This window comes from Peribacillus sp. Bi96 (assembly GCF_918698115.1).
Lineage (GTDB): Bacteria > Bacillota > Bacilli > Bacillales > DSM-1321 > Peribacillus.
In genome coordinates this window covers 1-57068 of the sequence record NZ_CAKKLV010000030.1, presented here as the reverse complement: position 1 = coordinate 57068, position 57068 = coordinate 1, and the positions used below count along the sequence as shown (strand labels likewise).

Below are 57068 nucleotides of genomic sequence, written 5' to 3'. Positions count from 1 at the left end.
TTTGCCGCTTGCTTCCTTCAGATTCCACGTCACCATGGACACCCTTGCATTAAGCTAACCATTACTACTGCCTTCATGGTTCGGGACTCGCACCCTATAGATTGCACCCATGCCGGGCGCACGAAAAGGAGCTGCTGATCAGCTCCTGGTAATGAAGTAAAGCACCTGTTAGTGTATAAATGCTTCCCTATACAGCAATATTTAGGATAGCTTTTTGGGAGCATCTCTATATACTATTCCATCCACTTTTTATAGAGGGCGTCAAATTCCCCTTGAAGCTTCATTTCATCCATCCACATTTCCAAGTAGCTTGCATAAATGAAGTCACCTCGAGGAATCATATAACCTTTTTCACTGTTTGTGAAAGGCTTGTCAGTTTGAGCCGCATACAATCTGGGATCAGCTTTTGCATACAGCATTGCTTCTACTGTGTCAGTGATCATAACATCATACGTACCTTCTGCAACAAGATGAGGGATATCAAGGTTGTTTTCTACAACAATTACCCTAGCATTGCTTAGATACTGACGGACAAATTCTTCGTTTGTTCCGCCTGGATTTACGCCGATGCGTATAGAAGGCTTGTTGATATCTTCAATGGTAAGATATTTGTCTTTATCTTCCTTGCGAATCAAAGGCACCTTACCGAATGAAAGGTAACCTTGGGATACATAAGCGCTTTTTTGTCTTGCTGTATTGCGAGTCACACCGCCCACAGCGATATCAAATTTGTCCGCTTGCAAATCTTTCATCATCGTAGGCCATGTGGTTGCGACAAATTTCACCTCCACACCAAGGTTTTTGCCAAGCTCTTTGGCTGCGTCCACATCAAATCCTTCATACTCATTTGTTTCTCGGTTCAAATAGGTAAATGGTTTGTAGTCCCCGGTCATTCCTACCCGAATGTATCCTCTTTTGATTATTTCATCAAGCTGGGAAGTCTCAACATTTTTCAAATGCCCTGGTGCATTTCCTGATGCGGGTTCAGCCGATACGTTTTGTGAGGTGATTAGGTCGTGACCGACGTACCCTGTACCAAGCAAGGATAAGCTGATCACTCCAGCCAATAGTGTTTTTTTCCAACTCATGTAATTTCCCCTCCATGTTTGCTATATTTTTAGAATTAATCTACCAATTATTAAAAATACAACAAAATAAATGAATCACCTTCAAAAAACAAACACTTTTTTATATTTAGGTGGATTAGCCTAATAGTTGATATTAAAAGGACTACACATATTAGAAATATCTAAAATGTGTAGTCCTAATTTATTTTCCGCCTTTTGTTTGATAAACCCTCAATGACTTTCCTTGTTCAGTTCGTGGATAATACTCCACTTCACAGTAGTAGTTACCTTCTTCTACACCCTGATAATTCTTATGAAACATAATGCTATTCTTTACAAAGTTAGCCTCTGTAGGTTCCGCAATCAAAATAATGAAACTACGACACATTAAACTTAATGGCTAATTGATAGTTAATCCATATTTTGAAATAAGAAACGAGTATAGGGATGATTTAGTTGTTGAAAGTCCCAACTAAATGTTTCCACAAGTTCTCCTTGATACATGACAGCGATACGATCACATAATTTTCGAGTAGATTTTAAGTCATGGGTGATAAATAAATAGGATAATTGTTCTTTTTTTGTATACGTTTTAACATATTTATTTTGGATGTTTGAGATGATTGATCTAAGCTGGCTATTGATTCGTCAAATATTATGATTTCCGGCTTAACAGCTAAGGCTTTTGCTATTCAAACACGCTGTTTTTGCCCACCACTTAATTGATAGGAATATCATGATAAAAAAAGAAGAATCAGGATCCACCCACTTCAGTAATTTCAAGCACGTTGCTTCTCACGAATTTTTTTCATTGGCGAAATAATTACGAATTGGTTCTTCCAGGAGTTCCTTCACGCGCATTTTGGGATGTAAAGAAGATGATGAATCCTGTAAGCCTTATTTGCATTCGTTTATAAATCGCTATATCACCATTTGGTCTCCATTAATCGATTGACCGTTTAATAAAATTTGTCCAGATGTTAATGGGTCTATTCTCATAATCAATTTCGCTAGTGTACTTTTTCCACTACCACTCTCTCACCATCTAAACCTATACTTTCTCCTTGTTTCAAGGTTAAATTAATTTGTTTAACAGCTTGAAAATGTAGTTTTGGTTTAAATAATGATTTTCTTCTCATTCTCAAAGGATATTCTTTTGCCACTTTATGAGCAAAAATCAAGTGATTTATAGATAGATAAAACATTTCCCTCAAACGCGGTTTAAGTAATTTTTATAATCTTCATTCTTTTCTCACATTTGAATGATATAAATAATTATCGTCAATATTGTTACAGTTCAACAATATTTCACATATTTTATCACAATATCACTTGTCCGTATTCCGTAAATAAAATAGTCATAATTATTAGTGATCAAAAGAATGATTATAATCGTCATCTAATAAAGAGTGGTGGGATAAAATGTTACCGATTGATCGACAACAACAAATTTTAACATGGTTACAACAAGAAGAAACTGCGTGTTTCGGATATCAGTAAAAGATTAGAAGTCTCAGAAATGACAGTTTACCGAGATTTAAAACCATTAATTGATCAGCGGAAAGTATTTAAAACATCTAATGGAATTGCTCTAATTGCTCAAAGCTACATGTCTTCTAATCATTGTTCTTATTGCTATAAGGATTCAAACACGAGACTTTCGGTTCAATTGATAAATAAAAATCAACACGTGGAGCACGCATGTTGTCCTCATTGTGGGCTTCTTCGTTTTCAGGAAATAGAAAATGACATCTCACATATTATTTGTCATGATTTTTTGAAAGATACAACGATAAGTGCTAAGTTGGCGACCTTTCTTATAAATGCAGATATTAACTTGAATTGTTGTCAACCACAAGTTATTGCCTTTGAATCTATTAAACAAGCGAAACAATTCCAGTTAGGATTTGGTGGGCAAATTTATAGTTTTAAAAAAGCAATTCAAGCTATAAAAATTGAAATGCATGGCAAAGACTGCTGCCATTTAAAACAGTAAGAGGAGAATAGCAGCAGAAAAAGTAGACAAAAAACATACTAAGTCTTGATGGAGGTTTTGACGTGAAAAAAGGCAATTATAACCGTTTATGGAAATGGCATTTCTACGCTGCATTATTTATCGCCCCACTATTGATTACATTAACACTAAGTGGTATTGGATATTTATTTTATACAGATGTAGAAAATAAAGCTTACGATGATTTATTCTTTGGGCAAAGTGAAAAAACAGAACAATTAACGATTGATGAAGGCATTGAGAAAGCAATAGAACAATACAAAGGCTATTCTGTCTCAAAAGTAATTTTATTAGATGATCCGTATAATACACGCTTAACGATGACAAATGAAGATGGCGACCAAAAATATGTTTTCTTAGATGATAATTATGAAATAATCGGTAGTCAAACTGCGAAACAAACATTTTCAAATGTTATGAGAGAAATACATAGTTCTCTTTTTGTAGGTGGAACTGTTGTAAATTACTTAGTTGAATTAGCTGCTTGTTGGGCAATCTTCTTACTGTTTACTGGTCTTTACATGACCTTTAAGGGAAGGGCATTGAAGAAAGTACTGAATCCAACGAAGCGACAAAAAAATAAAAATTTGCATGCTTTAGTAGGTACAATTATAACGATTCCCATGATTATCGTTATTTTTACCGGATTACCTTGGTCGGCATTTATGGGTAATTTTATATATTCAGTAGCTCAAGATCATCCTTCTATTGGGAATCCAACTTTAAAACAACAGCCTCCAACTTCGGATATGAGCGAAATCCCATGGGCTACTCGTAAAAATGAGGCACCAACTTCAGACGATACTCATGCACATCATGGTAATATGTCTGATATGACAAGTATGTCATATGGTAGTAGTATAAGTGTCCAACAATTGATGACCAAGGTTGAGGAAGCTCATATTTCCAAACCTTATTCAATTATTTATTCATCGACTGAAGAAGGTGTATACACAGTTTCTAAGGGGAGTAACACTGGTATAACAGGATTAGACGTTAGCCCGTATGAGGAAATGACAACCTATTTCGATCAATATAGTGGAAATTTGATTTCAAAAGTGAGCTATCAGGACTACGGTATTTTAGCAAAATGGTTTACATGGGGTATTCCATTACATGAAGGTCATTTATTTGGCTGGCCAAATAAATTGATTAACTTATCTGTTTGTCTTTCCTTCTTATTCGTCATTTTTTGGGGATTTAAAACGTGGCTTTCTCGGAAAAAAGAAGGTAAACTCTCAACTCCACCAAAAGCTTCAAGTGGACTTTCGATTGGCTTTATTATCTTCATGGTGATATTAGGGCTGATTATGCCACTATTTGGGATATCCTTGATCGTGGTGGCTATTGTAGAAGGAATTATTTATCTCATCAAAAAAGAAAAAAAGTGATCATTTCAAATTAATCTTTATTAAGTATTGAACACCGTTCATTACGTTAACAAATAGAAGTTGATATTTTATTAACAAGAGAGAATTTCTTTAAATCATGAAAGTATACTATAGGTAAAGAAAATCTGGTAGATGTTGAAGATATCTATGTACAAAAGTTTCTTTCCATTAAGAAAGCCCCTTTTTTAAAGTGAACCCAAAAAGTTAGACACTTTATTTAGTTACGCAGCTACTAAGGATTGAGTTCGGTATTGCACCGGACTCAATCCTTTTAATTTTGCTTTGATCCGTTTGTGATTATAGTATTCGATATAGTTCTCCAGCTCTTGTTTGAAATGGGCCATGCTGTCAAAAGCAAACAATTCGGCAACTCTGGATCTTGAACTCGTTAGTTGAAGTACATTCCATATCAAAAACATATCTTCAAATGAGGAACTTCTTACTTTGCACAAACAATGAAACTATTTAATGAATTCTCATTTCCATTCGAAGTGTTCATCAGTTCATAATAACTAGTTATCAACGTTTGTATCATGGAAGGTACGTTAATAAATTCTGCACGGATACTATTTGCATAACTTTTTTCCCATTGACCGTCTTGTAATAATGTTGCATCGACTTTAAGTTGTTTTATCACTTCAAAATTTGCTTGCTGGAGTAGCTGGTGAATTTGAGTTTTATGAAACAAGTTTTGGATATTCCCTTCATTTTTTACGAAGTTTGAATACAAGGCAAGGATGGAAACTGCACAAAAATGGGAACGTTGCGTAATGCAGGTAATATCGAGGTCCCATTCTGCAAAACATATATGTTTTGCCAATCTACGAATTTTTTTAAAGTAATTCAATAAATCTTCAGGTTGCTTGAAATACCATGAACAATGGGATAATACCGCCACATCAAATGGGATAGTTGTTTTAAATAAATTAAAATCCTTTTCAAAATGGAAGTCAATACGTTCTCCTAATGAAGATTTCTTAATACGCTCTGTTGCTTGACCTAATGTTAACGGTGCTCCGTAATCGGGACTAGCAATATCTATTGCGACAACACATCCGTTTTCTCCTACTGCGTCTGCTATTGCAACGGTGGTATCCCCTTGACCACAACCTATTTCTACTACACGCATTCCTTGTTGAATCCCAAATGCTTCTACTAATTCCAAACGGTGCTGCAACTGAACTTGTTGTATCAAATCACCTTTGAATAATTGATATTTCGATAAAAAAGATATTGTTTTTTCGTTTAGTTGAAATGACGTCAAATATAATTCACCCCACATTTATTGTGTATTGGTTTATCAACAATGAAAAAAGCTGCCTCAGCAACCCCCTTATTGAAGTAAAGCACCCGTTAGTTTAAATACAATACTTCAAAATTGATATCTATCCTTGGAATTTAATACAACAAAAAAGTTCTAGAACCAATGCATTTTTTAGTTTAATTTAGCTTTTAAATCCACCTTTGAATGACTGCAATCCAATCTGCTTCATCGCTCACTAGAAATTTAATAGTTTTTGCAACATCTCTCGGTTCTCCTATCCAACGTCATCCTTTTTAAACGAAGTTTATTTTGATAACAATACGGGGCTAATATCTTTCCATTTATAAACCAAAAGATTTAAATCAGCACCAGCGATTTTGATGTTTTCGGATTTAAGTAATTCCGCACCAAAAGCCTCGTAGAAAAATCGAGATATATTATCTTCAAGTACCTCAACAAAAATCGTATTAAATCCCAGTTCTTCAAATTTTAAAAATAGTTCTTTGATAAGTTTCTTTCCTAGCCCCATTCTTTGAAACTTTTCAAGGACATATATAGAAGTTAAATCACCTGAATTATTCACTTTATTTGTTTCTCTTTTTCCACCATCAGCAAATCCAACTATTTTTCCATCTTTATTTTCTGCAACAAAAACATAATTTTCATCTTTTGATATATTCTTTAACCATAAATCCTTCCTTTTCTCATAAGATAGTTTATCTAAAAAATCACTTGGTATTATATTTTTATAGGTCGTTCTCCAACAATCTACATGTACTTTTGCGATTTCTTCAGCGTCAGCCGCCGTTGCCTCTCTTATTAACATATAAATTTCCCCTTTCGAATCTCATATATATATTAAAATTCGTTTATGGCTAATAGTAATCCTCTTTCTTATAGAACTAACCTGCCCCGATAGTTGCATAAAAAAAGCTGCTTTAAAGACAGCTCTGATCTTCTGGTAGCCCCGCGAACGTTATGTCTAGTAATATTCTGCAAGAAATCAGTAAATCAAGATTTGACATAAACCCTGTTAATACGGCAAGAATGGATGATGCTACCAAATTTGAAGTAAAACAATTTGGAATCGGCTTGTTTAACCAGCTTAAAACACTCGGTCTCATTCATCTTTTTCTGATTGGTTTTTTATTGTCGGCTGGCTTTGTTTCTTTATATAACTACATTGGTTTTCAGCTCATTACCCTGCCCTATTCACTTAGTCAAACCTTAGTTGGATTTATCTTCATCGTCTATATTGTTGGTACATTCAGTTCTACATGGATGGGAATGTTAGCAGATCAATATGGATGGGAATGTTAGCAGATCAATATGGTGAAAGCAGAATGTTACAGTTATCCATCATTTTTTTAATGTTAGGGGTTTGCATCACATTGAACCTCAATCTATGGATAAAAATTTTTGGAATAGCAGTCTTTACTTTCGGTTTTTTCGCCAGCCATTCCATTGCTCACAGTTGGGTTGGAGATTAGCCGCTCACGATAAAGCTCAAGCAGCCTCATTATATTTATTTTCCTATTACCTTGGGGGAAGTATTGTTGGAACAACAAGCGGTTCATTTTATTGTCATTTTGGGTGGATTGGCATTGTCGTCATGATCGCTGTTCTTTCTACAATTTCCCTCTTGATTTCAATTCGTTTAGGAACAATTTCTTCAAGAATAATAAAGTTGTTGAAAGTTCATTAAAGCAGTTTGTACCAATTTTATTGTAACGTCCTCAAAGAATGTAATAGTTACTCCCAACAATGTAGAAGAGTTTTGTTGGGAGTTTTTTTCTACACATAAAAAAACACCAAATTTTTCAATTGACTTTTTTAAAAAAATAAAATAAAATTCAAAGTACTCAATTTAAACTACTCTAATTAAAGTACTTTAAATTGAGTAAAATACTTAAATTAAATCAAAAGGATGGATACAACATATGAAATTTACTGCATTCTTAAAAACAAGAGGTGCATCTGCGGCAATCTTTATGGGGATTTTCTATGCAATTGCCATGCTAGGCATCTTCTTACCTGGGTATACAGCCATTCCAGGAAATGTCGATAAATTACCTATCGCCATCATCAATGATGATGCCGGTGAAAATGGGGCAATGATTGCTGAACAGTTAGAAGAAAATTTACCCTTTAAAAAAATCGAGACGGATATAACAAATAAACAAGCCTTAAAAGATTTAGAGAAAAATGACTTAGCATTAGTCGTACACATCCCGAAGACCTTCTCTGAGAATATGCAAAAAGGTGAAGCGTCATCAAGCATCGACTTTACAATCAATGAGGCAGGGGCAACAGCCGTTTCTTCTACCATGAATTCTGTCGTAACTGAAATTAACAGCCAGTTAAGTACACAATTCTCACAACAAACGGCTCAGGGCGTATTGATGAACTTTAATGTACCTGAAAAGCAAGCCGCTGAATTAGCGGAAAAGATTGAGAAATCCTATGTAGGAAATGTGGTTACAATCAACGAAATACCAGATGGCATGAATCATAATATGCTTCCTATGTTCTTGACAATGGCCGGCTATGTTGGGGCGATGATCGGAGCAATGCAATTAGTAGGTGCATTTAAAGCCAGCCGCGGAAAAGCAAGTAAATCACGTTTATTCATGTATGTTCAATCAGCTGCGTTATTGATTGCAGTCATTTCATCATTCGTTGCTGTAGGTGTAGCGTATTTAATTGATAAGCCAAGTGGTGACCTATTCTTCGGTATAGTAGGTCAACAAATACTTAACTATATGGTATGTTTTAATTTCACCGCGATTTTAATCTTCTTATTTGGTGAAGGCGGCATGATTTTAAACTTACCGATTTTATTAATCCAAACAATAGCAAATGGTGCCACCATCTCGCGTGATATGATGCATTTACCATATGAATGGATGAGCCACATTTCACCGATGTATTACTCGGTGCAATCTTACTTTGCAAACCTATATGGCAGCATCAGTCCAAGTCCGTATATTTGGTCAATGGTTACAGTTGGTGCTGTTTCGATGGTAATTAATATGACTATTGTCGCGTTTATTCACAAACCAATGCCAGGCCAGGTTTCTGAAACAGAAAATGAAAAGAATGCGGCTGAAATCACAGCTTAGGTTTTGCTACAATAAGGAGATAATACTTCTTAAAGGAGCGTAGAAAATGTCTATTCAAATTTTTATATTGAGCAAGCTGATGGAGGATAAAAACTATCCTTATAAATTAAAAAAGCAGCTTTCAGAACCCATTCCGTTGGATCGCCTAGGTGGGTTAACTGAAAGTAAACTGTACTACCATTTTGAATCATTGGTAAAACAAGGTTTAGTCGAACCAGTAGAAGTGATAAAAGAAGAACATCGGCCTGATAAACAAGTATATGCGATCACGGATAAGGGTCGCGAAGAACTACCCAAAAAAATCTATAAATTATTTGAAAATGCGGAAGAAATTAAGGATATGATTGTTTGTTTAGCAAACATCAAGTATGTAGATCGTGATAAAGTAGTGGATATATTAGAAAAAAAAATAAAGACTATCAATGGTATTTGGGAAGAGATTAGGAGTTTTGAACCAGAACAGATAGGAAAAGATAACGAGAATATTGGTGAATTTTTGCATGGCTATCTTTCCACTAGAACAGATCACACAATATATTGGTTTGAGGAGTTAATTAAAAGAATTAAGACAAAGGAATTATAAAAGGATTATGAGTATAACCAGAGCAGGCTTTCAGGAATTCCTTGACTAAATCGATGTTAAACTTCAACTAACCGGAGCTGAGTTGAAGAATCTTTCTTCATAAGCTGGAATGGTAGCTAACTTATTGTAAATAAAATTTTAAAGAGCCTTACTTACATTGTATGTAGTAAGGCTCTTAGCTTTCTGGGTTTTGAGCTTTTTTTATTTTCATGGGAGTTGCATAAAGTAAAAGCTGCCTTAAAGTCAGCTCTGTTCTTCAGCTAACGCACCTGTTAATTTAAGTACATTTCTTCACAATCTATATAGTGCTCCAATATAAATATCCAATAAATACCTTAAAAAATAAATAGGTGATTTTAATCAAGCTTTCATAAATTAACAGACCTTTACAAAAGCCCCTCAATAGGATTTGACCCATGCCCATGTAATGGTGTAAATGGTCAATCAATCTGGGCCAAACCCTCTTTACGAAATAATCCATCTGTAAATATAACCTATTTTCCATCAGGTAATTTAAATCTATACTCACCATAGTTAACTCAACTATTAATCATGAATCTGGTATTTTATTTTTTATAGGTGTCTTAACCTATTCTTCTTCGTATTTAACAAATTCAATTTTCTTTTCATCCAAGTTGGGTTTTGCTTGGTATCCTGCTTTTGTCCAAGAATAAGCCTGTGTGTGTTGTGACGCACCATCCCACCATGCCATATATTTAGATGCTGATACTGGAAGAGTAAACCCAAGTACGTCTTCCACCTCTAAAAAAGTCATAACAAAACGATTGGAATCTTTTGATTTTAAAAATTTATGTAGTGGTTCGTATTTGCTGCCTCTTGTACTCACCTTTTTCATCCCCTTAAATTTCAATTCCTTTTTTATCACGCTTATAACTTTACTATAATAATACAATTTCCTTATTAAACAACGACAAGACTTTTACATTTTCTTTTTCTACTTCTCTTAACTCAATGGCTCCAACACATAATAGGCCTTTAATCGGTACATTTGTTTCAATTAAGTAATGGCCATGATTATTTTTGACTAGATGCATATAATCAATGAGTTCGCTTAAGCCTTGTGATGCATAGCCGATTGATTGTGTATTTTTCACTTCACCGATGACAAGTTCGACTAGCTTGTTCGTTTTACGATTGACTTTTTCAATCAATATATCTGGTCTGCCCCGCCAATAACTCAACGATTTATCTATGTTGAAGAATGTTTTCGTTAACTTGTTATTTTGATGAAATGATTGCATTTCATGAATTAAATACGTGTTCGCATTATCCGCTAATTCATCACTATGAATATGAAATTTCACAAGATTTGAGCCAGTACTATTATGATATAAATGAACATCAAATTCCTCATTTGCCCAACTTGCAACTTGCGAGTTTGTACCATCCATTATGTAATACGTTATGTTCTCTTGTTGCTTTAAAATTTGAACAATCCAATACAACTCGAACAATACGTCCTCATTCGTAGGTATAATAAAAAACTCATGTAGTACGTCAGATAATTGGTCGAACGTAAAATCGCCTCGTTCTATTTTGCGAATAAAAAATAAAAGATGAGCTGCCTCACGATAAATCTTCTTTCGATGAGATTTCACTTTATTAATGGTTCTATCTGAAACGTTTCTTTGTTCAATTCGGGATACATACACATTATTGTATAGTGCCATCTCAACAAAACGACGATTGTGCACAACTTCTTCATACCAAGGCCGAGATGTAAAGATTGTTAAAAACTGATCATCGAAACAATAATTATTAAGCTTAACCAATAACTCTTTTAATACTAGGTTTTCATCTGTATTAAAGGTACGTTCCGTTTCACGAGTGATAAATCGGTAACGGTCTTTTAGATTTGTTTGCAAACGTCTGTGAAGCGTCTCTTGCCACAATACTTCGCCTCTAACTTCATAATAACTTTCAAGCTTATTCGAATCGGTCGATGATTTAATAGAGGCCAATCCTTCCTCAAGTGAGTTCATGAATATAATTGTACGTTTATTTTTAATGAACCTAAGTTTTAATAAATCTTGCAGACGGTCGATGGAAAAATTCGCTTTATGAATAAACGAATCTATTTGAATGACTCCGTCTTTTAAATATCCATATAAATAGCTACTCACTTCATCGATCATCCATTTATATTTCATCTATAACACCAATTTGGAAAAAGTCTTCGATGAAGTCTTTTAATAGATCCTCTGCTATTACTTCACCTATTTTCACACATAACTGCGTTACAAAATCTTTAATTTTATAATCACTTAACCCTTCGAATTGTGGCAGTACATATAAAATAATTGCCGAAGTGAAATCTTCACTTTCTGCGGTGTAGTTTGCAATATCTTTTACGATAGCAGGTCCAATTTTTCGGTATTGATTTATAAGCTCCCAAAGAGACGTTAACGTTTCCAAATGGATATAGTCTTGAATCGACCACACAGATAAATATTCCTCGACTAAACGAGGTGAAATGGACTTCGGTACACCGACTGGAATAAACGCAAAACGGCGCATAAATGCATAGCTCATTTCAAATAATGAAGACTTATCAATTGTGTTCATTGTACCGATAATTCGCCAATCATTTGGAACAACGAACTCATTTATTTGAATATCACCTTTCACTTTACTTTCAGGTTTTAATATAATTTGAGTCCCCGCTTTCATTTCGTAGGGAAGTGTTACTTCATCGCCTGTTAAAACTGAAAATAGCGGACCAAACGCTTTATCAATATCAGCTCGATTGATTTCATCAATAATTAACCATTCATTTAAATTAGCCTCTTCTTTATTTTTGAAGCATTGCAAAAACAAGCCGGCATCAAAGTAAAGTTCGCCATTCTTATTTGGTTTATAACCACCAATTGTGTCGTAAGTTGTCCAGTTCGATGTCGCTGTTACAAGCTTGTTTGACACCCCAATTTGATTACAAATTTCATTTGCTAACTTTGATTTCCCTGTACCGGGCGGACCAGTTAAAATTATATGTTTGCCACTATTTAATGCCGTTTGAATTTGGGCTAGTAAAATTCCTTCGTTTTCAAAAACGAGATTTCCTAGAGTTGAAATGTTCTTTACATTAGATATGTTATAGGTGGATTTTGTATCTTTTATAATTTCAGATCCGCTGTTATCAATTTTAATAGGGCTCGGCTTCCACATTTCATAAAGCTCTTTATTATGATAAAAGTTCACTGGAATATATCGTCCCTGAGTTTCTAACGAATGGCGAATTTCATATAATTGCTTATCAATATCTTTTTCATTTTCACTTTGAATACGGTCATTGAAATTTTTCACTATTAATGATTTATGACCTGCACTAGCCATACATTCAAAATAATCGGGTGCAATTAAATGAGAAATAATATGTTGTACTTGCACATTTTTACCGATTATTTTTTTCGTGTTTGCAATAACTTTTTTCAGCTCCCAAGGATCATTTAACACAGCATGCCGTTCTTCAATAGACATAAGTTTAATCGTGATTGCAAATTGAATAATATATGAGATTTCTTCAAATTTTGCGGTATTATAATATGTACCTGTCGCACCAATTCCTAACTCTAAATCCTTTAATAATGGATGATTATTATCGTAAGAAACTTCTCCCCAGCTTGCAATATCTTTTAGTTTCAGTAGCTTAGTTCGATAACTCACAGTTCCTGAATAAGGGAATAAATAATAAACGTATATGATTTCCATAGCTAGTTGATAAATATCTTTGGTTGCACCTTGTAGTTGCATTTCAAATTTTTTATCAAACGTCGACTTACCAGTATACATAGGATTTTCATTAAATCTTGTTTTTAAAGTTTGTAAATTATTCACTGTCCATAATTCGTGATTTTCATTAAATAATGAACGGTCTTGTAACAAGCAGTTTTCTTTCCATTCATTTGCAGCATTATATACATTTTCACGATCTCCAATTACGTCATAAAACACTTTTGCCATTAAATCACCCCGTTAGTTTATATGTTTTTATTATATTAAATACAAGGGCTATAGGTGAACAACTTTGGTATCCTTCACATAAATTAGAAACCTTGCAATTTCACAAGTCGTTCCTACCTTACATGCCACTTTTTAACTTCCTTCTCGGTTACATGATTTTTATCCACCTATTGCAGAAAGCTGCCCTATAATGATATATCGAGACCTCGATTATTCTTACATTAACTGTACAGTAAGTAAGAATAATTCAACACTAATAAAAATTTTGTAATAACTTTCATTTTTTTTCAATTCATTATCTTTTAAATGACTTTTTAAATGACTTTTTAAACAATATTATGTAATAAGAATTTTTTCTATTTTCTTTATGATACTAACCTACCCCATTAGCCATTCGCGAAGCGCAAAAATCAGCGCTTCACCACAGAGAATGAAAATGGGGTTCAGGGTCAATAATGTTTAAAGGCTGGCGATGAAGGCCGTTGAACTATGGTGCCTTTAAGCCCATCCGTTAGTCTGACTCCGACGACCACGGTGTACCACCGACTGTCGCGCCCTTTATGAGTATCACTCATGGGAGATTAATCCTTTTTTGGTCGTCGCGCTAGCCTCTGGTTTTTGTTTAGCGATTTAGCAAACTCAATCAGATCACTCATAAGGCTCAGCCTTTTTTTAAAAAGCGTTTTTACTGGAACTATTTTGTGGTTTTTTCTGGGTTTTGAGCTTTTTTTGTTTTCATGGGAGTTGAAGAACAGAATAATCGATTACAATATGTCCCCTCACTTATCTTAGGTATTCACTTTAGCTGTTCGAGTACAACAACTTTATCCCATTCTTTGTTTTTATAATCGGATTCTTCCCAACCCACGCGGTATATATCACCATAGTTCGGACGGAATCCCATGGTAGTAAATACCTTTTCATCAAAAGTAATGTCTTCGCCCTCGCCTCGCGAATTCTCCCCAAGGAGTTTACCATTGTCGATATCACTGATTTCAAATGTCTCGGAAATGATATTCTCTTCATCCCCATTAGCAATCAGCTTTTCTCTCCCCATATATACTTCAGATGTTTGCTCGTCCAGTTGTACTATTGGCATTTCCTTAATTTTTGAGAGACGGTTTATTTCTGCGATAATCCTTTCATTTTGCTTTTCATCTTGCCTTTCGTCCGCATTGTAAAAACCGATTGCGTATCCCCCACTTAATCCTACTAACGTTCCTGCAATCGTAAATGCTAATACTGTCTTCTTCATATGTAATTCCACCTTATCTATTGTTCTTATCTACTTATTAATCATAACATGCGGATTATTTAACATACTCTCCAATCCTAGGCATTTTACTAACTGAAGCCCACTTTTCAGTAGATTTGTTTCACCGAAACCCGTAACTCCGGATTAAATGGATAACTTGATAAAAAAAGAAGAATAGATCAGGTGAATGATCTATCCTTCTTTTTGCAAATAAAACTGATGATTACATTGAGTTAACGATACGTGATAAACGAAGTGATCCGGCCATCTGCAGAGGTATTTCGAACCTGTAATACAAATGTTTTAGTTTTTCCGTTTTATTAAGCTTGCCTCCTCCAGTATAAAGCTGTGTAACTTACATCCTGTCATCCTTCCTATTCCATATTCCTGTGGCACAAAGAGCATCCTTAACAGAAGGATGCTCTTTGTGTTTATAATTTGATTTCTTTCGTATGTGGAGAGACTACTTGTTTTTTCGTATCTTGTTCCTGAACCGTATTTGTGGTGATCTTTATATAAGTGAGAGGATTGGGAGCCTTGGATAAGAAGCAAATCAATGTATACGTCTCTTTTTCTTTTGCTTGTAAGTGTATGTTTTTGGGATCAGCGTTCATTTTATATACATCCACGCTCTCTCCGTTACTTAGAAGCAGCTTCTTTATAGGTCCCTTCCCCAAATCAAGTGGTTGATCTGACACGTTTTCAATTGTAGTTGTAAACTGAATGGCATTCATTTCATTCGTAGGTAGACTACGCTGTTGTAAATTATACTTGCCCACTTCACTCACTTCTTTACTTTGTACGACTTTTATCTTTTGTACATCAATATGAAGAGGACCAGCTTGAACGCCTACCTTCGGTTCACTTATTTGTTTTAGCGTAAATACTCCAAGTGGATGAGGGGCAGTCTGTCCCTCATGACTCAATGGCTCTTTGTAAGGTTTTACTTCTACATTAGGTTGCGCTGCTGCATTCTCGCTATCTTTCATTGTTTTTTCAGAACTTTGATGATTTGAACAAGCAGATACAATAAAACAGGTACAGATAGCTATACTTAAAATAACCTTTTTCATTTGTATTCTCCCTTACAGATAGAATTTGTTTAATCATCATTTCACTATTTATATTCACTGTATAAGTTACAAGATTTCCTAGAAAAACTCAATTATTTTCAGAAAAGTCAATGAACTTCAATGTATTATCGCCAATACTTTTTCTTATCCAGCTTTATTTTATAGAGCTCTTCATTCAGGATAAAATTTAAAGTTATTTCATTAAATAAAGTTACTTCCTACAAAAAAGAACCTTTACTAAAAAGTAAAGGCTCTAACTATATAAATGGAATTTACTACGTATTTAGAAAGCACAGTATCCAACAACTGGTTTAGATGATCCCGTTTTAATAAAATAATCTGGAACGTAACCCTGATCAAGGTCACCGCCGTAGCCATTATCATCGGCAAAATCCCAAATTTTACTTCCTTTATAGGATTCACCATTTACATAACAATACAACCAAAGTTTTTTTCCATCAGGAATATTGGTTTCAACTCTTTTACCATTAATCGTTGGCGTGGTTCGAATATCCAGACCTGCACCACCCGTTTTTTGAACTGGATAAAACGCAGCATGTGTAATGGGTAGATTGGTAAGCAATACCAAACCAGCGATTACAACTGCAACCAGGGAGAATGTAACTTTTTTAAGCATCTGTTACCTCCTATATAAGAGTTTATAGTCGGATTCCTCTTACTTCTAGAACAAAGAATGACTAGGTCTGACTCATTTGGAAATATGAGGAATACCTTTTTAAAGATACAATACATTTCATGAGAAATCAACGAATAGATTGAATTTTTTGAATTTGTTTTATCAAAAGTGAATGTATCCATATCTAATTATCACTTTCACGGATGTAGCAATATATCATTAAACGAATGGATTGCTTAATTGAAGCAAGCCATAATTTAAAAAGCTAGAGAATAATTAAGTATTCGGGAGATAATTAAAGTATAAAGAGGAAGGGATTAACGTTCTTTATATTTCCCCTTTTAAAATAACATCCTTTAGGATTTTTTCTAGATACTCATAATTCCTTTAATTCCCCAAAGTGTCATCTTCAAAGACGGATTCTGCAAATTAAGAAGTTTGGAGAGGAAATCCTTCGTAGTTGGTAACTTACTTAAGACGGTTAAAGTCGTTCAGATATTACCTTCTCTAAAAGCATGAGCACTCCAAATTTCGGATATGAAAAGAATTCCATTTGTACCCGTTCATAATCAAAGATAACTAAGCAAGGATTTTCCTCGTAAAAATGTTTTATGGTATGATAGTTAGATTGTTTATCACCCCGGTGACACATGTACATTCATCTAAGAAAAGAGGTTTTTATGCACACCACAGAATTAACTAAGCGACATTGGTTGCTCATCTTAACACTTACTTTATTAACATTCGTTCTCGGGACAAGCGAATTTGTTATCGTCGGGATCTTAACCGATATTTCCTCGAGTCTCCATATTACAAATGCAAAAGCAGGCACACTCGTTTCTGCGTTTGCGCTTACGTTTGCCGTTGCCACACCGCTCGTGATGTCGGCAACAAGTCATTTTCCAAAGCGTAGATGGATGTTGTTTTTGATAGGTTCGTTCATCGTCCTGAATGCTTTGTGCGTGTTTTCGACGAGCTACATCATGCTCCTTGCACTTCGGATGATGACGGCGATCGTAACAGGCGTTTTGATTTCACTTGCCATGGTTGTTGCAAGTGAAACCATGCCGATCGCTAAACGCGGACTCGCCATATCATTCGTTTTCGGTGGCTTTACGCTTGCAAACGTGATTGGAGTACCAATAGGCACTGTCATCGCTGAATGGTACGACTGGAATGCATCGTTCCTGTTAACGACTTTTCTCGGAGCTATTGCGTTTTTGGCATCTTTCTTCGTATTGCCTACTATGCAAAGTACCATTCGCAGTTCGATGCGTGATCAATTTTCTTTGTTGACACATCCGCGAATTTTAATGGCTTTTTTCATTCCATCTCTTGGATTTGGAGCGACGTATGCCGTTTATACGTATCTTGTTCCGATCCTGAAAGGAATGGAAGCACCAGGCAGTTCAATCAGTTTGATCTTATTTGGCTACGGATTCATTTCCATTTTCAGCAACATACTCGCTGGTAAAATTGCCAGCTACAATGCGATCGGACGCCTCCGGTTTGTTTTCCTCGTGCAGGCAATCGTTCTGATCAGTCTATATTGGACGACAAATCATTTTATCATTGGATTGATTAATATTGGCTTGATGTCGTTAATGGCCATCCTTTTAACAACATCCACCCAGCTTTATTTGATAGATCTTGCCGGTATTTATCAACCAAAAGCTACAGGGCTAGCTGCTTCACTGATGCCAGTAGCAAGCAATGTCGGTATCGCCTTTGGTTCCGCACTGGGCGGAGTCGTTTACCATCAGGGAAACTTGCTGAATGTGACATGGGTCGGTGGGCTGGTTGCTATCTTTGCCAGTCTTCTAACTTTCCTAAGTTATCGCTTAGACCAAAAACAACAAAAGAAGGCAGCATAAGAGGATGAAGAAGCAATAAAAAAGCAGTTCTCGTGCAAAAATCACTCGTTAGAAACATAGAGTGTGGTTTCCTTTATATTGAAAAATTATGAAGCTAATCCAAACAATTTATGGATAAATTCTTATTGGTTTTGGGCAAGCTTCACCCTTGATAAACCTGTTTCTTTTTAATCACATGCATGGCTTCTATGCCACTCAGTATGTAAGTAGCTGTACGAAATGATTTCTATCCTTACATCGAACGAACGCGCTTTTTTTATAAAACGATGATCCTGTTCTACCATATTATTGTGATATTTAACTTGCCTTATTTGCATGCCTTCAAGCATGCGATTCTCTTCTTTTAACTCTTGAATCGCTACAGGATAGGCTGGATTTTTATCCACTGTTATGACACAAGGTTTACAAACATGAGAAGTAGCCAAGGCTTTCTTGAAAAGCGCTTGGCTGCTTGTTTATCTCTTGATTCCCTTAGATAAAAATCAATCGCATTCCCTTCTGAATCGACTGCACGATATAAATAAATCCATTGACCTTTTACTTTGATATACGTTTCATCAACTATTCAAGAGTCATTTGTTGGCTTAAGATGACGACGTACTCTTTTATCTAATATTGTTAGACCATTTTAAACCTGTATTGATTATCAAGACCAATTCCACCTAATACACTATTAGCGAGTGTCTCGCTTTGCTCAATTTTTTCTGATAGTATAGTAGATTGAATCAATGGAGTTCTACTTACAATTGAAGCGATTCGTTTTCTTGCTTCCCAAACGTCACGGAAAAAGATGAATCCAGCCCAATACCGCAGCCATTTCCATCGATTATCCATGTATTCTTAATAAAATATTTCTAAATTAGCCTTGCAACAGAATGGATTATCTGCTATATTACAGTCAATTAAATATTTTCTTACTTCATACTTTTTGAAGTGAGGATAGAGGAGCAAAGACCATTAGTACACATTTTGAGGAGAATGAGATCCTATGACTAGTGTGGAAAGGGGAATTTGCCGAAGCGGAAAGAATCTCATATTCTTGAAGCTGGTTCTGCTATTGAATAAATACAGGACTGTCATATAGGAAACTATATGGAGGGCTATCTTACGCACCGAAACGATTTTTTTGATAAATATTGTTTCTACTGCAGCAGCGAATCCTCGTTGTTGCTTTTTTGCGTTTACTCCTGAATGGCCCTAACCACCTCTGAGTTTTTCAAAAAAATTATACAAAAGGGTGTGAAGTTATGAATTTTGGCCAAGTATTAACCGCAATGGTTACCCCGTTTAATCATAATAATGAGGTTGATTTTTATGCTACGAGAACGTTAGTAAATTATTTAATTGCTAATGGTTCTGATGGATTAGTTATAGCTGGTACAACCGGAGAGTCTCCTACATTAACAGCAGAAGAGAAAGTAGATTTATTCAAAGTTGTTGTAGAAGTTGTTGATGGAAGAGTTCCAGTCATAGCTGGAACTGGCTCAAATAACACGAAAGCTTCTATCAGCTTAACAAGGCAAGCAGAGGCAGCAGGAGTCGACGGAGTTATGCTCGTAACCCCATACTATAACAAGCCGTCTCAAGAAGGATTATTTCAGCACTTTAATGCTATTGCCCAATCAACATCATTACCTGTAATGCTTTATAATATCCCAGGACGAAGTGTTGTAAACATGTCAGTAGAGACGATTGTTCGTCTCTCAAAAATCAACAATATTGTGGCATTAAAAGAAGCAAGTGGTGACTTAGATGCCATGGCACAAATCATTAGCGAAACAACTAGTGATTTTACTTTGTACAGCGGCGATGATGGATTAACAATACCGGTTTTAGCCATCGGTGGAACAGGCATTGTTTCGGTTTCTTCACACATAATTGGTAATGAAATGCAAGAAATGATTAATAGCTTCAAAAATGGTGATGTCCGTGGTGCTGCTTCCATACATCGTAATCTTCTTCCAATTATGAAAGCATTATTTGCTGCACCAAGCCCATCACCGGTAAAATCAGCATTAAATATGCGAGGGCTAAATGTTGGCGGTGTCCGCTTACCATTGCTCCCTTTAAACAACGAAGAAAAAACAGCTCTACAAATAGCTCTACAACCTAGTAACGTAGAATCTGTGTTATTAAAATATTAAAGCGAGACTTAAATACCGACTTTCTAATTAAAGACCATAATAAACGGGATAAGTTTATAAAAAGCAGTGCAACTTCGAAAGAAGTGCACTGCTTTTTGATTGTTTGCTCGACTTAGGGCTTAAACTAGTAGAAATAGCTCGTGGTTATAAGCTTAACGATATTATTGAGTCAACTGAACCAGCATTAATTATAGATCCTGACCTTTAATTCACCGCGATTTGCCAAACGAAATAACCTATCTAACTTTATGGGGTCAGATCAATCTTTACTGGTCGACCTTTTAATACGAACGCATCTGTTAGTTCATTAATAATAGGTGTACTCCACACTTTAGTGGCTATTTCAGGAAAAATAGCAGCAACGCCTCTGAATGCCAGTCGTTGAGTTTCTTTAGTAACGAGTTCTAATCCTACTTCTTTTTTTTCTGCTTTTCTTTAGAAAAAACGTTATCAGAATGGTAAGAATGACACAGGGGACCCATTCTAGAGATAAGACAGAAAATTTATTAGTTTCTTCATTGATTGCTTCTTTTTTAATCGAAGCAGGCACTTCTGTTTTCCTAACATCAGCCACTTTTTTAAGGTCAAAAGATTCTATGGCCGTCCCTTCTTGGTTCATGATTGAGAGAATACCATCATTACCGGTTTTAAGACTAGGTTCATCACTAGTTAAATATGTATAGTATAAGTCTTCATTCAGCTTGTAGGATTTAGAGTGGTCAGCTGAATAAAATATGTTATTTTTATCTATTTTGGCGGATTTAAAGTTTGCAAAGCCATAGCTGAATAGCAGCTCAGTATCAGAGTAGGCTTCCTTGTCTGAAGGAGCTTTAAGGGTAACGGCAATCAAGTCCTGTTCTCCTCTAGTAGCAGTAGAAATCAGGGTATATCCCGACTTACTAACGAAACCGGTTTTCCCACCTGTGATTCCCTCATAGGGAATTTCGCCTTTTAACATTTTATGATGGGTAACTAAAGTTGTGTCCCATGTTTTCACTTCCCATGGTAAATCCTTATTCCCCAAATATTCACGGAAGGTTTCATTTTTCATCGCATATTGGGTAATTTTTGCAAGGTCATGTGCTGTGGTTACATGGTTCTTGTCAAACAATCCATGAGGGTTCGTAAAATGAGTATCGGTGACGTTTACTTCTTTTCTTAAAAACTCATTCAAGTCCTCCATGAACTTTTTCTCACTACCAGACATATGCTCGGCTATTGCTATAGCTCCATCATTTCCTGAGTTGATTAGCGTACCGGCAATTAATTTGGAAAGCTCTATCTCCTCCCCAGGTACAATGAATAACGAAGAGCCTTCTGCCTCAGCCGCTTTTTTACTAATAGTCACCATTTCGTTCTTATCCCCGTGTTCTATAGCATATATAGCTGTGGCAACTTTCGTTAGACTGGCTGGATACATTTTTTTATTTGGGTTTTTTTCGTATAATACCTTCCCACTTTTCGCATCAATAATGATCCCGGCGTCACTAATGAGAGGTAAGTCGGATTCGGCACTTACAGTTGTTGATGCAAAGGGGCTTAAAGCCAAAATGAAGATAAAGAAAAACTTTTTCATATAACTCTCCTTGAATGAAAGTAAAATCCTATATAGTCATAATAAAGTAAATTGAATGTTTAGAGATGTTTTTTTGAAATTGTAATAAAACAGTAATTACCCTTTAATAATCATGGAAAATTCTTGGGTAATAACCTCCATTTAATTTCCTGAAATAACTTTATTAGGGCTGTTACCCTTTAAGTGGGAGCCTTTGTTTTTAAAAAAAGAATTCTCCATTATCAACAAATTTGTATTTTTTATTTTTCATCTTGCTGACGAGGGGGTGTGCAAGCATATTGACCATATCTTTTCATAAAAAAACCCTTCAAACTGAAGGGCTCTAGTTACTCATTAGGTGCTTAATCATGACATAACTTACTGAAAAAGAATACCAGGGTGCAACAATACTGCGCCCTGGCATTTTTTGAAACACTTTTTATAAGGTTGCTAACAGCAAGAACATCATCTTTATAAAGAATTTAAAAATCGATACATACCCACTCGCCACGACAGAAATTATTTCATGAATTATCCAAGTTGGATTAAACGAACCCTTCAATCTAATATCAAGGAAATAAGATTAACCTTTATTTAAAACAAAAGAACATAAGGTTCAGTTTTTCAAAAAAGAGAAACCCCCTCTTCTCAATCTGAAGAGGGGGTATTGCGTCCCTTTAGTTACAAAGAAAGAACACTGCCTCTGCAAACTTTTTTAATAAAGCACTTGTGGTTGATTCAAAACCTTTCAAGACTCTAGTTATGAGCAGACTTTTTCAACATTTGTTTATGATTATGAGAAATTCGAATTAATTGTATCTTCAACTTTCTTTAACATACCTTTATATGCGTCTTCATCAAGGTAACCAATACTTCCGAATAGTAAATGTTCCACAGGTTCGATTCCAGTGAAATCAAATATCCCAATGTCGGAGGTAACTTTCAAGCCTGCTGTCATACCCACCTTATCGTAAACCTCGTTAGGCGTTCCATGTGTATTGATAATGAGGCCCTTTTTACCCTTTAATAACTTAATTATACCTTCTTCTCCAGCAGAATAAGCAAACCCAAATGCAAATACTCGGTCTACATACCCTTTAAGAATTGCTGGAAGACCTGTCCACCAAATAGGGTAAATAAATGTTATAACATCTGCTTCAGTTATAAATTCTTGTTCCGTTTTAATGTCATCTGGAGTTTTTCCCGCTTTCATAGCTGCTGTGTCTTCTGGTTTCAGAACAGGTTGAAAATCAAGTGCATATAAATCACGGACAACAACATCGTGACTGTTCTTCTTTAATGCATGAACTGCTGTTTCCAAAATAGAGTGATTTAAGCTATCAGGGTATGGATGTGCATAAACAACTAAGTGCTTCATTTCAAACATCCTCCAATCATTCTATAATTTTCATTAGATTATTAAGCTTTACCTAATATTATAGTGTTAGACATTTTTTAAAAAGTAGTCATTTTCTTATAACATAGTCACAAAAATAGTACCATCGAGAAAGATATGCATTAATTGGTTAGTATTATCAATCCCTACAAATGAAATGGAGTTCGTGGAATGTAAATGGCCTCCCAGTACTGATATTACCTCTTCATCAGCTACTCTCTCCTGCCATAAAGTTGCAATGACATCTGGTGGGATTTATAAAAAAAAAACAGTCAATAATGACTGCTCTTCTTCATGATTACAGTGTGACTGAACAGGTTCCCATTTCATTTCCACCCCAGTTCAGTGAAAGCTTGTCCTGATCTGAAAGAGGACCGACGCCACTAGGAGTACCGGTAAAGATAATATCTCCTTCCCCAAGCCCAAAATGCTCTGCTGTAAATTCTATAATTGTTTGTAAATCGAAAAGTAAGTCTTTAATATTTCCCACTTGTACACGCTCTCCATTTTTTAACAGAGAAAAATCTACTTGTTTACATGCTTCGACACCCTGAAACGGAATAAATTCACTAACAACAGCTGAATTTTTAAATCCTTTCGCCAAAAGCCAAGGATGCTGCTTTTGTTTTAACTGTGCTTGAACATCTCTAAGTGTTAAATCCAACCCAATGGCCATGGCATCTACTATTTCATCCACTTTCATTCCTGTTTCGTAAGGCTTTGAGATATGTATGACAAGTTCGGTTTCATAGTGAATGGAGCCCTGATTACTTGGCAACGTAATTGCCTGACCATTTGCTTCAACAAGCGAATGAGTTGGTTTTGAAAATAAAAAAGGGGAAGTTGGTACTTCATTATTTAATTCTTTTGCATGCAAAGCATAGTTTCGGCCTACACAATAGATATTTTTAATGTCTTTCATCATTAAACTCACTCTTTTCTTTTATAGATTATATTTTCAGATTTCTTTTTGGAACTACACACCTGCTAGTATATTAGCATTATTGTTGATAAGGAGATTTGAGGACTTTTTGCATAAATCGTTTTGGATTATCAATCTGTTCAAAATCGTATTTGTTATATAATGAATGTGCATCATTCGTTGCTAACATAAACCTACGAACCCCTTGCAGTTCAGGGTGATTAGTAATGGTTTCCATCAACCATTTTGATAATCCTTTCTTACGATAGTTTGGTAATATGAACACATCACTAAGATACGCAAAAGTAGCTAAATCTGTTATCACTCTTGCAAATCCAATCTGTTCACTATCTTCATTATCTAATTCACCTTTGAATACTCCAAAACATAAGGGAGTATTTTCAATTGACTTTATTACTGTTTCCTTGGATATACCCTTTGACCAGTAGGCTTCTTTACTCAAAAAGTTATGTATTACATGTAAATCTAAATACTTCTTATTAGTAGAAATAGAAAATTCGTTATTTATCCATTTATCCATTTCAAGTCCTCCTAATTCTTTCTATTACCTGTTGTCATTATATCAAATCAATGGCACAAAACCCTCAAATAATTCATCAATTATTTCCTTTGTTTTACAATAAGTCCCCGGTTTTGGAAAAATTCGAATGGGTATCATTCGGTTATTACATTCTAGTTCTACAAATGATTTTTTCCCAAAAACACTTTAGCAACCTGCCTCTTTCATTTCTACGGCTACTTCGTCATTCATTTTTCTCATTTTGGCATCGGTAATTTCACCAGATAATTTATTCAAGATCCCTTTTAACTCTGGGTATTCTTCTCTCTTTAACAATGGTGCACCTTGATAAGGAGGGAAATGTTTGTCATCCTCCAATACTGTAAGATTATATATCTCACTATCAGTTGAATGCGCATCAACTATATTTATCTCTCCTGATTTTTACTCTCGAGAATTGTATACGATAATTTTTTTGTATACCTAGGTAACCCTCTTCACGCTCAGGAAATTCTGGCGGAAAGCCAGCCTTAATTGTGCCTTCTACTGCTTTTAAGTCTGAAATTTTCATAGTTATTAATGAGATGAATTAAATCGGTTGGCAATTTGTCTTTAACATGTTCACTGCGGTCAATCTGAGTGAAAAATGCACCAAAGGGAACATCCATGCGGTCGATATTTCCTTTACTCCGATACTCTTAGCAAGCTTCCAGGAGCTAGGCCAACAGAGCTGGTGCCACCACGAATAAGACCATGGCTCGGCTGAAGTCAGTCCGAACTTAAGCCATGTCTAAGAGTTTGTTATTATTTAGACATGTTATTTTTATTTCAAAAAATTTACTGGCTAAGTAATTTATATCCTTTTTTCTCCTTGATTAAAATGACACCTAACAATCCCATCAAAGAAAATAGGACAGGAATGAGAAATCCATAATGATAGCCCACAATAGAATGTTGCGGGAATAGATCCAGTACTTTTCCGAAAACACTTGGCAATAAAACGGCACTTAAGAATCCACCCATATTGGCAAACCCCGATACAACACCCACTTGTTCAATAGGAAAGGATTCCCGTACCACTGCGAAAGTCAAAGAACTTGCTCCATTTCCAAACCCTACGATAAAAAGTAAAACCACTACCATAATAAATGGAGGGTGCACGCCTGAGAAGAACAAACCACTCCAACTACACAAGACAATGAGATGGATTATGGTGTAGACTTTTTTGATAGAACCCAGCCGGCTTGTAATCCAGCTAATTAAGGGACCTCCAATGATGGCACCAAAAAGACCAAACATAATAAGCTGGCTTGCCCCTGAACGAGACATTTCAAATACATGAATTCCATAAGGAACTCCCCACGAACCGATGAATCCTATATATGTGCCTACTACACCAAAGTGGCAAAAGAAAGTGGCCCAGGCTTGGCGGGTAGAAAATATTCGGCGTAGAATCGTCCAAACACCTTCCCGTTCTTTTATTAAAATATCCTTTGCTTTGGGATCATCTTTAAATAGTTTTTTTGGTTTCGATACAAGCACAGTATAAAGAAGATAGGATGAAACCACTAAAATTATTCCTATGCTAAGGAATGGGGTCCTCCAACCAGCGACTGAAATCCAAATGGAAAAAGGTACGGTAGCTGATAACGAACCCAGGCTGGCAACCATGGCAACCAGGCCTAACAATCTTACAAATTCCTGTGCCTTAAACCATTGGCTTAATATTAAAACCAAGTTGACAAAAATGGTGGCATCTCCAATTCCCACTAATAATCGGGAGAAAATCAACAAGTATTCATTGGGAGAAAGACTGTAGATAAGGCTTCCAACCCCATTAAGGAGTGTGCCGATTATAAGAAATCGATTGGGGCCATATCGGTCAGATAATAGACCAACCGGTATTTGCAATCCTGCATAGGCTAAAAATTGAATGCCGCTCATAAGACCTATGGTAGAAGCTGAAACATGAAAATCCTTCATCAATTGATCTGTAATAAGACCAGGAGCTGTTCTTTGGCTTACAATTAAAAAGTAAGCAAATAAGACGGTGCCAAATACTACCCATCTATAACCGCTTTCTTGTTTATTCATTTTTATGTATCGCCTCCCGTATAAACCTACATCCTCCCCGTTCACCACCAATAAACAATCAGCGTGAGTACACACCGATCCCTAAAGGTGATACCCGTAATTGCTTTGATTCAAAGCACAGAGTGCAGTACGTTGGGCTCTTCCGCAATTCTTTAGGCGTCAGCGGAAACGAAAGGGAGGCTAAACTTGCTGACTTTAGTCGTAAATCTGTCATTGTTTCTGGTAATTCAGACATATCGGCCGCCGGTGAAATAATCGTTGTACGAACATTATTGCCAAACGCTTCTTTGCGGAGACCTTCCGTAATCGCACGTACAGCAAATATCGTACCACAATAAACCAAGTCCGTAGGCCCTATTAAGTGTACTAATACTGAAGAAATATAATAATATGCCCTTCTTTTAGCGAATCGCATGACCTTTTACATAACTAGGGGTTTGTTACATTCACAAAGTCTTATATAACCATTCGTATCATTCAATATTCAATAATACGAAATTTCACCATATTACATCAAGGTACATATGTCCATTTAATCGTAATCCATTTAGTAACCCATTCAATTACATGAGGATTTGCATATGATACCTTTATCCTCTTTTTAGAAATAGAAAGAGATCTTTAAAGCTGTTATTAATACAAGCCTATGTAATCCCCGTCCATATCATCCTGTGTATCTGGTTCAATCATCTCTTTATTATCCTCCCAGTAAATGTATGAATACAGGAAAAATTAAATCAACATGAAGCACCGACAATTTCATTAAAATATCCCGCTCTTAATTTAAGAGCGGGAATTGTTACAGGAGGATTGATGAATATATATCCATTAAAGCGAGAAAAAAAAGACTTGAACTCTTTTACTTGTAAATCGTGTGGGGAAACATATGATGAGTTTCTGATGAAAAAAGAATGGAATGTTTGTCCGAAGTGCCAATATCACTACCCCGTTACAGCTTATGACCGCATCTTAATGATTACAGATAGTGGGTCTTTTTCGGAATTCGATAAATGTTTAACTTCCGTTGACCCGTTAAACTTCCCTGAATATAAAGATAAATTAATTTCTGATAAGAAAAACACTTCATTAAATGATGGGGTTATTACTGGGGAAGCTTTCATAGGTGGCTATCCGGTCGTAATTGGTGTCATGGATTCTCGCTTCCGTATGGGAAGCATGGGCTCAGCGGTGGGTGAAAAAATCACAAGATCCATCGAGGAATCATTAAAAACCCGAAAACCATTAATACTATTTTCAGCAAGCGGTGGAGCTCGGATGCAAGAAGGGATTCTTAGTCTAATGCAGATGGCAAAAACGAGTGCCGCTTTAGAACAATTAAACCATGAAAAAATTCTTTTCGTATCCGTTTTAACCAACCCTACAATGGGGGGCGTTTCTGCTAGTTTCGCTTCATTAGGTGATATAAATATTGCCGAACCACAAGCCTTAATTGGCTTTGCAGGTAAACGTATCATTGAACAGACCATAAGAGAAGAACTCCCGGAAAATTTTCAAACCTCTGAATTTTTATTAGAACACGGACAACTGGATATGGTTGTAAAGAGGAGTGAATTAAAACAAGCGTTATCAATCATTTTAAAAATTCACCATCTCAATTTTAGGGAGTGTCTTTGAACGATGAATTTGCAAGAATTAATAAAACTAGAAAACCATATTGCTGAACTGAAAGAAATGTCTACAAATCATCATCTTGATCTAACCGAAGTATTAAATAATCTTGAGCAAAAAGCCAATGAAATCAGAAATCATCTTAATGAGAATATGAAAGTATGGGATAAAATTAAACTATGTAGAATTCAACAACGTCCTACTACTTTAGACTATATCCATCATATTTTTGAAGACTTTATTGAACTTCATGGTGACAGACTATATGGGGATGACCCTGCATTAGTTTCAGGGATAGCTATCTTCGATGGAATGCCTATAACCGTATTAGGAAATCAAAAAGGTAAAAATACAAAAGACAATATCTATCGCCGTTTTGGCATGTCTCAACCTGAAGGCTACAGAAAAGCTTTAAGAATTATGCAGCAAGCAAATAAGTTCAATCGACCTATCGTAACATTCATTAACACGCCTGGAGCCTTCCCAGGTCGTGAAGCCGAAGAACGTGGACAATCTGTAGCTATTGCCAGCAATCTTCGTGAAATGGCTAGCTTTGAAGTGCCCATCATCTGTATTGTAATTGGCGAAGGTGGGAGTGGTGGTGCGTTGGCTTTAGGTATTGGCAATCGAATCTTCATGCTAGAAAACACATTTTATTCAGTTATATCGCCTGAAGGAGCAGCAGCATTATTATGGAAGGATGCCACACAAGCAAAACGCGCAGCTGAAGCATTGAAAATTACGGCTAAGGACTTGATGAAACTAGGAGTGATTGATGAAGTCATAAAAGAGCCTGTTGGAGGAGCACATAATGACCTTCTTCTTCAATCGCAATATATAAAACAAACGTTACGAAAAGCATTGCAAGAACTTGGTCATTTAGATAAAGGCATTATACGCCAGCAACGTTACGATAAGTTCCGCAAAATTGGTGAGTATATGGACGAAATACTAGGGTAATGATGATCATACTAGTTTCTTCAACTTTTTAGGATTGTCTCCTTTTCTTCAATCTGAAGTCTCATATTGCTTCTTAAATATGGGAATCTCTGAACTGTAACCGATTATACTCTTAAAGCCACAAGTTCATAAAGGAAGGAACTAAATGATGATCATTTACCCTTCTATTCATATCTGATGTTCTTAACTTGAAAATCCTCCCATCATATAGTCCATTAATAGAATATAAAGCACCATTTAAAGTTTTATTATGTTATTAATACTTCTTCAAGGAACTTGTCCCTATGCTTGTACATGTTAAAGCCCGAACTTGTGTCAATGTGCTTTGACACTCATGCATCATACAAGAGGGCTCTTTTCTCTAAAGAGGCGGATCATTCTTCAAAACAAAAATGTCGTCCCTTTAACTGATAGGAAAAAGCGATTCTGCTTATTGAAGAATCGTGCCGGATAGCTGAAGATCAATAATAATGTAAAGAGTGTATTAAAAAAACGAACGTGGAATATGCTTTAAATATCAAACTAAGGGAGGAAATGAGTCAATGAAAAAAATAAAAATTATATACTGGATTTTCACGGGACTATTGGTGGTATTAATGGGTCTGGGTTCTATTCCGGATATAATGTCTGTTCCCGATGCAGTTGATTTATTTACTCATTTAGGTTATCCCACCTACCTCCTGCCCTTCCTTGGAATTGCAAAGCTATTAGGTATTGTGGCGATACTTGTTCCTGGCTTTCCAAGAATTAAGGAATGGGCTTATGCCGGTTTTGTCTTTGATTTGACGGGCGCTTTGTATTCAAGCATATCAGTGGGCGATCCCGCCAGTGGATGGTTGCTTTTCATTATCGGATATATTTTGATAGCTGTCTCTTATATTTTTCATCACAAAATAATAAAATCCGCTTCATCGAGTAGTGAGAATAGCTTAACATTATAAATGAATTGGCCATTTCCTACTCATTTAAGTAAGAATTGAATATGAAAGAAAAAGCACCATTAACGGTGTTTTTTCTTTGGCTAAAAATTATGGCTCGTATTTGTTTTGACAGTAAATAAGCTTTGCGTATAAAGTATTCATACGAATCCGAATGTAATTCTTTTGCACACCTTTTCCTTAAGATAAGGAGTCCTTCCCAGTTCGTTTATTTTTACATCGTCCAAATAGGCAAATTGTTTTTGTCTGCCCAATACATACAGGATTTCTTTTCCTCTTCCCATTTCTATATTTATTTTATCAAGGGCTTTCGTTTTTGAATTCACACAAAATTGTCCTAGTTGTTTTTCTCCACAGCATGTCCGCCGAATTCATTTCGCAAAGCAGCTACGACTTTACCTGTAAATGTGTCGTTATCTAATGAACGATAACGCATCAATAAAGACATGGCGATAACAGGGGTAGCGGCTTGTAGATCGAGAGCAGTTTCTACTGTCCATTTTCCTTCACCGGAAGAATGCATAATGCCTTTAATTTCATCTAGCTTTGCATCTTTAGAAAATGCATGTTCAGTTAAATCCATGAGCCATGAGCGAATAACCGAACCATTATTCCATACTCTCGCTACCTTTTCATAGTCAAAATCCAGGTCGCTTTTTTCTAGGACTTCAAACCCTTCCCCTATCGCCGCCATCATTGCGTATTCAATTCCATTATGGACCATTTTCAAGAAGTGGCCACTACCTGCCTTTCCAGCATATAAATACCCATTTTCTACGGCTGTATCCCTAAAAATCGGCTCGACAATGTCCCATGCTTCTGGATCTCCACCTACCATATAACAAGCTCCATTCCGAGCACCTTCCATCCCCCCGGATGTGCCTGAGTCCATAAAACGCACCCCAAATTTCCTTAGCTCGCTGTAACGACGGATGGATTCCTTATAGTGGGAATTACCTGCTTCTATAACGATATCCCCTTCGCTTAACATAGGGGCAACCTCACTAATAACTGAATCAACTACAGAATGCGGAACCATAATCCAAAGAACTCGTGGTTTTTCCAAGGATTGGACAAGCTCTTGTAAACTGGATGCCCCTTCCACTCCATAACTTTTTATTTCTTCAATCGCACTTGTATTTAAATCGAACGCCACTACATGATGATGATTATCGATTAAATTCTTCCCCAAGTTCAATCCCATTTTTCCTAAACCAATTAATCCTACTTTCATTTGAATTGCCTCCTTTAAGTTTTTTATTTCTGCCTATTTATTTTGAGGTTGGTCTTCCTACTTTTTAGGACACCGATCCCATCCTACTCAGTTTTCTATCAAACATTACCTTACCTTCACCACCATTTATATCCATCAACTTCCAATAATTGATGAGCAACTTCCGGTCCCATCGAACCTGATTTGTATAAGTGAAGGGGAAGGCTGTTTTCCTTGAAGGCTTCTAATATAGGCTGGACCCATTTCCAAGATAATTCAACTTCATCCCAGTGGGCAAAGAACGTAGAATCTCCTCGCAAAGCATCAAATATAAGCAGTTCATACGCTTCAGGTACTCCTTTTTCACTTGCTGAAAAGTCAATCATTATAGGTTCTAATTTTCCGTTTATTGAGTTTTTGCTATTTAATTGCATCGAAATCCCTTCATTCGGACTTACTTTGATAATTAAAAGATTGGGTTCTGCATGTTGGTTCTCGTTACTATACAACATGGTTAATGGATTTTTGTATTCAATCACAATCCGCGTCGACTTTTCTGTCATACGCTTACCTGTACGGATATAAAATGGTACCCCATCCCAAAAGGAATTATCAATCCATAGACGAGCCGCCACAAATGTATCATTTTTGGAAGAACCATCAACGCCAGGTTCCTCTATATATCCGACTACTGGTTTACCATTTATTTCCCCAGATTCATATTGACCACGAACGACGTGGACTCCTATAGTGGGTATCTGTAATGGTCGCAAAGATTCCATAACCTTTCGCTTCTCATTTCGAATATCCTTTGCACTAATCTTTTTTGGCAGATGCATGGCCGTCATCATCAACAGCTGCAGCATATGATTTTGAACCATATCACGAATCGCCCCAGCTTTGTCGTAATACCCCGCTCTCTCTTCCACACCAACCGTTTCACTAGCGGTAATTTGCACATTGGCTATAAAGCGATTGTTCCATAGTGATTGCAACACAGGGTTGGCAAATTCCAAGGCTTCAAGGTTTTGAACCATCGGTTTTCCCAGATAGTGATCAATCCGAAAAATTTCATCTTCCTCAAAAGCTTCATTCAGTTTTGCGTTTAAATCTTGGGCAGATTTTAGATCATGCCCAAACGGTTTTTCGATAATCAAACGCTTCCATCCTTTTGTTGAGCCTAATCCACTTTTCTTAATGTTCAAAGCAATTACATCAAAGAATTCCGGGGCAACAGAAAGATAGAACATTCGATTCTCTTCAATATTCTGGTCTTTTTCATTTTGTCGGATGAGGTTAAGTAACCCTTCATACCCATTAGCATTTGTTACATCCAATTGGATATAACGGAATGCCTGGATGAACTCTTCTTTTTTTGATAGGTCGTTTATCAAATGCCTTGAAAAAGTCATTAAGGATTCTTTTACACGTGTTTGAAATTCAACATCAGACAACTCGCCTCTCCCTACACCAATAACTGAAAAAGGATTCGGCAATTTTTGATTAAGATACATATTAAACAAGGCAGGATAGATTTTTCGCTTAGCTAAATCTCCCGTTGCTCCAAATAAGACAAAGGTCATAGAATCCACTTTTCATTCCTCCACTCTTCAACATTTTTATATAAGGTAATGTCTTATTCGCTTCGGTCGCAAATGCATTATCCTGCTTTTAAATATAGGAATCGTTTATCCCTCACTGATTGCAGGTGATGACATCATTAAATGAACCATGGCTTTTTTTGACAATATTCAATTTATTGGCGATTGTTAAACAACCCACAAACTCTTATTGACAGTTATTTGTCGTTCTCATGAGTTTTTTCATGCATGTATTAGTATTCCTTCAGCTCACTATTAGTTATGCCAAATTAGTCTACAAACTTTATCAAGATATCATGTCAAATAAAGCACATGTACAATGCCGGATGCACGTGAAAAAGCCAAGGTCAGCGACTGTACAAAAACTCGCTAACCTTGGTCTGTGTTCACACTGGTACCTGACCTAGTCATCGTTGGTGGCGGTATCACCGGACAAGATGATTAAAGGTACTGCTGCCCAAGTACAAAAATTGGTTAAACAAGGCTAATACCCATCATGCAGACCACTCAATATTTAGCTGAAATCATAAAAGAGCTAAATCGTTCAGTAGACATAATTGCTGACGAAGAAGCTGAAAAATTGGTTAATGGGATTCTTGAATCAAAGAAAGTTTTTGTTGCAGGTGCAGGAAGATCTGGCCTTATGGGTAATTCCTTTGCGAAGCGAATGATGCATTTGGGGATTGATGCATATGTAATAGGGGAAACGGTCACCCCTTCCTTCGAAAAAGGTGACATTTTGATTATCAGTTCAGGTTCAGGAGAAACAAAAAGTTTGGTTTCCATGGCTGAGAAAGCAAAAAGCATCGGTGGGGCAATTGCTTCAGTAACAATTTTCCCGGAATCCACCATCGGAAAATTAGCGGATATCACAATAATATTGCCTGGCACACCAAAAGATCAGTCAGAAGGCGATTATAAAACAATCCAGCCAATGGGCTCTCTATTTGAACAAACTCTCTTACTTTTTTACGATGCTGTCATTTTGAGGTTCATGGATAAAAAGGGATTGGATACGAATAATATGTATGGACGACACGCTAATCTCGAGTAGTTTAATGATAAACAAAAAAGCAAGATGTTAAAAGACCGCAAAAATTCTTCTGAATTTTTTGCGGTCTTTTTATAGAAAAACAATTATGAGTCCTCTCCAAATATTATTAAATCACCCTCATTTGTTTAGAGGGGATTTTACTAACTGCGGTCTAGTTTTCGAAACGCTTATCGTCTTAATTAGTTTAAAACACTTGCTCGCTGAAGCTGTATTATTTCCCTGAGTTCGACCCGTTTACCGGTTGTAGTACTTGTACCTTGTCTCCTATTTCAATTGATAACAAATCCTCACCTACTACAACGTTTCCTTTGTATGTTTCTTTTGTTCTTTCGAGCAAGTTTGCCTTTTCTTCTGACAGTCCTCCCAATAATACAATATGTGAGTACACAGCAAGTTTTGGTTGTACTTGGCTAAAGACTTTACCTGCTTCCTCAGGAGTAGTGTGAAGATCAAGTATATTGGCTATTGATTCTGATTCGTTATCAGGGCTTGCGGCTGCAACCTCATGGATAACTACGTCAGCACCTTTAGCAAATTGAATGAGATTTTCATTATAACGGGTGTCACCTGAGATAACTACGGAATGTCCTTTGTAATTAACCCGATAACCGAAAGCAGGTTCTATTGATTTATGGTCAACCTTGAAAGCTATTACCTCGATTCCCTTTTTTTTATAGACAATACCTTCTTTGATATCATTTGCTACAATACTTGATCCTTCAATGTTTCCATTCCCAGAGTCATTCCTTGCATCCAAATCGGCTTTAAACGCTTTATTCATATGTAACATCATTTTCTCGGTTCCCTTTGGTCCCCATATGTTAAATGGTTGCTCCCTTTTCCCTCCTGTTGGTAAAGAACCTGTAAGCCATACGTCTGGTATGCCGATCGTATGATCAGAATGCAGATGAGTAAGGAATAACTTGTCCACACTGCCTGGTAACATATTCACCTTATATAATTGTAAAGCGGTTCCACGTCCAGCATCAAAGAGTAGTTTTTCATTACCAACTTCTACAAGGGTAGCAGGACCTGAGCGAGTTGTACTTAAAATAGGAGAACCTGTTCCTAATAGAGTTACTTTAAAATCCGATTGATGCACAGCTGTTTGGCCAAAAGAAGGAAGAAATAATGATAATGATAGAATTATTGAAACTAGCAACAAAAAACCAATAGAAGTATTCCTTATTCTTTTCTTCATAAAAAAACCTCCTGTACGATTATTTGACTTTACTCAAGGAAAATCAAACCACGTGTTTTTAATATAAAACCTTGTTTCAGAAATTCGTTCACAAACTAAATATTATAATATTTATAATATTCAGTCAATAATACCCAAAATAAAATCATATATACTTTTTCCACCTTCCATCAAGACAACAGGACTCAATCCGGGAAAGAAGCTCAAATAATCTTACAGAATATTGGATTTCATATTGGTTCAATTGTTCATACTAAATAAAAAATATCTGTTCAAGAAGGAGTTTATATGCCAAAAGATAATAACCATAATCCAGCTCAACATAAAAGTCAGGTTAGAATATTAAATAACAACGAAATGGAAGTGGATACAGATGTCAATGAAGATCCTAATCGGGAAAATTTATTAGATGAATCAGTTGATTCTTTTCTAAAATCGAAAGAAGGACAGGAATATTAGAGGAGGAATTGTAGTCGTTATTGTTTTTTTTGGAGCGTTTTTATATTTTTCACTACTTCAAAAGGGATCCTCTTGAAACTTTCGGGGCCCATTTTGTATTTTCACTAAATAACCGGGCCACTAGACCAGAAAATCCTTCACCCAAACGATTTGGTTATAGGAATTACCTATTAACAAACATTTAAAAAAATGATTTTTGGCAGCACCTTCTTGGGGTACCGCCAGCAAAACGCTAATTTACAAAGTTCATGATGTACCGTATTAAAAATCCCAATTTCTCAGAAGGATAATTTGATGAGTTGTGCCTTTTGGAAAAAGGTTGATTTAAATAGGATCTACTATGATTTTATTGATTCATTTTCTTAAGAAAAATTTGATCGTTTAAAATGTCTTATTGAACTAAAGCTCCCATTCGTTGAAAATGATAAAGTATAATTCGAAAAAGGAGGTTAATTCTTGAATATTTTAATTTTAGGTGCAACTGGACGAGTTGGGGGTCAATTAGTTACTAAATGCCTTCATGACAGACATCATGTTACAGTTTTAGTTCGCACTCCAGAGAAAATCCAAATAAACCATGCAAGTTTAACCATTATTCAAGGTAATGTTTTACATAAGGATGATATCGTACGTGCAATGCATGGGATTGATGTAGTACTTAGTGCACTAAGTACTGATGGGACAACCACTTTATCAGCAAGCATGCCACTAATTATCGAAGTAATGGAAATTGAAGGTATACAACGAATTATAACGATTGGAACAGCAGGTATTCTGCAAAGTAGAAACACTCCAAACTCACTGCGTTATCAGACAAGTGAATCAAAGCGCAAGTCTACCCGTTCAACGGAAGAACATCATAAAGTGTACGATTTGCTTAAACAATCAACACTCGAATGGACTATTGTCTGCCCTACGTATTTGCCGGATGGAAAAAGTGTTGGTAAATATCGTGTAGAAAGAAACTTCTTGCCGGAGGATGGAGTTGAAATATCCGTGGCGGATACAGCAGAATTTACCTATAGCCAGATTAAAAGCAGCGATTATTTAAAATCACGTGTAGGTATCGCCTACTAATAATCCGAATTAGCATTTCGCCCTTTTAGATTTGATGAATCCATAGAAGTAGCAAAGAAGCCATCACGTCCACCTACAATGATTATTGCCGGTTCAATTATGTTCTTAAATGTATGGAACTTTCATTTTGCACAGTCAGCTAAACCATTGACAAGAATAATTCTCGGCATCCTTTGGGCGAAGATTTCGCCCATACCTTGTTCATGAACCTTCTTTTCCCAATGTGTTATATTTCCCCTCCAAAGATAGCCACATTCTGCCGATCAGGACCAAAAGCTTGCCCGTTCCACTTCAATACAGTCTGTACCATTCCCAATGAGTCGGCATTGTACCTTCCCGCTATCCTCTGATACGCATCGAGCTCATTTATGCCATCCCTATTAAAATCGACCGGATATAGACCAGATAAAGGATTGACCCATCCTTCTATAGGTGCCTTCAAAACACCATTCTTGTTATAAATTTCTGATAAATATTCCTTATCCTTATAAGTAAGGTCTAGAATGTACCTTTCTTTTAGGTAATAACTGTTCACCTTGGCTTTGTATAGATTTTCATAATTCACAGCGTATTTAAACGTTTCATTGAATGTATCGGAATTAAAAATAGTCATGAGTTGACCGTTAAGATATGAAACGACATACGCATAAATAGTACCGCCGCTGCCTCCTGTATCAATGACCACTAAAATGTCATCCACCTTGTTACCTGTAAAGTCACCAAGAAAAAGGGTCGGATTGTATCCTGCGTTATTTTTTATGGGAACTTGTTCATATTGATTTGTACTCCCATTTTGTATAACCAAAGTTATATTCCTCCAAAAGGGGCTATCAGGGGTTTTATTTGCAGTAAGAAAAACATTATCCTTTATCCCGTCCCCATCAATATCGCCTTGCAATGAGGTCACGATGGCTGTTCTGTTCGGATTCATTTCCCTTGAAAGAACAGTTTGGAGGCTACTTTGCATTTCAAGCAGTTCCTGCTTCGAAGGATAAGGATTTGGAAACAACAAGATGCCATCAATCGTTTGCAGTGCTTCATTTGTTAATCCGGCCCTTACCTGAGTCTCAGCCAAACAGTACCAATAATAAGGGTGATTCGTTTCTTGTATTTTTGTGTAGTAGTATTGAATCACTTTTCTGATGTCATACGTATCCAACTTCATCCCACCTATCTCTTTATTATCAATATAGATTTATATGCGGGAGTTTTGTTATTAGCATGGAGTGTTTTTTTATTGAACTATGTAGATCCTACAAATTTTCATTTACAACTTATACTACCCAGAGGGAATTGAACCAAAAAAAGTGGACTAATTGGCCATTTAAGGATACACCCAGTTTCCAGGAAATTGTTTTTGGCATCTGAAACCATTTTTACGAGAGAGACCCGCTTCACGATAAAGCGGGTCTCTTGTTTATAAATCTACTAACTATATAGAAAAAATTATCTTCCTAAGAAACCGCCCTTTTTTAAGAAATCTGATAATAAACAATAATCAAATTTTATTTTTTTTATTCAAAGTACATAAACTATCCAAATAAGCAATATTTCTTCGTATTACTGGACATTTTTAGAAAGCATGAAATTAAGAACATCCCATCACACTACAAAACATCCATATGAAAATTAGACATAGAAAAATACTCAGTTGAAAAAATATATTGCCTACCAATTGAGCGATTGCAATAAAATATAGATCCATTTTGCAAAATGCCATTTTATAAACTGATTAGCTTGCATATATTTATTTAATTTGCTATTATAACTGACGAACGTTCGTTAAATTATGAGGTGATATTATTGAAAAGTAATGAAATTAAGGAAGCCGCTCTAAAATATTTCACGATTCATGGTTATGAAGGAGCGTCCCTTTCTCTAATAGCTGAAGAAGTCGGCATGAAAAAGCAATCCATTTACGCCCATTTTAAAGGCAAGGATGATCTTTTTCTGCAAGTTTTACGTGATGCGAAAGAGACGGAGCTATCTTCGAAACTCCAATATTTCAGTAAAGTTGATTCAAAAAATCCTGAAAAAGATTTATATGGATTCCTACAATTGGTCATCGATCTTTTCCAAAAAAATGAGCATATAAAGTTTTGGCTCCGTATGTCCTTTTTTCCGCCAGCACATCTTGAAAAAGAGGTTGGTAAGGAAGTCATAGATATCGAGGAAAAGGTGCAGACGATTCTTGAATGTAAATTCCAGGATTGGATCAATGCCAAATTAATCGTCGAAGATGCAGCCATAACGCCGACCTATGCTTTCTTGGGAGTAGTGGATTCCATTTTGGTAGAGCTTGTATATGGAAATGATGAGAAACAGCTGAAGGATAAATTATCTGCCTCTTGGAAAGTGTTTTGGAGAGGTATTTCACAAAAATGATTCACATAGAAAGTGGTGTTAAAACATGAATAAACCAATTAAAGAACAAAAGGCGGTATTAATTATTCTTCTAAGCAATATATTCATTGCTTTTTTGGGTATTGGGCTCATCATCCCCGTTATGCCGTCATTTATGAATATCATGCATTTATCAGGAAGTACGATGGGCTATCTGGTTGCCGTATTTGCGGTATCACAGCTTGTTATGTCACCATTCGCAGGTCGTTGGGTTGACCGTTATGGCAGAAAGAAAATCATCATCATCGGCTTATTCCTTTTTGGTGTTTCTGAACTTATCTTCGGTATAGGCACGAATGTATCCGTGTTTTATTTATCAAGGATCCTAGGCGGAATCAGTGCCGCCTTTATCATGCCAGGTGTTACGGCATATGTTGCAGATATTACTTCCGTTAAGGAAAGGCCGAAAGCTATGGGCTATATATCAGCCGCCATTAGCTTGGGCTTTATAATAGGACCCGGTATCGGTGGCTTCATTGCCGAATATGGTATACGCTTGCCCTTCTTCCTTGCGGCGGCTATCGCCTTTTTAGCATGCATTACATCATTATTCATTTTAAAAGAGCCGTTAACAAAGGAACAGCTTGCAGAAGGTTCTGCTAATACAAAGCAAACGAACTTTATAGGCGATTTAAAAAAATCAGTCAATCCGCTTTACTTCATTGCGTTCATCATTGTATTTGTACTCGCATTTGGTTTATCAGCGTATGAAACTGTTTTTAGCCTATATTCTGATCATAAGTTTGGCTTCACGCCGAAGGATATTGCAATTATCATTACAATAAGCTCAATCTTTGGAGTGGTTGTACAAGTATTTATGTTTGGTAAACTGATAGATTTCCTGGGTGAAAAGAAGCTTATCCAATTATGCTTAATTATCAGTGCAATCTTTGCAGTAGCTTCCACCATGATCTCTAGCTTTTTGGCAGTTCTAGTCGTAACTTGCTTCATCTTCCTTGCATTTGACTTGCTTCGTCCGGCATTAACGACATTTCTATCAAAAGCTGCCGGGAAAGAGCAAGGGTTTGTTGCTGGTATGAACTCAACCTATACGAGCTTAGGGAATATCGCCGGACCATCAATGGGAGGATTACTATTTGACGTAAACATCAACTATCCTTATCTTTTCGCTGCTGTCATTATCGTCATCGGACTGGGTATTACAGTCATTTGGAAGGAAAACCGATTGGTAGAAAGCTTAGCGGAATAATCAAAGTCCATGATTGACCATACCTAATTTTTCCTTTTCAAACGTAAAACTCTCAAACTTAAAAATCATACTATACGTTTTTCTTTGATAAAATTCTTTGGGGATTTTTTCTTTTGCCATTGAACGAACTAAAAATGCTTATTAACTTTTGAAAAGGAGTAAAGGCACATCGATATTCGATGTGCCTTTACTCTCTTATTTAGAATGTGATCCTTGAGAAACGTCAACATCCATTAGTTTAATTGCTAAGCTGTAGAGATACATACTTTACTTCTAAAAATTCATCCATGCCGGAGTGCCCGCCTTCTCTACCTAAGCCACTTTCCTTCATGCCGCCAAATGGTGCTTGAGCAGTGGATGGGGCACTATCATTAATCCCAACAATCCCATACTCGAGGCCATCCGAATAGGTTACTGCTTTATTTAATGACTCTGTATATACATAAGCTGCCAAGCCAAAATTAGTGTTATTGGCTCGATCCATCGCTTCTTGGTCAGTTTTAAATGTACTGACTGGTGCAATCGGACCAAACGTTTCTTCCTGCATACACAGCATATCATCCGTTACATTGGAAAGAATGGCAGGTGCGATAAAATAGCCCTTCTCTTTATCTACCTTGGATGTCTTATGGATGACAGCTCCTTTACTTATAGCATCTTCTACTTGAAACTGAACTTTTTTTACGGCAGCTTCATCAATCAGTGGCCCAAGATCGGTTCCATTCATTCCATTTCCAACCTTCAAAGATAAAACAGCCTTTTCAAAGGCTTGTAAAAATGGCTCTTGAATCGTCTCATGGACGTAAATTCGGTTCGCACAAATACATGTTTGTCCGGCATTCCTAAATTTCGATTGAATCAAACCTTTTACGGCTTCTTCGATATTCGCATCTTCGGCTATGATAAACGGAGCTAAGCCACCCAATTCAAGTGAGACTTTTTTTACCGTTTCTGCTGCTTTTTTCATTAGATGCTTCCCTACAGGTGTGGAACCCGTAAATGTAATTTTTTTGACACGTGAATCATTCATCCAAACGTCTGACACTTCCCCCGGGTTTTGTGTTGTGACAATATTTATTACACCGGCCGGAATGCCTGCTTCATGCGCACTTTCAACTAATAGCAATGCTGTCAATGGTGTTTGTTCCGCGGGTTTGATGACGACGGTACATCCTGCTGCAAGTGCTGGTGCCACTTTCCTTGTGATCATGGCAGCAGGAAAATTCCACGGCGTGATGGCAGCAACGACACCGACTGCCTGCTTTTGCACTAAAATTCGCTTAGAAGCAACGGAAGCTGGTATGGTTTCTCCATAGTTACGCTTTGCTTCTTCAGCAAACCATTTCACGAAACTTGAAGCATATTTTATTTCACCTTTTGCTTCAGCCAATGGTTTCCCTTGCTCCAATGTCATGGTTGTTGCGATTTCATCTAGCCTTTTTTCAATAATTGTGTACCACTTCTCAAGTAATTCCGCCCGCAGATATGCACTTGTTTTCGACCAATTTAGAAAGGCCGCATGAGCTGCATCCACAGCAGCCTTTGCTTCTTTTTCCGTAGCGTCCGGAACATAGCCCACAGGATCCAATGTTGCTGGATTTTCCACTACAAAATGACGTTCTGTTTGTATCGTTTCACCGTTTATATATATTGGCCATTTTTCAACTACTTTGTTCATCCTGCTTTAAGCTCCTCTTCTTCTTCATGATCTGTAAAAGTCTTATCATTTTCTCCTTTGAAAAAGTCCTTACCATATAAAAGGGCACATAAAAGAATTCCTGCTGCAAACGCCATTCCAGCACCTTTTATAACAAGGATGGCAGCAACGACCCCTGCAATTCCCAAGTCGCGTTGGCTCCTCGCCTGCATTACACCGACACGCACGCTAACATATCCTTGAACCAAAAGCGTTAAGGCCAATGCCACACCGAGAATTGGTTCCACCAAACTGACGACTGGCAATAAGAATAGCCCAGTATTCGTACCCCACCGGAAGGAGCCAGCACCGCCAAAGAATGAGTTCATTGCTTTCTTGCCATTTTTAAAGCGTTCCACTACAACGACCTGCATGGCTGCCCATAACGGACCACACATCGTAATATCAGGCCCGATGAAACTCATGATCACATTTCGGCCGCCAAAAATTAAATGGGCCCTGTTTGGATTATAATCCACTTTTTCATCTTCCCTGACCTCATCCGATTCAGAGAGCAACGCTTTTGTTTTCAGCACATCCCCAAATACAACTAAATAAGTAGCAAAAACAGCTGGTATTGCACTTAAAAAGAAGGTCATGGCAGGGAAACCTAAACCAAAAACCGTATAGTCAGACCAAAGCGTAGCAAAGTCCGGACTGCTGAATCCCCATTGAATATTTGGCCATTTTGCTTCTCCAAAAATGGGGGCAACAAAGACCGCGAGTAGAATAGCTGGCAATATCCCTAAATTACCGATAAATATCCAAACTTTATTTCGTATTTTCAATTTTCCAAAACTTTTCGAAAAAAGCAAATAAAAGGCAAAACCGATACAAATGCTTATTGTATAAGGAAATAAATCAAACTTTCCACCGACTTCAAAAATAGAAACGACAGCACCAATTCCCGCTCCTAATATAATGCCTGATTTAATTGCATTCGGCACTAATCGAACGACTTTACTCGCAAGCCCGGTCATTCCTAGTATTATGGATATAATCCCTAATGTTAATTGAAACGCAACGAGTGCATAGACCCTATCAGGTCCTTCTGGAAATTGCCCGACAAACAACACAAGCAATGGAACCGCTGGTGTAATCCAACCTGGTATAACTGGGTCTCCGAGTAAATGATGTGCTAAATATAATAATCCATTTAAGACAACAACGGCTAGAGCCACATCGAAAGGCATACCTAGATGGTCTGCAAGAAGTGTAATCGCTCCAAGATCAACGGCACACATTAATAAACCTTGAACATAGTCTGGCCACTCAAAACGATAATGAACAAATGGCAGTCTTATTTTAAAAGGACCTGCAGGTATATACGATGTCTCTTTTCCGTATGGACGGTTTTTCCATTTCATGTTGTTTCCTCCAGTTAAATGCCATAGGCTGAACGATATATTTTTTCGATATCACGAACGTTTAATGCACGAGGATTATTCCGAAGTAAACGGACTTGTTTGATGGCTTCAGCAGCCATTTCACTTAAGGAAGATTCAGGAATATCAAATTCACGAAGTGACTCAGGTATATCCACGTATCTACATATTCTAGTCATTGCTTCGATCGCTTTATCCGCTGCCTCATCATCATTTAAATGATCGACTTTTTCTCCAAGTGCTTCCGCAATATCTCGGAATCTTTCTAAACATGCAATTTTATTCCATTGCATGACAAAAGGCAGTAATAATGAATTGCTGACTCCATGTGATAAATGGAAACGACCTCCAAGCGGATAAGCTAGGGCATGTACAGCTCCAACACCGGCATTTCCAAAAGCTAACCCGGCCATTAGGCTTCCCGTGATCATGGCTTCTCGTGCTTCTAGATGATCTGGCGCCGCATAAGCCTTTGGTAAATTTTTAGCGATCAACTTCATAGCGCCAATTGCCAAGGCATCCGTCACAGGCGACGCAAATTTAGAAATATAGGCCTCGACTGCATGAACAAGTGCATCCACTCCACTCGCAGCCGTCACACTTGGTGGGCAAGTCAGTGTCATAATCGGGGAAACAATCGCCACATCCGGTAATAGAAACGAACTAACAATTCCCTTCTTAACCTGTTCTTTTTTGTCAGATAAAATCGAAATATTCGTCACTTCGGACCCGGTACCCGCTGTCGTCGGTATAGCTATTAAAGGAATACCTGGAACTTCAATCAAGTTCGTACCAAAATAGGTCTCGATGCTACCCGAATTCGTAGCCATAACAGAAGAGGCTTTTGCAATATCTATCGCACTTCCACCCCCTACCGCAATCAGCCCATCATGATTTCCATCCCTGATAGAACGTACACATTGCTCCACGATTTCAATTTCCGGTTCAGGATTGACTTCCGAAAAAATACCGTATGCCGATGAAAGTAAATCCTCAACCTTTTGCACAACCCCAGCATTCAGTAAAACTTTATCTGTAACTAATAATGGATTCTTCATCCCTAATCGTGTAACCTCTTCAGTCAGCTGTTGTAAAGAATCTGCTCCTGTCACCAATTTGTTAGCCATTGAAAAAATAGAAATATTCATGGTAATCTCCCCTTTCATTAATCTACTATTGCAGGAATCATGCCAAATTGAAAACGCTTAATATAATAAGGGTTTACTCTATTTTTTCATTGGAAATCCGAATAAAATGAGTAGAAATCAAATCGAAAAAACTAATTCGATTCGTTTTCTAATCGAATGTGAAATTTTTTCATTTTTTGCACCAAGGCGCTTTGACTGATTTCCAAAGAGGCGGCAGCCGCCCTTGTGGTCCCGTATTTATTCATTGCATTCAGGATTAAGGATCGCTCCAGTTCAGAAACGGCCTCCTTCAAGGAAAGAGGTGTAGTTTTCCGTGTTACGACCGGCCGTATGAAAGATGGTAAATTAGATAAATCAATCGTATCCTCATAAGTCGTAACGACCAGTCGCTCAGCAAGATTCGCAAGCTCACGTATATTACCAGGCCACGAATAATTCGTTAGCCATTCATAGCATTCCGGTGTCATCTTTTTCTTTTCATCATATTTTACATTGAATTTTTCCAGATACATTTCTAAAAGCGGGACCATTTCCTCTTTCCGCTGGCGTAAAGGCGGAACTTCAAACGAGACAATATTAAGCCGGTAATAAAGATCTTCGCGGAAAGATCCTTCTTGAACAAGTGATGCTAGGTCACGATGAGTGGCAGTAATTAATCTAACATCCACTTCTTTCATTTCAGTAGAGCCTACTCTCATAAACTTGTTTTCTTCCACCACTTTCAATAGTTTTACCTGTAACTCTAAAGGTAAGTCCCCAATTTCGTCTAAAAATAACGTGCCACCATTGGCTTTTTCAAAAATACCCATTTTCCCATTCTTTAGGGATCCGGTAAATGCTCCCGGTTCATATCCAAAAAGTTCAGATTCCACCAAGTTCGCTGGGAGGGCCCCGCAATTTAATTCAAGGAAAATATTTTCCTTCCTGGAGCTTTTGGAATGAATGTACTTAGCAATCAAGCTCTTTCCTACACCCGTTTCTCCCTGTAATAAGATCTTCGCGTCCGTTTTGGCTACCTTATCAGCCATCTTGAATAAAGGCGTTGTAAAGGGCCCAATGATTATTTCCTGTAGATTCACCTGTTCCGAATCAGGTAACAATTGAGAAATGGGTTGGAAAGATAACTTCTGACTGTCAATCGTATACTTCATTCGGATTAATTCAGTAATATCTCTAACACTATTTATGACAAATATGACTTCGTTCTGTGGTGAAAGAATGGGTGTCGCCGACACGATAATCTTTCTTCCGTTTCGGATTCTTTGCGTCAGCGTAACTTGATTCTTCGTTCGAATAGAGTCCAATGAAGCAGAAACGGAAATCATCCCCTGTTCAATTAAATAACTCATGGGTTTTCCGATAATTTCCTCTTCCCTAATTCCAGTAATGCGTTGATAAGCTTGATTGATAAATAATGTCGTTCCTTCACCATCTGTGATATACACGCCATCATACAGGGCATTAAATACAACCCTGCATAAATCACTCTCAAAAAATGCTTGAAATTGTTCATATGGTATCGAGTAATTCCTTAAATTTTGCAGCGGTGCATTCACTGTAATAAAATGAGAAATTGGCTTCGTTAAATCACTCTGTTGCACGGCCGCAGATAACGCTTCTATTGTCAGAAATCCGATGAAATCCTCTGAATTGTCTATAACTTCCACTTCATTTTTACCGATGGGAAAACGTGAAATCGCTTCCTCCACTGTCATATCAGAATGAAACTTAGTCATCAATATCCACTCCCGCTGGTTCTTTAACATCAAAATCGATGGTTTCTCGATATTCTTCATTTATTTCCTCTAATGTTTTCATATAACTGCCACCTATGCTTTCTCTCCTTATAGCTTTGTTAAGGTCACTCTTTGAAATTCGTGTTCACACCGGCTGGTATGAATGTTCTATTATCCATAAAGCATGCTATTCGTTTTTTTAGTGACCTTTATGGTAAGCATTATGTAAGTCCCTTTCCTTATGATACTATGTACAACAACAAACGACTCATAAACACTACACCGTTAAAAAGGAGTTAACCCTTTTTAAATATGCTAAAAAACTTCATAAATGGAAGGAATGAAAACATCCAAATAGAAGATTTGATGAATACCGTAAATAAGTCCCACCCAGACCACTATTTTGTCCCTTTAACTGGGAGGGCACAAGACACTTTTATCATACCAAGTGTCTTTCCAATGCTCAAATTCCATTTTCACCCATTAAGGAAAGGCTGCAGTTGCCAATAGACTGCCATATGAAAGCTCAATCATAGGTTAACGTACCCTTTGTGTGCCGATTGTTCTTATGTTTATTAGAAAGGCAAGTGAAAATAAAAAAGAAACCAGTGAGTCATTTCACTGATTTTCATTTTCATATCTATTATTTATATAATATATTAATAACGACCGGTGTTCGCAGAAATAATAAGAGCCCCGTTTGAAGAATAAATACCCGCTTTGGCCAAAGCATTATACGGATCTTTATCCCATAATTGAGCGGTATAACATGAGGTCTGACCTTTCATGATCCATCCGTTACCACCGGAACTAGCACAACTTGTATATGCTCTCTTAGAACTGCCATTATAACTATCAACCCACACATTCGCATAATAATCATGCGGTGCAGCCGAATAAAACTTTACGTAACCCCAAGCCGTATGACAATACGCACTTCCTTTTAGCTGCACATATCCAATTTTCACACCGTTTTTATAGATATATTCTGTTTCATAGGTGATTGGGCTTTTATTGGCACAACCAGTCGAATAAGGATTTGTATTATCATAGGACAAGGCATACGCTTTATTCATCGGTGATATCGCAAAAAACAGACCAAAGACAAGAGTAACTGACATCCCAATATTTAATAATTTTTTTATAATAACCTCTCTCCTTTCCTTCTTCTAGACTTTACCATGTAAAAATTGATATTTCTATGTGCCACGGGACCATTTTCCATTTAATTACATATTCCCATTTTCCGGCTATCTATTTAGTTAATTAGGTACTAAAGAATGAATCTTCTCTAATAATCCATTCTGCTCCGTTAGTTTACTTACACAAAAACGATAATGGACATCTTAAATACCCAAGGAATGCAGTTTACTTATACAATATGACTGTTTGAATATACAGATAGTCTCCCGGGTGCAACATAATCACTAATAAATTACTTTGGAATATTTTTTGATTTACTACGAATCCTAATTTTAGGAGGCGACAAAAATGAAAAAACAAGAAAAATCAAAAAATATTGGCCAAAAAGCCGATTCAATGAATGCTATGGATCAGGGGTTAAACTTGTTTCCACAATTGATTAATAACGCTACCGGTATTGACAAGGGAAACGATGGTAAAGTCAATAAAAATGATTAACAAACGCCTTTTTAGGCGTTTTTCTATCTTCCTCACGATTTTCTCCCTCTTACCTCCGTCACCAAATTGGCACCCTTTAAAAGTGCTAACACATCCTCTAGCTTACGAAGAGATTCTTAATTAAACTAAACTCTTTCGTCATTTTGTCCGTCATAATCAGTGTTTACTGAACATCATCTGTTTTAAAGAAAGTCCTATCATACACGTTGATTATACATTCTTTAGAAGCTAAAAAAGTCCCAATAGGGTTTAACCTATTGGGACTCTCGCGTATTAAGTTAATAGAAGGAATGCTGAAGCCAGTAGGTGCACCATATATTCGCCTTTTTATTAACCTACTGTTTTTGAAGTAAGATAAGCGACAAGTACATAGCGTTCAGGAGCTGATCCAATATAATCAAAGGGATAACATGTACTGACGGTTAGTGTCGCTCGTGGTTTTGGAACGATTACGGTTCGATCATCCTCATCCACAATGCGAACTTTATTGACTTTGTATGTGAACTCTCCTGCCGAAGTTCTTACAATCAACAAATCTCCCTCGCCAACTTGCCCAAGTTTACGGAATACCGTATCTCGATGACCAGAAAGAACCGAATTGTCATTTTCACCTGGTAGCACACTTCCTGCAAAGTGACCTACACCTTTCTCCAGTTCATTCTCGTTTGTGCCATGGAAAATAGGGAGTGTTGCTTTTAGTTTGGGTATATACAGTTCCCCCATTTCTTCACCCGTTTTTGGGCGGACAGGATAAAGCTCTTCCTTTGTTGTTTTATTACTTGGTGGTTTATGTACTGTTTCTTTTACTTGGCTACTTGGAGCATGAGTCTTATATAGAAAGTAGCCTTTTGCAAACTTATACATATTAGTTGTGGAAAACCAAACCCCAAATAAAATGATAGCAATTGTACATGAAAGCAGAAGAAACCGCCTTTTCTTTAATTGTTTCATATTAAGCGTTCCTGATTTTTCGATACATCATGCATCCCAGCAAAACGATGAACAGTCCTAAAAGGGCGTTAGGGATGTAATCCGATGCGGTCTTTGGCAGCTTGGCCCCTTTTACCGTTTGATGTTCCGATTTAGTATGAGAGCTAATTTTTTGTTTTACTGGTTTTGCAACGGGTGCCTTTTCAATGGTCTTTGCCACCTCTTTAGCAGATTCCTTTATTTGTTGCCCTGCATTCGTAAGAGTGTCAGAATCGACCATATCACCCGTAATCAAAAGATCAGCCAAGAACTTCCCGTCTGTAGTGTATATCGCAATTTTTAGGTTAGCACCCTTCAATTCATCCATTTTCATTAAATCAAAAAGAGAAATAGGCGATTCCGAACCGCTTTTCACAAGCGAATAGGATACTTTAAGCTTAAAGATGGAAAGTAATTCTTCATAGATAGATGCCATTTCAGCTATTTGTTCGGCTGAAAGCTCGGTTGCTACGTCAAATTCCTCGAAAGCCATCATACGGTTGCCCAATTCTTCAAGTCGCTTGACTGTTTCCGGATTGGAAAGATGCTCTTCCAAAGACATTAAATGGTCTTCAAGACGCTGTAGTTCCTCTTCGGTTAGACCGAGTTCTTCCTCGAAAATAGGAAGAAGATCTTCGGCAACTTCACCATCCAATTCCCCGCCAGTAAGGGTCCAAACAGTTTCTTCAAGATTATCTATGTATATATAATCGTTAATATCTTCACCATTTTCCTCTAACAATTGAAGCAGGGATTGTTTATCCAGTTCATAATTCTCATTAAAATAATCTAAGTTACTTAAGTCTGCCTTTATGACGTCACCTAAGAACTCGCTAAGCTCTTCGACAGATTCAAAGTCTTCCGTGCTAATTTCATAGGGTTCTAATGACACTTCGATATCTTCTTTTGTTACTTCGAAGCCTCTTTCCTTGCTAACCTTTGCTAAATAATTGACTAATTCTTGGTCAAAGTTTGGATCTCGTTCAAAATCGCCCTCTTCTTTATAGAAATAAACAGCTTCATCGAGGTCCCAGAAAAAGATATAATCATCCAGCTCTTCTCCGTTCTCGTTCAACAGTTTAATTAGACTCTCATTAGTAAGATTATAATCTTCATAAATAGGCTTTAAATTGCTTAAATCTGCTTTTATAACTTCTCCTAAAGTATCTTTAAGCTCATCAATAGATTGAAAGTTTTTAATACTTTCATCGTAAAAAGAAAGCGACGTTTCAATATCATCCTTCGTCACTTCAAAGCCCCTAACAAGGCTTACCTCCTTTAAATACTTTTTAAATTCCTGGTCAAAATTATTGCTTTGAGCAGCCGATGCTAATTGCGGGAATAAGCTAATTAACAACGTAAGGGAAAGTAATGTGTTCCACAGTTTTTTCATTCTGTTCTCCTATTCATAACATTTCTATGTTTCTTGAAAATTATAAGGGAATAACATTAACTTAACAATGAGGGTATTTTTTACCAATAAGGGAAAAATGATATTTTTCTTACTTTTTAAGGAATGTTTCTTCTGTTGAGGGACGGGGTGTAATGGGCATCGATTTAAAAGCGTTTGCAAAATCAAAAATCTTCGTTATAATACTTGTATACAAGTATACTCGAACTCAAGAAGGTGAATGTATGGACGATTCAAGGGAATTTCTTTATCCCACTAAATGGCTCTCAAAAGCCTCTGCTGGTGAACGTGTTACATGTGAGCTAAGAATGCGTATCATTTCCGGGAGAATTGAAAGCGGTACCATATTATCGGAAAATAAATTAGCTGCAGATTTTGCTGTAAGTCGCTCACCCATTCGTGAAGCATTAAAAATCCTCGCATCCGAAAATATTATCCGATTAGAAAGAATGGGTGCCGTTGTTATAGGTTTATCAGAAAAAGAAATCGAAGAAATTTATGATGTTCGTTTACTTATAGAATCGTTTGTATTTGAACGCCTAGTAAGGATGGACACGAATCATTTAGTAAGGGAAATTAGTAAAATACTGGAAATGATGAAAGTCGCAATCAAATATAATGATGCTGATGAATTTTCCTATCAAGATGTCTTGTTCCATGAAACGATTATCCGTGCAGATCATCATTCATATATCTTGATGATCTGGAGTAATTTAAAACCCGTAATGGAAAGCCTCATCTTAATTTCGATGCGTATGCGTTTCAAAGAAAAGTATGAAGACTTCACGCGGATTGTAAAAAATCATGAGCTTTATATTGAAGCGATCAAAACAAAAGATAGAGACCTCATGATTAAGACTTTTCATGAGAACTTTGATGATGTTCAAGGTAAAGTAGAAGACCTATGGATGTCACAACAAATGCTTACAAAAGGAGTCGTGCAACAAGATGACTAACTATATGTTGGGTGTAGATATCGGAACCACAAGTACGAAAGCCGTGTTATTTAGTGAAAAAGGCGAGGTCATCCAACAAGAAAATATGGGGTACCCGCTTTATACACCTGCTATATCGGCTGCAGAACAAAACCCAGAAGAAATTTTTCAGGCAGTTCTACAAACCATTTCAAATATAATGAAACATCACTCACAAAAAAAGCTATCGTTCATTTCATTTAGCAGTGCCATGCATAGTGTCATTGCCATGGATGAAAATGACCTACCGCTGACGTCTTGCATCACTTGGGCAGATAATCGAAGTCAAGCATGGGCACATCATATAAAAGATGAGATGAATGGCCTGGAAATCTATAAACGAACAGGAACACCAATTCACCCCATGTCACCATTGACTAAAATAACTTGGATCGTGAACGACCTTCCTGAAATCGCTGTCAAGGTTAAAAAATATATCGGAATTAAAGAATATATTTTTAAAAAGTTCTTTGATCAATATATTGTAGATTATTCACTAGCTTCAGCCATGGGCTTGATGAATCTCAAAACACTGGATTGGGATGAAGAAGCATTAAAAATTGCTGGAATCACATCTTCCCAATTATCTGATCTTGTGCCAACAACCAAGATATTTACCAACTGTGATTCCGATTTTGCCAAACAGATGGGCATTGATCAACAAACACCATTTGTCATCGGAGCCAGCGATGGAGTCCTTTCTAATCTAGGTGTAAATGCGATACGAAAAGGCGAAATTGCTGTAACAATCGGGACAAGCGGTGCCATTCGAACCATTATTGACAAGCCGCAAACTGACGAAAAGGGAAGAATATTTTGTTATGCCTTAACCGAAAAGCACTGGGTAATTGGCGGACCGGTAAACAATGGCGGGATGGTCCTTCGCTGGATCCGTGATGAGCTTGCCTCTTCAGAAGTAGAAACAGCGAAAAGATTAGGAATTGACCCTTATGATGTATTAACCAAGATTGCAGAACGTGTAAGACCAGGATCTGATGGATTATTATTCCACCCATACCTTGCTGGTGAACGTGCGCCATTATGGAATCCAGACGTACGTGGATCATTCTTCGGTTTAACGATGTCACATAAGAAAGAACATATGATTCGCGCTGCCCTAGAAGGAGTCATTTACAATTTATACACCGTCTTTTTAGCCTTAACCGAATGCATGGAAAGTCCTGTGACCCGTATTCAAGCCACAGGAGGCTTTGCAAGATCAGATGTTTGGCGGCAAATGATGTCTGATATTTTCTCATCTGAAGTAGTTGTCCCAGAAAGCTACGAAAGTTCCTGTCTAGGAGCATGTATTCTAGGCTTATATGCCACAGGAAAAATCGAATCATTTGAAGTCGTTTCTGAAATGATTGGCAGTACCAACATACACACACCAAAAGAAGAAGCAACAAAAGAATATAGGCAATTACTGCCGATTTTCATTAATCTATCTAGAATATTAGAAGAAGATTATACACGGATTTCCAATTATCAAAGAAGCTTAATTAACACCACTAGATAACTAATTGGAGGAATTAGCATGCCATTAATCATTGTAGCAGTTGGGATTTTAGCATTACTACTATTAATAATGGGCTTAAAATTAAATACCTTTATTTCACTAATCATTGTATCGTTCGGAGTTGCTTTATTACTTGGGATGCCCTTGGACCAAATTGTAAAATCAATTGAAGCTGGACTAGGCGGAACACTTGGTCACTTGGCGTTGATCTTTGGGCTTGGAGCGATGCTGGGCAAGCTAATCGCAGATTCAGGGGGCGCTCAACGAATTGCGATGACGCTCGTTAACAAATTTGGAGAAAAATATATTCAATGGGCCGTGGTTGTTGCTTCATTTATTATCGGAATCGCTCTATTTTTTGAGGTGGGATTAGTGCTATTAATTCCAATCGTATTTGCCATTTCAAAGGAATTAAAGGTCTCTATTTTACATCTCGGAATTCCGATGGTGGCAGCCTTATCCGTGACACACGGTTTCTTACCGCCACATCCAGGACCAACCGTCATTGCTGGTGAATATGGTGCAAACATTGGTGAAGTATTACTTTACGGTTTTATTATAGCAATCCCAACAGTCATTTTAGCTGGGCCATTATTTACTAAACTAGCTAAAAAGCTTGTACCTGAATCATTCACTAAAACTGGGAATATTGCCTCTTTAGGTGAACAAAAGGTATTTAAACTTGAAGACACTCCTGGTTTTGGTATCAGTGTATTTACCGCAATGCTTCCCGTTATTTTAATGTCTATTGCTACGATTATTACTTTGCTTCAAAAAACAATTGGATTTGAAGATAATAGTTTACTAGCAGCTATCCGTTTCATTGGTGATGCATCAACATCCATGTTGATTTCTTTACTTGTTGCAATCTATACAATGGGATTAGCAAGAAAAATCCCAATCAAAAATGTCATGGAATCTTGTACAACCGCCATCACTCATATTGGGATGATGCTATTAATCATCGGGGGCGGCGGAGCCTTCAAACAGGTATTAATTGATGGCGGCGTAGGTGACTATGTAGCCGAATTATTCAAAGGAACTTCGCTATCACCCATCTTGCTTGCTTGGATCATTGCTGCAATTTTACGTATATCCTTAGGTTCTGCAACTGTTGCAGCTTTAACAACTGCCGGTTTAGTTATTCCGATGTTAGGACAATCCGACGTTAATCTTGCCTTGGTTGTACTCGCAACTGGAGCGGGTAGTTTAATCGCTTCACATGTTAACGATGCAGGTTTCTGGATGTTTAAAGAGTATTTTGGCCTAAGCATGAAAGAAACATTTTCAACCTGGACATTACTTGAGTCAATCATTTCTATTGCTGGATTAGGTTTTATTCTATTACTAAGCCTATTCGTATAAACCTATTTCAGGGCAGCTTCTCACCTATAGCCTTAGAATTTTTAGAGCTATAGGCGAGAATTTTGCACATAACCATTATTCAGAATTTCAAGCTGGCCTTTCCCCGATCTAACAGGGATAGGCCTTTTCTTTTGAATATTTTCTCAGCTTTATGAATTACACAATTCCCTCTTTTAATAAAGATCAAATCATAATTTTTTTCTTTGTAGGGGATGGAATGGAACCAGATCACCGAGAATTAAATCGCTTGATGTCAGCTTGCCCACGTGGAACTAACACCATAATTCAAATGCCATATGGTAGGCCCTCTATAACTAATTCAACATCCAACGTAACGGTTTCCACTGATGATGTAACAGCGTTCGCTTCAGGTAAACTCCGTCCTTCTGCGGATTATTTCGTACAGTGATCACCTCTTCTGAGTTGTACCTGTATATCTGTCATACAGTTTTTTCACCAACTTTTCGAGGTGATCTATAGTTTCCTTCCTGTAGCCCCCACCGATTTATCTGAATTTCCCCGATTGTTGTAGTCCTTATCATTTACGCCTTCTTGATGATTATCTTTGCCCAAATATTGTCCTTGGTGGTTTTTCTGAGATTTAATAAATTTGTCGAAATCAATGTTAACCATTCTAAGCCCCCCTAAAATTTCTTTAGCCTTTCAGTCTTATGATACATCCTAAGAAGTTTTTTATTCGATGAGGAAGTTTAAAAACAAAAAACTTCCTTACATAATTGGAACTAATAAGCACGAAAATATAAATGAAAGGGGTTTGTTTATGTTAACATCTCAAGTATTAGCTGAGTTTCGCTCGCAGTTGCTTAAGGAGAAAAAAGAACTTGAAGCCGAATTTAAAGTGAATGATAATTTTGGCTTTGACTGGGAACATCCCTATGAGTCAGTGGGAGAATTATCAAGCTATGATAACCATCCAGGAGATGAAGGGACGGAATTATACGAACGGGAAAAAGATCTTGCCCTCAATGAGCATGCTACTAATCATTTAACCAAAATCAGCAGGGCTCTTGATGCGATGGATAATGGAACATACGGAACGTGTCAGGAATGTGGTAAAGAAATTCCTTTTGAAAGACTAGAGGCACTTCCTTATACAACTTTCTGTAAAGACCACAGTCCAGATCAAGTCGTATCCCATAATCGTCCCGTTGAAGAAGAGGTGCTCATGCCTCCATTTGGAAAATTCGATATGGATAATCAAGATGAAAATGTAAGCTATGATGCAGAAGACTCGTGGCAGGATGTCGCGCAGTATGGAACATCTGAAACACCATCTGACTTTGCTTTTACAGATGATAAAGACTCTTATAATGACATGTATAACGAATCGCTTGATCCGATTGGATATGTGGAATCTTATGAAAACTTTGTAGGGACTGATATTTCCGGAAAAAATATTACCGTTTACCCGAACAGTCAGCACGAACAGTATGAAGAAGCACTTGATGAAGATGGCATCATGACTTCATTTGGGGACTTACCTGCATACGAACATGATCCTTACGTCGAAGATGAAGATAAAAGTTAACGACCGGCAAAACAAAAACCAGCTTCTGAGGAAGCTGGTTTTGATAATCTGAACATTTTTTTCATGGATATGCATCCCATGGATAGGAGATAAGCTCTTATAAATAATCAAATATATCGATTAAATTCCTTGCAAATATTTTCTAAAGTGAATTAGAAGGCGTATGCTATTGACCAAAAGGCTGTTGTTGATTGGCTGGTATTCTACAATGCAGTTGTACCGCATTTTCATGTAAATTTATATCGTTGTTCACCATTTTCGGTCGGTACCTTAAGGATAAGAATGATAGATTATCAATAATGAAAATATGGATTTTGCTGGAGTTGTTGAGGCAGATTATATGCGGCATTCTCTTACTCCCTAAAAATATAATATAGGCTACCTACAGTTTGCAGGCAGCCCAATCCATAATTAATATTCAATTTTTCAGTGGCACAGGTTTAGCGAGATGATGAGCCCCCTTGTCCTGCTAATTGAGATTGAGCTCAACGGATTTTTCATCGCTAGCATCCGCTCCCATTATATAGTCTGCATATGGTCGCTAACATGCAAGACGCCTGTATCACATAGAGCATGCGTTTGCCTATAGATGCTTAATTAACGGAATGGCATGTTCACCTATTTCTTCATGATTCAAATAGCGACATCTATGTTGTTTTCTTAATATAATAAGGGGAATCGGTCTCTTCTTCAGCTAGCCTGCCCGTTTATTGCATAAAAAAAAGAGCTGATTGTGAACTGCACCCCAATTGTTAGACAACATCTAACAATTGGAGGTGCAGTTTTTTTGACTAAATATACGATAGACGAAAAATTACATGCAGTTTTAGAGTACTTAGAAGGGAAAAAATCCTATAAATCCATTGCACAAGAAAGAAATGTAGGTTTATCCCCTCTGAAAAGATGGGTCGCTCGCTATCTAAAACATGGGATGGAAGGACTTGCTTCATCCTATACAAATTACACTCTGCCCTTTAAACTAGAGGTACTTAAATATATGAACGAATATGGGGCATCAATCAACGAGACCGCTGTACA

General features: G+C 37.0%; 51 protein-coding genes, 4 pseudogenes and 1 riboswitch. Of the genes and pseudogenes, 22 read left to right on the top strand and 33 right to left on the bottom strand.

Annotated elements, in window-relative coordinates; translation table 11 throughout:
• Positions 1–233: 233 nt before the first annotated feature.
• Both LQ203_RS24395 and LQ203_RS24390 read right to left on the bottom strand, forming a co-directional pair.
• Positions 234–1088 (bottom strand): transporter substrate-binding domain-containing protein, encoded by an 855-nt coding sequence (locus LQ203_RS24395; protein WP_230162172.1) that lies wholly within the window; start codon positions 1086–1088, stop codon positions 234–236.
• A gap of 900 nt (positions 1089–1988) precedes the next feature.
• Positions 1989–2066, bottom strand: coding sequence for a hypothetical protein (locus LQ203_RS24390; RefSeq protein ID WP_230162180.1), 78 nt, complete (start codon positions 2064–2066; stop codon positions 1989–1991).
• 520 nt (positions 2067–2586) lie between these two features.
• Between LQ203_RS24390 and LQ203_RS24385 the strand changes: the two genes are divergently transcribed.
• A complete protein-coding gene (locus LQ203_RS24385; protein ID WP_356715366.1) occupies positions 2587–3063 on the top strand; it encodes a hypothetical protein in 477 nt (158 codons plus the stop codon).
• A gap of 62 nt (positions 3064–3125) precedes the next feature.
• Positions 3126–4472, top strand: coding sequence for a PepSY domain-containing protein (locus LQ203_RS24380; RefSeq protein ID WP_230162170.1), 1347 nt, complete (start codon positions 3126–3128; stop codon positions 4470–4472).
• A 221-nt stretch (positions 4473–4693) separates the two neighbouring features.
• Here the strand turns inward: LQ203_RS24380 and LQ203_RS24375 are convergent.
• From LQ203_RS24375 to LQ203_RS24360, 4 genes and pseudogenes are all read right to left on the bottom strand, one after another.
• Positions 4694–4825, bottom strand: a pseudogene (locus tag LQ203_RS24375) (IS3 family transposase); the annotation flags it as partial.
• Between the two features lie 86 nt (positions 4826–4911).
• A complete protein-coding gene (locus LQ203_RS24370) occupies positions 4912–5736 on the bottom strand; it encodes a class I SAM-dependent methyltransferase (protein WP_230162168.1) in 825 nt (274 codons plus the stop codon).
• 181 nt (positions 5737–5917) lie between these two features.
• Positions 5918–6014 (bottom strand): annotated as a pseudogene (locus LQ203_RS24365) (oxidoreductase); the annotation flags it as partial.
• Between the two features lie 26 nt (positions 6015–6040).
• Positions 6041–6562 carry a GNAT family N-acetyltransferase gene (locus LQ203_RS24360; protein WP_230162166.1) on the bottom strand — a complete coding sequence of 174 codons (522 nt, stop codon included), beginning with the start codon at positions 6560–6562 and terminating at the stop codon, positions 6041–6043.
• A gap of 152 nt (positions 6563–6714) precedes the next feature.
• On the opposite strand from LQ203_RS24360, the gene LQ203_RS27750 reads away from it, so the two are divergent.
• The 3 genes from LQ203_RS27750 to LQ203_RS24345 all read left to right on the top strand — a co-directional run bounded on the left by LQ203_RS27750 (position 6715) and on the right by LQ203_RS24345 (position 9441).
• A complete protein-coding gene (locus LQ203_RS27750) occupies positions 6715–7056 on the top strand; it encodes a hypothetical protein (RefSeq protein ID WP_356715361.1) in 342 nt (113 codons plus the stop codon).
• A 620-nt stretch (positions 7057–7676) separates the two neighbouring features.
• A complete protein-coding gene (locus LQ203_RS24350; protein WP_230162164.1) occupies positions 7677–8858 on the top strand; it encodes an ABC transporter permease in 1182 nt (393 codons plus the stop codon).
• A gap of 46 nt (positions 8859–8904) precedes the next feature.
• Positions 8905–9441: a PadR family transcriptional regulator gene (locus LQ203_RS24345; protein WP_230162162.1), complete on the top strand. Its 537-nt coding sequence runs from the start codon at positions 8905–8907 to the stop codon at positions 9439–9441.
• Positions 9442–10030: 589 nt separating this feature from the next.
• On the opposite strand, the gene LQ203_RS24340 is transcribed toward LQ203_RS24345, so the two are convergent.
• From LQ203_RS24340 to LQ203_RS24315, 6 genes are all read right to left on the bottom strand, one after another.
• The gene (locus tag LQ203_RS24340; RefSeq protein ID WP_230162159.1) at positions 10031–10288 is read right to left on the bottom strand and encodes a hypothetical protein; all 258 of its coding nucleotides are present in this window, start codon (positions 10286–10288) and stop codon (positions 10031–10033) included.
• 52 nt (positions 10289–10340) lie between these two features.
• Positions 10341–11612, bottom strand: coding sequence for a hypothetical protein (locus LQ203_RS24335; protein ID WP_230162157.1), 1272 nt, complete (start codon positions 11610–11612; stop codon positions 10341–10343).
• Positions 11602–13422 carry an AAA family ATPase gene (locus LQ203_RS24330; protein WP_230162155.1) on the bottom strand — a complete coding sequence of 607 codons (1821 nt, stop codon included), beginning with the start codon at positions 13420–13422 and terminating at the stop codon, positions 11602–11604. Before LQ203_RS24330 ends, LQ203_RS24335 begins: the two co-directional genes overlap by 11 nt.
• A gap of 796 nt (positions 13423–14218) precedes the next feature.
• Positions 14219–14677: a hypothetical protein gene (locus LQ203_RS24325; RefSeq protein ID WP_230162153.1), complete on the bottom strand. Its 459-nt coding sequence runs from the start codon at positions 14675–14677 to the stop codon at positions 14219–14221.
• Between the two features lie 431 nt (positions 14678–15108).
• The gene (locus LQ203_RS24320) at positions 15109–15750 is read right to left on the bottom strand and encodes a hypothetical protein (protein ID WP_230162151.1); all 642 of its coding nucleotides are present in this window, start codon (positions 15748–15750) and stop codon (positions 15109–15111) included.
• Between the two features lie 283 nt (positions 15751–16033).
• Positions 16034–16387 (bottom strand): hypothetical protein, encoded by a 354-nt coding sequence (locus tag LQ203_RS24315; RefSeq protein WP_230162149.1) that lies wholly within the window; start codon positions 16385–16387, stop codon positions 16034–16036.
• A 680-nt stretch (positions 16388–17067) separates the two neighbouring features.
• On the opposite strand from LQ203_RS24315, the gene LQ203_RS24310 reads away from it, so the two are divergent.
• Positions 17068–18261 (top strand): MFS transporter, encoded by a 1194-nt coding sequence (locus tag LQ203_RS24310; protein ID WP_230162147.1) that lies wholly within the window; start codon positions 17068–17070, stop codon positions 18259–18261.
• Positions 18262–18383: 122 nt separating this feature from the next.
• On the opposite strand, the pseudogene LQ203_RS24305 reads toward LQ203_RS24310, so the two are convergent.
• Positions 18384–18871: pseudogene (locus LQ203_RS24305) on the bottom strand (IS6 family transposase); the annotation flags it as partial.
• Positions 18872–18879: 8 nt separating this feature from the next.
• Positions 18880–19095 (bottom strand): hypothetical protein, encoded by a 216-nt coding sequence (locus tag LQ203_RS24300; protein ID WP_230162145.1) that lies wholly within the window; start codon positions 19093–19095, stop codon positions 18880–18882.
• Between the two features lie 98 nt (positions 19096–19193).
• A riboswitch (Lysine riboswitch) is annotated at positions 19194–19372 on the top strand.
• A gap of 136 nt (positions 19373–19508) precedes the next feature.
• On the opposite strand from LQ203_RS24300, the gene dapA reads away from it, so the two are divergent.
• The gene (gene dapA / locus LQ203_RS24295) at positions 19509–20405 is read left to right on the top strand and encodes a 4-hydroxy-tetrahydrodipicolinate synthase (protein ID WP_230162143.1); all 897 of its coding nucleotides are present in this window, start codon (positions 19509–19511) and stop codon (positions 20403–20405) included.
• A 391-nt stretch (positions 20406–20796) separates the two neighbouring features.
• Here dapA and LQ203_RS24290 read toward each other — a convergent pair whose 3' ends face one another.
• From LQ203_RS24290 to LQ203_RS24265, 6 genes and pseudogenes are all read right to left on the bottom strand, one after another.
• Entirely contained in the window at positions 20797–21981 is a 1185-nt protein-coding gene (locus LQ203_RS24290; RefSeq protein WP_230162142.1) for a D-alanyl-D-alanine carboxypeptidase family protein, read from the bottom strand.
• A gap of 772 nt (positions 21982–22753) precedes the next feature.
• Complete coding sequence (locus tag LQ203_RS24285; RefSeq protein ID WP_230162140.1) at positions 22754–23338, bottom strand: NAD(P)H-dependent oxidoreductase; 585 nt, start codon at positions 23336–23338, stop codon at positions 22754–22756.
• A 316-nt stretch (positions 23339–23654) separates the two neighbouring features.
• Positions 23655–24278: a fumarylacetoacetate hydrolase family protein gene (locus LQ203_RS24280; protein WP_230162178.1), complete on the bottom strand. Its 624-nt coding sequence runs from the start codon at positions 24276–24278 to the stop codon at positions 23655–23657.
• Between the two features lie 79 nt (positions 24279–24357).
• Positions 24358–24819, bottom strand: a complete 462-nt coding sequence (locus LQ203_RS24275) for a GNAT family N-acetyltransferase (protein ID WP_230162138.1) — start codon at positions 24817–24819, stop codon at positions 24358–24360.
• A gap of 158 nt (positions 24820–24977) precedes the next feature.
• A pseudogene (locus tag LQ203_RS24270) lies at positions 24978–25330 on the bottom strand (glycine betaine ABC transporter substrate-binding protein); the annotation flags it as partial.
• Positions 25331–25635: 305 nt separating this feature from the next.
• A complete protein-coding gene (locus LQ203_RS24265) occupies positions 25636–26892 on the bottom strand; it encodes an MFS transporter (RefSeq protein WP_230162136.1) in 1257 nt (418 codons plus the stop codon).
• A gap of 813 nt (positions 26893–27705) precedes the next feature.
• Here LQ203_RS24265 and accD point away from each other — a divergent pair.
• The 3 genes from accD (at position 27706) to LQ203_RS24250 (ending at position 30422) form a co-directional block, all read left to right on the top strand.
• On the top strand, positions 27706–28527 hold the full coding sequence (gene accD, locus LQ203_RS24260; RefSeq protein WP_230162134.1) for an acetyl-CoA carboxylase, carboxyltransferase subunit beta: 822 nt from the start codon (positions 27706–27708) through the stop codon (positions 28525–28527).
• 3 nt (positions 28528–28530) lie between these two features.
• Positions 28531–29481 carry an acetyl-CoA carboxylase carboxyltransferase subunit alpha gene (locus LQ203_RS24255; RefSeq protein WP_230162132.1) on the top strand — a complete coding sequence of 317 codons (951 nt, stop codon included), beginning with the start codon at positions 28531–28533 and terminating at the stop codon, positions 29479–29481.
• Between the two features lie 542 nt (positions 29482–30023).
• Positions 30024–30422, top strand: coding sequence for a DoxX family protein (locus tag LQ203_RS24250; protein WP_230162130.1), 399 nt, complete (start codon positions 30024–30026; stop codon positions 30420–30422).
• A gap of 137 nt (positions 30423–30559) precedes the next feature.
• Here LQ203_RS24250 and LQ203_RS24245 read toward each other — a convergent pair whose 3' ends face one another.
• The 3 genes from LQ203_RS24245 to zwf form a co-directional block, all read right to left on the bottom strand.
• Positions 30560–30745, bottom strand: a complete 186-nt coding sequence (locus LQ203_RS24245; protein ID WP_230162128.1) for a hypothetical protein — start codon at positions 30743–30745, stop codon at positions 30560–30562.
• Between the two features lie 11 nt (positions 30746–30756).
• A complete protein-coding gene (gene gnd, locus LQ203_RS24240; RefSeq protein ID WP_230162126.1) occupies positions 30757–31653 on the bottom strand; it encodes a phosphogluconate dehydrogenase (NAD(+)-dependent, decarboxylating) in 897 nt (298 codons plus the stop codon).
• Between the two features lie 116 nt (positions 31654–31769).
• A complete protein-coding gene (zwf, locus tag LQ203_RS24235) occupies positions 31770–33224 on the bottom strand; it encodes a glucose-6-phosphate dehydrogenase (protein WP_230162123.1) in 1455 nt (484 codons plus the stop codon).
• Between the two features lie 505 nt (positions 33225–33729).
• On the opposite strand from zwf, the gene hxlB reads away from it, so the two are divergent.
• Positions 33730–34287: a 6-phospho-3-hexuloisomerase gene (hxlB, locus tag LQ203_RS24230; RefSeq protein WP_230162121.1), complete on the top strand. Its 558-nt coding sequence runs from the start codon at positions 33730–33732 to the stop codon at positions 34285–34287.
• A gap of 211 nt (positions 34288–34498) precedes the next feature.
• On the opposite strand, the gene LQ203_RS24225 is transcribed toward hxlB, so the two are convergent.
• Complete coding sequence (locus LQ203_RS24225; RefSeq protein WP_230162119.1) at positions 34499–35488, bottom strand: MBL fold metallo-hydrolase; 990 nt, start codon at positions 35486–35488, stop codon at positions 34499–34501.
• A 288-nt stretch (positions 35489–35776) separates the two neighbouring features.
• Here LQ203_RS24225 and LQ203_RS24220 point away from each other — a divergent pair, with 288 nt between their 5' ends.
• A complete protein-coding gene (locus LQ203_RS24220; RefSeq protein WP_230162117.1) occupies positions 35777–35947 on the top strand; it encodes a hypothetical protein in 171 nt (56 codons plus the stop codon).
• A gap of 456 nt (positions 35948–36403) precedes the next feature.
• Positions 36404–37024 carry an SDR family oxidoreductase gene (locus LQ203_RS24215; protein ID WP_230162115.1) on the top strand — a complete coding sequence of 207 codons (621 nt, stop codon included), beginning with the start codon at positions 36404–36406 and terminating at the stop codon, positions 37022–37024.
• 226 nt (positions 37025–37250) lie between these two features.
• On the opposite strand, the gene LQ203_RS24210 is transcribed toward LQ203_RS24215, so the two are convergent.
• Positions 37251–37991, bottom strand: a complete 741-nt coding sequence (locus LQ203_RS24210) for a VCBS repeat-containing protein (protein WP_230162176.1) — start codon at positions 37989–37991, stop codon at positions 37251–37253.
• 836 nt (positions 37992–38827) lie between these two features.
• On the opposite strand from LQ203_RS24210, the gene LQ203_RS24205 reads away from it, so the two are divergent.
• Both LQ203_RS24205 and LQ203_RS24200 read left to right on the top strand, forming a co-directional pair.
• Positions 38828–39409, top strand: a complete 582-nt coding sequence (locus LQ203_RS24205; protein WP_230162113.1) for a TetR/AcrR family transcriptional regulator — start codon at positions 38828–38830, stop codon at positions 39407–39409.
• Between the two features lie 25 nt (positions 39410–39434).
• Positions 39435–40637 carry an MFS transporter gene (locus LQ203_RS24200; RefSeq protein WP_230162111.1) on the top strand — a complete coding sequence of 401 codons (1203 nt, stop codon included), beginning with the start codon at positions 39435–39437 and terminating at the stop codon, positions 40635–40637.
• Between the two features lie 238 nt (positions 40638–40875).
• Here LQ203_RS24200 and LQ203_RS24195 read toward each other — a convergent pair whose 3' ends face one another.
• The 5 genes from LQ203_RS24195 to LQ203_RS24175 all read right to left on the bottom strand — a co-directional run bounded on the left by LQ203_RS24195 (position 40876) and on the right by LQ203_RS24175 (position 47678).
• Positions 40876–42315: an NAD-dependent succinate-semialdehyde dehydrogenase gene (locus LQ203_RS24195; protein WP_230162109.1), complete on the bottom strand. Its 1440-nt coding sequence runs from the start codon at positions 42313–42315 to the stop codon at positions 40876–40878.
• Entirely contained in the window at positions 42312–43700 is a 1389-nt protein-coding gene (locus tag LQ203_RS24190) for a DUF3360 domain-containing protein (RefSeq protein ID WP_230162107.1), read from the bottom strand. Before LQ203_RS24190 ends, LQ203_RS24195 begins: the two co-directional genes overlap by 4 nt.
• 14 nt (positions 43701–43714) lie before the next feature.
• A complete protein-coding gene (locus LQ203_RS24185) occupies positions 43715–44866 on the bottom strand; it encodes an iron-containing alcohol dehydrogenase (protein WP_230162105.1) in 1152 nt (383 codons plus the stop codon).
• 131 nt (positions 44867–44997) lie between these two features.
• Positions 44998–46602 carry a sigma 54-interacting transcriptional regulator gene (locus tag LQ203_RS24180; RefSeq protein WP_230162103.1) on the bottom strand — a complete coding sequence of 535 codons (1605 nt, stop codon included), beginning with the start codon at positions 46600–46602 and terminating at the stop codon, positions 44998–45000.
• A gap of 659 nt (positions 46603–47261) precedes the next feature.
• Positions 47262–47678 (bottom strand): DUF2690 domain-containing protein, encoded by a 417-nt coding sequence (locus tag LQ203_RS24175; protein ID WP_230162101.1) that lies wholly within the window; start codon positions 47676–47678, stop codon positions 47262–47264.
• Between the two features lie 415 nt (positions 47679–48093).
• On the opposite strand from LQ203_RS24175, the gene LQ203_RS24170 reads away from it, so the two are divergent.
• Positions 48094–48243 (top strand): hypothetical protein, encoded by a 150-nt coding sequence (locus LQ203_RS24170; protein WP_230162099.1) that lies wholly within the window; start codon positions 48094–48096, stop codon positions 48241–48243.
• Between the two features lie 330 nt (positions 48244–48573).
• On the opposite strand, the gene LQ203_RS24165 is transcribed toward LQ203_RS24170, so the two are convergent.
• Together LQ203_RS24165 and LQ203_RS24160 are read right to left on the bottom strand one after the other, a co-directional pair.
• On the bottom strand, positions 48574–49194 hold the full coding sequence (locus LQ203_RS24165) for a class D sortase (protein ID WP_230162097.1): 621 nt from the start codon (positions 49192–49194) through the stop codon (positions 48574–48576).
• A 1-nt stretch (position 49195) separates the two neighbouring features.
• A complete protein-coding gene (locus LQ203_RS24160) occupies positions 49196–50605 on the bottom strand; it encodes a processed acidic surface protein (RefSeq protein WP_230162095.1) in 1410 nt (469 codons plus the stop codon).
• 242 nt (positions 50606–50847) lie between these two features.
• Here LQ203_RS24160 and LQ203_RS24155 point away from each other — a divergent pair, with 242 nt between their 5' ends.
• The 4 genes from LQ203_RS24155 to LQ203_RS24140 all read left to right on the top strand — a co-directional run bounded on the left by LQ203_RS24155 (position 50848) and on the right by LQ203_RS24140 (position 54890).
• Positions 50848–51579 (top strand): GntR family transcriptional regulator, encoded by a 732-nt coding sequence (locus LQ203_RS24155; protein WP_230162174.1) that lies wholly within the window; start codon positions 50848–50850, stop codon positions 51577–51579.
• Positions 51572–53116 (top strand): gluconokinase, encoded by a 1545-nt coding sequence (gene gntK / locus LQ203_RS24150; RefSeq protein ID WP_230162093.1) that lies wholly within the window; start codon positions 51572–51574, stop codon positions 53114–53116. The genes LQ203_RS24155 and gntK overlap by 8 nt, the downstream gene beginning before the upstream one ends.
• 18 nt (positions 53117–53134) lie before the next feature.
• Complete coding sequence (locus LQ203_RS24145; protein WP_230162091.1) at positions 53135–54481, top strand: GntP family permease; 1347 nt, start codon at positions 53135–53137, stop codon at positions 54479–54481.
• A 217-nt stretch (positions 54482–54698) separates the two neighbouring features.
• Positions 54699–54890, top strand: a complete 192-nt coding sequence (locus tag LQ203_RS24140; RefSeq protein WP_230162089.1) for a hypothetical protein — start codon at positions 54699–54701, stop codon at positions 54888–54890.
• Between the two features lie 65 nt (positions 54891–54955).
• Here the strand turns inward: LQ203_RS24140 and LQ203_RS24135 are convergent, their stop codons facing one another.
• The gene (locus LQ203_RS24135; RefSeq protein WP_230162087.1) at positions 54956–55114 is read right to left on the bottom strand and encodes a hypothetical protein; all 159 of its coding nucleotides are present in this window, start codon (positions 55112–55114) and stop codon (positions 54956–54958) included.
• Positions 55115–55262: 148 nt separating this feature from the next.
• Here LQ203_RS24135 and LQ203_RS24130 point away from each other — a divergent pair, with 148 nt between their 5' ends.
• Both LQ203_RS24130 and LQ203_RS24125 read left to right on the top strand, forming a co-directional pair.
• The gene (locus LQ203_RS24130; protein WP_230162086.1) at positions 55263–56030 is read left to right on the top strand and encodes a yteA family sporulation protein; all 768 of its coding nucleotides are present in this window, start codon (positions 55263–55265) and stop codon (positions 56028–56030) included.
• Positions 56031–56817: 787 nt separating this feature from the next.
• On the top strand, positions 56818–57068 hold a 251-nt coding region (locus tag LQ203_RS24125; RefSeq protein ID WP_230155323.1), incomplete at its 3' end, for a transposase.

Excerpts from the sequence above, each read along its gene's own strand:
- LQ203_RS24140 (WP_230162089.1), top strand. The coding sequence starts at position 54,699 with ATGGAACCAGATCACCGAGAATTAAATCGCTTGATGTCAGCTTGCCCA.
- LQ203_RS24190 (WP_230162107.1), bottom strand. The coding sequence starts at position 43,700 with ATGAAATGGAAAAACCGTCCATACGGAAAAGAGACATCGTATATACCT.
- LQ203_RS24255 (WP_230162132.1), top strand. The coding sequence starts at position 28,531 with ATGAATTTGCAAGAATTAATAAAACTAGAAAACCATATTGCTGAACTG.
- LQ203_RS24250 (WP_230162130.1), top strand. The coding sequence starts at position 30,024 with ATGAAAAAAATAAAAATTATATACTGGATTTTCACGGGACTATTGGTG.
- LQ203_RS24195 (WP_230162109.1), bottom strand. The coding sequence starts at position 42,315 with ATGAACAAAGTAGTTGAAAAATGGCCAATATATATAAACGGTGAAACG.
- LQ203_RS24395 (WP_230162172.1), bottom strand. The coding sequence starts at position 1,088 with ATGAGTTGGAAAAAAACACTATTGGCTGGAGTGATCAGCTTATCCTTG.
- LQ203_RS24300 (WP_230162145.1), bottom strand. The coding sequence starts at position 19,095 with ATGGATAATCGATGGAAATGGCTGCGGTATTGGGCTGGATTCATCTTT.
- LQ203_RS24335 (WP_230162157.1), bottom strand. The coding sequence starts at position 11,612 with ATGAAATATAAATGGATGATCGATGAAGTGAGTAGCTATTTATATGGA.
- LQ203_RS24210 (WP_230162176.1), bottom strand. The coding sequence starts at position 37,991 with ATGCAAAGTAGCCTCCAAACTGTTCTTTCAAGGGAAATGAATCCGAAC.
- LQ203_RS24145 (WP_230162091.1), top strand. The coding sequence starts at position 53,135 with ATGCCATTAATCATTGTAGCAGTTGGGATTTTAGCATTACTACTATTA.
- accD (WP_230162134.1), top strand. The coding sequence starts at position 27,706 with ATGAATATATATCCATTAAAGCGAGAAAAAAAAGACTTGAACTCTTTT.
- LQ203_RS24135 (WP_230162087.1), bottom strand. The coding sequence starts at position 55,114 with ATGGTTAACATTGATTTCGACAAATTTATTAAATCTCAGAAAAACCAC.
- LQ203_RS24290 (WP_230162142.1), bottom strand. The coding sequence starts at position 21,981 with ATGAAAAAGTTTTTCTTTATCTTCATTTTGGCTTTAAGCCCCTTTGCA.
- LQ203_RS24200 (WP_230162111.1), top strand. The coding sequence starts at position 39,435 with ATGAATAAACCAATTAAAGAACAAAAGGCGGTATTAATTATTCTTCTA.
- LQ203_RS24280 (WP_230162178.1), bottom strand. The coding sequence starts at position 24,278 with ATGAAAGACATTAAAAATATCTATTGTGTAGGCCGAAACTATGCTTTG.
- LQ203_RS24160 (WP_230162095.1), bottom strand. The coding sequence starts at position 50,605 with ATGAAAAAACTGTGGAACACATTACTTTCCCTTACGTTGTTAATTAGC.
- LQ203_RS24385 (WP_356715366.1), top strand. The coding sequence starts at position 2,587 with ATGACAGTTTACCGAGATTTAAAACCATTAATTGATCAGCGGAAAGTA.
- LQ203_RS24130 (WP_230162086.1), top strand. The coding sequence starts at position 55,263 with ATGTTAACATCTCAAGTATTAGCTGAGTTTCGCTCGCAGTTGCTTAAG.
- LQ203_RS24315 (WP_230162149.1), bottom strand. The coding sequence starts at position 16,387 with ATGCTTAAAAAAGTTACATTCTCCCTGGTTGCAGTTGTAATCGCTGGT.
- LQ203_RS27750 (WP_356715361.1), top strand. The coding sequence starts at position 6,715 with ATGTCTAGTAATATTCTGCAAGAAATCAGTAAATCAAGATTTGACATA.
- gntK (WP_230162093.1), top strand. The coding sequence starts at position 51,572 with ATGACTAACTATATGTTGGGTGTAGATATCGGAACCACAAGTACGAAA.
- LQ203_RS24325 (WP_230162153.1), bottom strand. The coding sequence starts at position 14,677 with ATGAAGAAGACAGTATTAGCATTTACGATTGCAGGAACGTTAGTAGGA.
- LQ203_RS24185 (WP_230162105.1), bottom strand. The coding sequence starts at position 44,866 with ATGAATATTTCTATTTTTTCAATGGCTAACAAATTGGTGACAGGAGCA.
- LQ203_RS24275 (WP_230162138.1), bottom strand. The coding sequence starts at position 24,819 with ATGGATAAATGGATAAATAACGAATTTTCTATTTCTACTAATAAGAAG.
- LQ203_RS24175 (WP_230162101.1), bottom strand. The coding sequence starts at position 47,678 with ATGAATAAAGCGTATGCCTTGTCCTATGATAATACAAATCCTTATTCG.
- LQ203_RS24350 (WP_230162164.1), top strand. The coding sequence starts at position 7,677 with ATGAAATTTACTGCATTCTTAAAAACAAGAGGTGCATCTGCGGCAATC.
- LQ203_RS24165 (WP_230162097.1), bottom strand. The coding sequence starts at position 49,194 with ATGAAACAATTAAAGAAAAGGCGGTTTCTTCTGCTTTCATGTACAATT.
- LQ203_RS24390 (WP_230162180.1), bottom strand. The coding sequence starts at position 2,066 with ATGAGAATAGACCCATTAACATCTGGACAAATTTTATTAAACGGTCAA.
- LQ203_RS24330 (WP_230162155.1), bottom strand. The coding sequence starts at position 13,422 with ATGGCAAAAGTGTTTTATGACGTAATTGGAGATCGTGAAAATGTATAT.
- LQ203_RS24310 (WP_230162147.1), top strand. The coding sequence starts at position 17,068 with ATGCACACCACAGAATTAACTAAGCGACATTGGTTGCTCATCTTAACA.
- LQ203_RS24170 (WP_230162099.1), top strand. The coding sequence starts at position 48,094 with ATGAAAAAACAAGAAAAATCAAAAAATATTGGCCAAAAAGCCGATTCA.
- hxlB (WP_230162121.1), top strand. The coding sequence starts at position 33,730 with ATGCAGACCACTCAATATTTAGCTGAAATCATAAAAGAGCTAAATCGT.
- LQ203_RS24320 (WP_230162151.1), bottom strand. The coding sequence starts at position 15,750 with ATGAAAAAGGTTATTTTAAGTATAGCTATCTGTACCTGTTTTATTGTA.
- LQ203_RS24220 (WP_230162117.1), top strand. The coding sequence starts at position 35,777 with ATGCCAAAAGATAATAACCATAATCCAGCTCAACATAAAAGTCAGGTT.
- gnd (WP_230162126.1), bottom strand. The coding sequence starts at position 31,653 with ATGAAAGTAGGATTAATTGGTTTAGGAAAAATGGGATTGAACTTGGGG.
- LQ203_RS24155 (WP_230162174.1), top strand. The coding sequence starts at position 50,848 with ATGGACGATTCAAGGGAATTTCTTTATCCCACTAAATGGCTCTCAAAA.
- LQ203_RS24360 (WP_230162166.1), bottom strand. The coding sequence starts at position 6,562 with ATGTTAATAAGAGAGGCAACGGCGGCTGACGCTGAAGAAATCGCAAAA.
- LQ203_RS24265 (WP_230162136.1), bottom strand. The coding sequence starts at position 26,892 with ATGAATAAACAAGAAAGCGGTTATAGATGGGTAGTATTTGGCACCGTC.
- dapA (WP_230162143.1), top strand. The coding sequence starts at position 19,509 with ATGAATTTTGGCCAAGTATTAACCGCAATGGTTACCCCGTTTAATCAT.
- LQ203_RS24345 (WP_230162162.1), top strand. The coding sequence starts at position 8,905 with ATGTCTATTCAAATTTTTATATTGAGCAAGCTGATGGAGGATAAAAAC.
- LQ203_RS24285 (WP_230162140.1), bottom strand. The coding sequence starts at position 23,338 with ATGAAGCACTTAGTTGTTTATGCACATCCATACCCTGATAGCTTAAAT.
- LQ203_RS24225 (WP_230162119.1), bottom strand. The coding sequence starts at position 35,488 with ATGAAGAAAAGAATAAGGAATACTTCTATTGGTTTTTTGTTGCTAGTT.
- LQ203_RS24180 (WP_230162103.1), bottom strand. The coding sequence starts at position 46,602 with ATGACTAAGTTTCATTCTGATATGACAGTGGAGGAAGCGATTTCACGT.